At 59.6% G+C, this 56,325-nt stretch carries 55 protein-coding genes (2 of these 55 cut by a window edge); 42 read left to right on the top strand and 13 right to left on the bottom strand.

The window, feature by feature from the left end; all coding sequences use genetic code 11:
* The 4 genes in view from ACRZ94_RS14200 to ACRZ94_RS14185 are tightly spaced (at most 29 nt apart) and all read left to right on the top strand, a layout consistent with a single transcriptional unit that may run on beyond the window.
* Window positions 1-769: the 3' portion of a zinc-dependent alcohol dehydrogenase gene (locus ACRZ94_RS14200; protein ID WP_480654418.1), read on the top strand. It extends 269 nt beyond the left edge of the window; only the last 769 of its 1,038 coding nucleotides appear in the window; its start codon lies off the left edge, out of view; its stop codon occupies window positions 767-769.
* Window positions 770-789: 20 nt separating this feature from the next.
* Window positions 790-1,347, top strand: a complete 558-nt coding sequence (locus tag ACRZ94_RS14195; protein ID WP_480797608.1) for a hypothetical protein — start codon at window positions 790-792, stop codon at window positions 1,345-1,347.
* 29 nt (window positions 1,348-1,376) lie between these two features.
* Complete coding sequence (locus ACRZ94_RS14190) at window positions 1,377-2,879, top strand: aldehyde dehydrogenase family protein (protein WP_480797607.1); 1,503 nt, start codon at window positions 1,377-1,379, stop codon at window positions 2,877-2,879.
* Window positions 2,879-4,480, top strand: a complete 1,602-nt coding sequence (locus ACRZ94_RS14185) for a GMC family oxidoreductase (protein ID WP_480654412.1) — start codon at window positions 2,879-2,881, stop codon at window positions 4,478-4,480. Before ACRZ94_RS14190 ends, ACRZ94_RS14185 begins: the two co-directional genes overlap by 1 nt.
* A gap of 72 nt (window positions 4,481-4,552) precedes the next feature.
* On the opposite strand, the gene ACRZ94_RS14180 is transcribed toward ACRZ94_RS14185, so the two are convergent.
* A complete protein-coding gene (locus ACRZ94_RS14180; RefSeq protein WP_480654410.1) occupies window positions 4,553-5,371 on the bottom strand; it encodes an aldo/keto reductase in 819 nt (272 codons plus the stop codon).
* A 146-nt stretch (window positions 5,372-5,517) separates the two neighbouring features.
* On the opposite strand from ACRZ94_RS14180, the gene ACRZ94_RS14175 reads away from it, so the two are divergent.
* From ACRZ94_RS14175 to ACRZ94_RS14165, 3 genes are read left to right on the top strand one after another with little or no spacing between them, the layout of a single operon-like run.
* Window positions 5,518-7,098, top strand: coding sequence for an acyl CoA:acetate/3-ketoacid CoA transferase (locus ACRZ94_RS14175; RefSeq protein ID WP_480654408.1), 1,581 nt, complete (start codon window positions 5,518-5,520; stop codon window positions 7,096-7,098).
* Complete coding sequence (locus ACRZ94_RS14170) at window positions 7,098-7,862, top strand: enoyl-CoA hydratase/isomerase family protein (RefSeq protein ID WP_480654707.1); 765 nt, start codon at window positions 7,098-7,100, stop codon at window positions 7,860-7,862. The genes ACRZ94_RS14175 and ACRZ94_RS14170 overlap by 1 nt, the downstream gene beginning before the upstream one ends.
* Before the next feature lie 23 nt (window positions 7,863-7,885).
* Entirely contained in the window at window positions 7,886-8,197 is a 312-nt protein-coding gene (locus tag ACRZ94_RS14165; protein ID WP_480654406.1) for a Dabb family protein, read from the top strand.
* A gap of 42 nt (window positions 8,198-8,239) precedes the next feature.
* On the opposite strand, the gene ACRZ94_RS14160 is transcribed toward ACRZ94_RS14165, so the two are convergent.
* The 4 genes from ACRZ94_RS14160 to ACRZ94_RS14145 are packed head-to-tail and all read right to left on the bottom strand — an operon-like array spanning window position 8,240 to window position 12,176.
* Complete coding sequence (locus ACRZ94_RS14160) at window positions 8,240-9,100, bottom strand: sugar phosphate isomerase/epimerase family protein (RefSeq protein WP_480654404.1); 861 nt, start codon at window positions 9,098-9,100, stop codon at window positions 8,240-8,242.
* Between the two features lie 5 nt (window positions 9,101-9,105).
* A complete protein-coding gene (locus tag ACRZ94_RS14155; protein WP_480654402.1) occupies window positions 9,106-10,254 on the bottom strand; it encodes a dihydrodipicolinate synthase family protein in 1,149 nt (382 codons plus the stop codon).
* Window positions 10,255-10,263: 9 nt separating this feature from the next.
* The gene (locus ACRZ94_RS14150; protein WP_480654400.1) at window positions 10,264-11,034 is read right to left on the bottom strand and encodes a 3-ketoacyl-ACP reductase; all 771 of its coding nucleotides are present in this window, start codon (window positions 11,032-11,034) and stop codon (window positions 10,264-10,266) included.
* Window positions 11,031-12,176: an acyl-CoA dehydrogenase family protein gene (locus ACRZ94_RS14145; protein WP_480654398.1), complete on the bottom strand. Its 1,146-nt coding sequence runs from the start codon at window positions 12,174-12,176 to the stop codon at window positions 11,031-11,033. Before ACRZ94_RS14145 ends, ACRZ94_RS14150 begins: the two co-directional genes overlap by 4 nt.
* Window positions 12,177-12,334: 158 nt before the next feature.
* Here ACRZ94_RS14145 and ACRZ94_RS14140 point away from each other — a divergent pair, with 158 nt between their 5' ends.
* From ACRZ94_RS14140 to ACRZ94_RS14115, 6 genes are all read left to right on the top strand, one after another.
* On the top strand, window positions 12,335-13,351 hold the full coding sequence (locus tag ACRZ94_RS14140; protein WP_480654396.1) for an aldo/keto reductase: 1,017 nt from the start codon (window positions 12,335-12,337) through the stop codon (window positions 13,349-13,351).
* Window positions 13,348-13,806, top strand: coding sequence for a MaoC family dehydratase (locus ACRZ94_RS14135; protein ID WP_480654394.1), 459 nt, complete (start codon window positions 13,348-13,350; stop codon window positions 13,804-13,806). Before ACRZ94_RS14140 ends, ACRZ94_RS14135 begins: the two co-directional genes overlap by 4 nt.
* Window positions 13,807-14,044: 238 nt before the next feature.
* The gene (locus ACRZ94_RS14130; RefSeq protein WP_480654392.1) at window positions 14,045-14,692 is read left to right on the top strand and encodes a CDP-alcohol phosphatidyltransferase family protein; all 648 of its coding nucleotides are present in this window, start codon (window positions 14,045-14,047) and stop codon (window positions 14,690-14,692) included.
* Window positions 14,689-15,885, top strand: a complete 1,197-nt coding sequence (locus tag ACRZ94_RS14125; protein WP_480654390.1) for an ABC transporter substrate-binding protein — start codon at window positions 14,689-14,691, stop codon at window positions 15,883-15,885. Before ACRZ94_RS14130 ends, ACRZ94_RS14125 begins: the two co-directional genes overlap by 4 nt.
* The gene (locus tag ACRZ94_RS14120) at window positions 15,875-17,587 is read left to right on the top strand and encodes an ABC transporter permease (protein ID WP_480797606.1); all 1,713 of its coding nucleotides are present in this window, start codon (window positions 15,875-15,877) and stop codon (window positions 17,585-17,587) included. The genes ACRZ94_RS14125 and ACRZ94_RS14120 overlap by 11 nt, the downstream gene beginning before the upstream one ends.
* The gene (locus ACRZ94_RS14115) at window positions 17,580-18,227 is read left to right on the top strand and encodes an ATP-binding cassette domain-containing protein (RefSeq protein ID WP_480654386.1); all 648 of its coding nucleotides are present in this window, start codon (window positions 17,580-17,582) and stop codon (window positions 18,225-18,227) included. The genes ACRZ94_RS14120 and ACRZ94_RS14115 overlap by 8 nt, the downstream gene beginning before the upstream one ends.
* A gap of 57 nt (window positions 18,228-18,284) precedes the next feature.
* Here ACRZ94_RS14115 and ACRZ94_RS14110 read toward each other — a convergent pair whose 3' ends face one another.
* From ACRZ94_RS14110 to ACRZ94_RS14095, 4 genes are all read right to left on the bottom strand, one after another.
* On the bottom strand, window positions 18,285-18,971 hold the full coding sequence (locus ACRZ94_RS14110) for a sugar transferase (protein ID WP_480654384.1): 687 nt from the start codon (window positions 18,969-18,971) through the stop codon (window positions 18,285-18,287).
* Between the two features lie 279 nt (window positions 18,972-19,250).
* Entirely contained in the window at window positions 19,251-21,386 is a 2,136-nt protein-coding gene (locus ACRZ94_RS14105) for a polysaccharide biosynthesis tyrosine autokinase (RefSeq protein WP_480797605.1), read from the bottom strand.
* A 235-nt stretch (window positions 21,387-21,621) separates the two neighbouring features.
* Window positions 21,622-21,777 carry a hypothetical protein gene (locus ACRZ94_RS14100; RefSeq protein WP_480654380.1) on the bottom strand — a complete coding sequence of 52 codons (156 nt, stop codon included), beginning with the start codon at window positions 21,775-21,777 and terminating at the stop codon, window positions 21,622-21,624.
* A 67-nt stretch (window positions 21,778-21,844) separates the two neighbouring features.
* Window positions 21,845-22,783 carry a c-type cytochrome gene (locus ACRZ94_RS14095; protein WP_480654378.1) on the bottom strand — a complete coding sequence of 313 codons (939 nt, stop codon included), beginning with the start codon at window positions 22,781-22,783 and terminating at the stop codon, window positions 21,845-21,847.
* Window positions 22,784-22,879: 96 nt separating this feature from the next.
* Here ACRZ94_RS14095 and ACRZ94_RS14090 point away from each other — a divergent pair, with 96 nt between their 5' ends.
* The 24 genes from ACRZ94_RS14090 (at window position 22,880) to ACRZ94_RS13975 (ending at window position 46,782) form a co-directional block, all read left to right on the top strand.
* On the top strand, window positions 22,880-23,404 hold the full coding sequence (locus tag ACRZ94_RS14090; protein ID WP_480654376.1) for an RNA polymerase sigma factor: 525 nt from the start codon (window positions 22,880-22,882) through the stop codon (window positions 23,402-23,404).
* Window positions 23,401-24,147 (top strand): hypothetical protein, encoded by a 747-nt coding sequence (locus tag ACRZ94_RS14085; protein WP_480654374.1) that lies wholly within the window; start codon window positions 23,401-23,403, stop codon window positions 24,145-24,147. The genes ACRZ94_RS14090 and ACRZ94_RS14085 overlap by 4 nt, the downstream gene beginning before the upstream one ends.
* Window positions 24,148-24,205: 58 nt before the next feature.
* Window positions 24,206-25,285: a helix-turn-helix domain-containing protein gene (locus ACRZ94_RS14080; protein WP_480654372.1), complete on the top strand. Its 1,080-nt coding sequence runs from the start codon at window positions 24,206-24,208 to the stop codon at window positions 25,283-25,285.
* Between the two features lie 139 nt (window positions 25,286-25,424).
* Window positions 25,425-26,549 carry a GDP-mannose 4,6-dehydratase gene (gene gmd / locus ACRZ94_RS14075; protein ID WP_480654370.1) on the top strand — a complete coding sequence of 375 codons (1,125 nt, stop codon included), beginning with the start codon at window positions 25,425-25,427 and terminating at the stop codon, window positions 26,547-26,549.
* 10 nt (window positions 26,550-26,559) lie between these two features.
* Window positions 26,560-27,537, top strand: coding sequence for a GDP-L-fucose synthase (fcl, locus tag ACRZ94_RS14070; protein WP_480654368.1), 978 nt, complete (start codon window positions 26,560-26,562; stop codon window positions 27,535-27,537).
* A gap of 323 nt (window positions 27,538-27,860) precedes the next feature.
* A complete protein-coding gene (locus ACRZ94_RS14065; protein ID WP_480654366.1) occupies window positions 27,861-28,907 on the top strand; it encodes an ABC transporter ATP-binding protein in 1,047 nt (348 codons plus the stop codon).
* Window positions 28,895-29,992, top strand: coding sequence for an ABC transporter ATP-binding protein (locus ACRZ94_RS14060; RefSeq protein WP_480654365.1), 1,098 nt, complete (start codon window positions 28,895-28,897; stop codon window positions 29,990-29,992). Before ACRZ94_RS14065 ends, ACRZ94_RS14060 begins: the two co-directional genes overlap by 13 nt.
* Window positions 29,989-31,500, top strand: coding sequence for an ABC transporter substrate-binding protein (locus ACRZ94_RS14055; RefSeq protein ID WP_480797604.1), 1,512 nt, complete (start codon window positions 29,989-29,991; stop codon window positions 31,498-31,500). Before ACRZ94_RS14060 ends, ACRZ94_RS14055 begins: the two co-directional genes overlap by 4 nt.
* Window positions 31,501-31,563: 63 nt before the next feature.
* Complete coding sequence (locus ACRZ94_RS14050) at window positions 31,564-32,508, top strand: ABC transporter permease (RefSeq protein ID WP_480797603.1); 945 nt, start codon at window positions 31,564-31,566, stop codon at window positions 32,506-32,508.
* 1 nt (window position 32,509) lies between these two features.
* The gene (locus ACRZ94_RS14045; protein WP_480797602.1) at window positions 32,510-33,373 is read left to right on the top strand and encodes an ABC transporter permease; all 864 of its coding nucleotides are present in this window, start codon (window positions 32,510-32,512) and stop codon (window positions 33,371-33,373) included.
* Window positions 33,374-33,388: 15 nt separating this feature from the next.
* The gene (locus tag ACRZ94_RS14040) at window positions 33,389-35,182 is read left to right on the top strand and encodes a gamma-glutamyltransferase family protein (protein ID WP_480654357.1); all 1,794 of its coding nucleotides are present in this window, start codon (window positions 33,389-33,391) and stop codon (window positions 35,180-35,182) included.
* A gap of 1 nt (window position 35,183) precedes the next feature.
* On the top strand, window positions 35,184-35,933 hold the full coding sequence (locus tag ACRZ94_RS14035; protein WP_480654355.1) for a DUF1028 domain-containing protein: 750 nt from the start codon (window positions 35,184-35,186) through the stop codon (window positions 35,931-35,933).
* A gap of 3 nt (window positions 35,934-35,936) precedes the next feature.
* Window positions 35,937-36,770 carry a sulfite exporter TauE/SafE family protein gene (locus ACRZ94_RS14030; RefSeq protein ID WP_480654353.1) on the top strand — a complete coding sequence of 278 codons (834 nt, stop codon included), beginning with the start codon at window positions 35,937-35,939 and terminating at the stop codon, window positions 36,768-36,770.
* A gap of 2 nt (window positions 36,771-36,772) precedes the next feature.
* Window positions 36,773-37,483 carry a FadR/GntR family transcriptional regulator gene (locus tag ACRZ94_RS14025; protein WP_480654351.1) on the top strand — a complete coding sequence of 237 codons (711 nt, stop codon included), beginning with the start codon at window positions 36,773-36,775 and terminating at the stop codon, window positions 37,481-37,483.
* A gap of 42 nt (window positions 37,484-37,525) precedes the next feature.
* On the top strand, window positions 37,526-38,668 hold the full coding sequence (locus ACRZ94_RS14020; RefSeq protein ID WP_480797601.1) for an NADH:flavin oxidoreductase/NADH oxidase: 1,143 nt from the start codon (window positions 37,526-37,528) through the stop codon (window positions 38,666-38,668).
* A 100-nt stretch (window positions 38,669-38,768) separates the two neighbouring features.
* A complete protein-coding gene (locus ACRZ94_RS14015; protein ID WP_480797600.1) occupies window positions 38,769-39,800 on the top strand; it encodes a GlxA family transcriptional regulator in 1,032 nt (343 codons plus the stop codon).
* Between the two features lie 92 nt (window positions 39,801-39,892).
* Window positions 39,893-41,032: an aromatic ring-hydroxylating oxygenase subunit alpha gene (locus ACRZ94_RS14010; RefSeq protein ID WP_480797599.1), complete on the top strand. Its 1,140-nt coding sequence runs from the start codon at window positions 39,893-39,895 to the stop codon at window positions 41,030-41,032.
* Window positions 41,029-42,558 carry a choline-sulfatase gene (betC, locus tag ACRZ94_RS14005; RefSeq protein ID WP_480797598.1) on the top strand — a complete coding sequence of 510 codons (1,530 nt, stop codon included), beginning with the start codon at window positions 41,029-41,031 and terminating at the stop codon, window positions 42,556-42,558. Before ACRZ94_RS14010 ends, betC begins: the two co-directional genes overlap by 4 nt.
* On the top strand, window positions 42,555-43,355 hold the full coding sequence (locus ACRZ94_RS14000) for an SDR family NAD(P)-dependent oxidoreductase (protein WP_480797597.1): 801 nt from the start codon (window positions 42,555-42,557) through the stop codon (window positions 43,353-43,355). Before betC ends, ACRZ94_RS14000 begins: the two co-directional genes overlap by 4 nt.
* Entirely contained in the window at window positions 43,352-44,089 is a 738-nt protein-coding gene (locus ACRZ94_RS13995; protein ID WP_480797596.1) for an SDR family NAD(P)-dependent oxidoreductase, read from the top strand. The genes ACRZ94_RS14000 and ACRZ94_RS13995 overlap by 4 nt, the downstream gene beginning before the upstream one ends.
* Window positions 44,089-45,021 carry a 3-hydroxyacyl-CoA dehydrogenase NAD-binding domain-containing protein gene (locus tag ACRZ94_RS13990; protein ID WP_480797595.1) on the top strand — a complete coding sequence of 311 codons (933 nt, stop codon included), beginning with the start codon at window positions 44,089-44,091 and terminating at the stop codon, window positions 45,019-45,021. Before ACRZ94_RS13995 ends, ACRZ94_RS13990 begins: the two co-directional genes overlap by 1 nt.
* A 245-nt stretch (window positions 45,022-45,266) precedes the next feature.
* The gene (locus ACRZ94_RS13985) at window positions 45,267-45,908 is read left to right on the top strand and encodes a Crp/Fnr family transcriptional regulator (protein WP_480797594.1); all 642 of its coding nucleotides are present in this window, start codon (window positions 45,267-45,269) and stop codon (window positions 45,906-45,908) included.
* A 65-nt stretch (window positions 45,909-45,973) separates the two neighbouring features.
* Complete coding sequence (locus tag ACRZ94_RS13980) at window positions 45,974-46,174, top strand: YgaP family membrane protein (RefSeq protein WP_480654333.1); 201 nt, start codon at window positions 45,974-45,976, stop codon at window positions 46,172-46,174.
* Window positions 46,171-46,782 carry a rhodanese-like domain-containing protein gene (locus tag ACRZ94_RS13975; RefSeq protein ID WP_480654331.1) on the top strand — a complete coding sequence of 204 codons (612 nt, stop codon included), beginning with the start codon at window positions 46,171-46,173 and terminating at the stop codon, window positions 46,780-46,782. Before ACRZ94_RS13980 ends, ACRZ94_RS13975 begins: the two co-directional genes overlap by 4 nt.
* On the opposite strand, the gene ACRZ94_RS13970 is transcribed toward ACRZ94_RS13975, so the two are convergent.
* Genes ACRZ94_RS13970 through ACRZ94_RS13960 form a run of 3 tightly spaced genes read right to left on the bottom strand, consistent with a single transcriptional unit; the run spans window position 46,779 to window position 49,468 of the window.
* Complete coding sequence (locus ACRZ94_RS13970; protein WP_480797593.1) at window positions 46,779-48,266, bottom strand: TIGR01777 family oxidoreductase; 1,488 nt, start codon at window positions 48,264-48,266, stop codon at window positions 46,779-46,781. The two genes, ACRZ94_RS13975 and ACRZ94_RS13970, sit on opposite strands and share 4 nt — an antisense overlap.
* Window positions 48,267-48,275: 9 nt before the next feature.
* A complete protein-coding gene (locus ACRZ94_RS13965; RefSeq protein WP_480797592.1) occupies window positions 48,276-48,920 on the bottom strand; it encodes a DUF4166 domain-containing protein in 645 nt (214 codons plus the stop codon).
* Window positions 48,921-48,970: 50 nt separating this feature from the next.
* Window positions 48,971-49,468: a GbsR/MarR family transcriptional regulator gene (locus ACRZ94_RS13960; protein ID WP_480797591.1), complete on the bottom strand. Its 498-nt coding sequence runs from the start codon at window positions 49,466-49,468 to the stop codon at window positions 48,971-48,973.
* 220 nt (window positions 49,469-49,688) lie between these two features.
* On the opposite strand from ACRZ94_RS13960, the gene abiEi reads away from it, so the two are divergent.
* Both abiEi and ACRZ94_RS13950 read left to right on the top strand, forming a co-directional pair.
* Window positions 49,689-50,237 carry a type IV toxin-antitoxin system AbiEi family antitoxin gene (gene abiEi / locus ACRZ94_RS13955; RefSeq protein ID WP_480797590.1) on the top strand — a complete coding sequence of 183 codons (549 nt, stop codon included), beginning with the start codon at window positions 49,689-49,691 and terminating at the stop codon, window positions 50,235-50,237.
* Window positions 50,230-51,162, top strand: coding sequence for a nucleotidyl transferase AbiEii/AbiGii toxin family protein (locus ACRZ94_RS13950; RefSeq protein WP_480797589.1), 933 nt, complete (start codon window positions 50,230-50,232; stop codon window positions 51,160-51,162). Before abiEi ends, ACRZ94_RS13950 begins: the two co-directional genes overlap by 8 nt.
* Window positions 51,163-51,201: 39 nt before the next feature.
* Here the strand turns inward: ACRZ94_RS13950 and ACRZ94_RS13945 are convergent, their stop codons facing one another.
* Complete coding sequence (locus tag ACRZ94_RS13945) at window positions 51,202-53,292, bottom strand: tetratricopeptide repeat protein (protein WP_480654318.1); 2,091 nt, start codon at window positions 53,290-53,292, stop codon at window positions 51,202-51,204.
* A gap of 147 nt (window positions 53,293-53,439) precedes the next feature.
* On the opposite strand from ACRZ94_RS13945, the gene ACRZ94_RS13940 reads away from it, so the two are divergent.
* The 3 genes from ACRZ94_RS13940 to ACRZ94_RS13930 form a co-directional block, all read left to right on the top strand.
* Window positions 53,440-53,847 carry a hypothetical protein gene (locus ACRZ94_RS13940; RefSeq protein WP_480797588.1) on the top strand — a complete coding sequence of 136 codons (408 nt, stop codon included), beginning with the start codon at window positions 53,440-53,442 and terminating at the stop codon, window positions 53,845-53,847.
* Between the two features lie 124 nt (window positions 53,848-53,971).
* Window positions 53,972-55,180 carry a YcaO-like family protein gene (locus tag ACRZ94_RS13935; protein WP_480654314.1) on the top strand — a complete coding sequence of 403 codons (1,209 nt, stop codon included), beginning with the start codon at window positions 53,972-53,974 and terminating at the stop codon, window positions 55,178-55,180.
* A protein-coding gene (locus ACRZ94_RS13930) for a TfuA-like protein (protein ID WP_480654312.1) crosses the window boundary here: on the top strand, window positions 55,177-56,325 show its 5' portion. The gene runs 147 nt beyond the window's last position; 1,149 of the gene's 1,296 nt are visible here — the first part of the coding sequence; the start codon lies at window positions 55,177-55,179; the stop codon falls past the right edge of the window. Before ACRZ94_RS13935 ends, ACRZ94_RS13930 begins: the two co-directional genes overlap by 4 nt.

The raw sequence follows: 56,325 nt of genomic DNA, 5'->3' as shown, positions 1-56,325 counted from the left end.
TATCGGGTGTGGCACTTGTTATTGGTGCCGCCGAAATGAGGTTCTGAACTGCCCCGAGATGCAACAGATGGGCATCACGATGGACGGGGCATTCGCCGAGTATATCTCGGTGCCTGCCCGACTGGTGATCCCGGCCTCCGACGCGGTTTCGGCTGAGGTTCTGGCGTTGACCGAGCCGCTGGCCTGTGTCGTGCGTTGCGCGCGCAAGGCAAACATCACCTTTGGTCAGTCCGTCGTGGTGTTGGGGGCAGGGCCCATCGGCAATCTGCATGTTCAGTTGCTGCGCACGATTGGGGCCGCCCCGATCATCGTGGCCGATCTGTCCGAGGATCGCGTCAACATGGCGCTTGAGGCCGGGGCGGATATTGGTGTGACCGACCCCGCCACGCTTGAAGAAGTTGTGTTGCAATACACGGACGGGCGCGGCGCGGATGTGGTGATCGAAAGCGTGGGATTGCCCGCGCTCTATCAGCAAGCCACACGCCTCATCCGCAAGGGCGGACATATCGCGGCGTTCGGGATCACCGGTGCAGGCGAAACGCTGCCGGTCGATATCTTGCAAACCATCCTGCAGGAAAACTCGATCAAAGGGTCCGTCGCGGGCATGGGGCAGGATATGCACGATGCGCTGACGCTGTTGACCCATGGGCGGATCAAGACCGGGCGCTTTACCGGCGCATCCTATCCGTTGGAGCAGATACAACTGGCCTTCGACAGTTTTGCTGACCGGCCACAGGACCTGAAGACTCAGATCGTTTTGACAGACTAGCCAAATTGGGAGGAGCGCACATGACTGTCGAAGTTTACACATCCAAACCCGAAGGCATGATCCCCAACAGCCGGTTTCCGCTGTTGATCCACCGGGGCGCAATTCCCGGTGGCGGGGTCGAAGCGGTCAAGGCGCGGTTTCGCGCAAACGGCTGGGGCAACAATTGGGAATATCCGGGGGTCTACGAATACCCGCATTTCCATTCCACCACGCATGAATGCCTTGGCTGCGCAACCGGCTGGATGGAGTTCAACCTGTCGGTCGAAGGCTGGACCAAGGTTCGGATTTCGGCAGGCGACGTGATCGTCATGCCCGCCGGTGTCAGCCATGAAATGGTCGGCCATTCCGGCGACATTATGATGGTCGGCGGTTATGCCGGGGGTCGCGACTGGGACAACATCCAAGAGGCCCATCTGACACCCGCGATGTTTCAGGCCGCAGTCAAACGGATCATGATGTTGCCGATCCCCGACAAGGACCCCGCCACCGGTGAGATCCTGCATCAATGGCATGACGCGCCGTCGTCCGTGGACGGCGGCTGGAACGATTTCCGCGACGGGTTGGACGCTTCGGCGTAACCTCTCGCCCCAATTCTGGAGCCCTTCTGATGGACCAACAAAGCCACATTCTGACACCGCCCTCCGAGCCGCGCACGTTCGGGTTCTTTATGGACGGCAACTGGGTACCCGCCGGGGATCGCGACGTGTTCGAGCGCGCGTCACCCGGTCACGGTGTCCCGGTCACGCGTATTCCGCGCTGTACCGAGGATGACCTGAACGCCGCCGTTGCCTCGGCCCGCACGGCCTTTGACGGCCGGCGCTGGTGTGGTCTGTCCGGGGCCGACCGTGCGGCCGTGCTGCTGAAAACGGCCGAGCTGATCCGGGCCCGTGTGGATGAAATCGCCTATTGGGAAACGCTGGAAAACGGCAAGCCGATCAGCCAGGCACGGGCCGAGGTTTCAGGCTGCATCGGCATGTTCGAATTCGCCGCAGGTCTGGCGCGCGGCCTGCATGGCGACAGTTTCAACAACAGCGGTGACGGCGCTATGGGCATCGTCACGCGTGAGCCGGTCGGCGTTGTGGGGTTGATCACGCCGTGGAACTTCCCGTTCCTGATCCTGTGCGAACGGGTGCCGTATATCCTTGCGTCGGGGTGCACCATCGTCGCGAAACCGTCCGAGGTGACCAGCGCCACGACCCTGATGCTGGCTGAAATCCTGTCCGAGGCCGGATTGCCCGATGGCGTGTTCAACGTGGTCACGGGTTCGGGCAGCGTGATCGGTCAGAAACTGGCCGAGCATATGGATGTGGACATGCTGTCCTTCACCGGATCGACCAGCGTAGGTCGGTCGGTCGTGGCCGCTTCGGGGCAGAGCAATTTCAAGAAACTGGGGCTGGAGCTGGGCGGCAAGAACCCGCAGATCGTCTTTGCCGATGCCGATCTGGAGGATGCCGCAGACGGCGTGGCCTTTGGCATCGCGTTCAATACCGGGCAATGTTGTGTCTCTGGCGCGCGTCTGTTGGTCGAACGCTCGGTCGCGGACACATTCGCCCAGATGGTCGTCGACAAACTGCGTAAGGTCCGCGTGGGCGACCCGCTGGACGAACGCACACAGGCGGGCGCGATCACGACCGATGCGCAGAACCGTACCATTCTGTCCTACATCGCCAAAGGTCAGGAAGAGGGCGCGACCCTGCTGACCGGCGGTACAACACCCGAAATCTCGGGCGGTCAGTACATTGATCCCGTTGTCTTTACCGATGTGACCAACGACATGGTGATCGCGCGCGAAGAGATTTTCGGCCCGGTTCTGGTCGTCATCCCGTTTGACACGATTGACGAGGCGATCTCGATCGCCAACGATACCGAATATGGTCTGGCCGCCAGCGTCTGGACCAAGAATATCGACAAGGCGCTGACCATCTCGCGGCGCGTTCAGGCGGGCCGGTTCTGGGTGAATACCACGCTGGCCGGTGGCCCCGAACTGCCGATTGGCGGGTTCAAAGCCTCGGGCTGGGGGCGTGAGGCAGGGATGCACGGCGTCGAGGAGTACACGCAGATCAAGTCGATCCATGTTGAGATCGGCAAGCGCACGCATTGGGTGGAATAATGGCGTCAAACGGATACGACTTTATCATCGTCGGCGGGGGTTCGGCCGGGTGCGTTCTGGCCAATCGCCTGTCCGAGGACAGCAGTGTTCAGGTCCTGATGCTGGAGGCGGGCGGCAAGGACAGCCACCCGCTGATCCACATGCCGGTCGGCTTTGCCAAGATGACGGATGGCCCGCACACATGGGGGTTCAACACTGTCCCGCAGGTCAATGCGAATAACCGTGAGATCCCCTATGCACAGGGGCGCGTCTTGGGGGGCGGCAGTTCGATCAATGCCGAGGTGTTCACGCGCGGCAATCCCGTCGACTATGACCGCTGGGCCAATGAGGAAGGCTGCGAAGGCTGGTCTTTCGACGACATCAAGAAATACTTCATCCGGTCCGAACGCAACGCCATCCTGTCGGGTGACTGGCATGGCACCGAGGGGCCTTTGGGTGTCTCGAATCTGGATTCACCGCAGGAAATGACCCGGGCCTTCGTGCGCTCGTGCCAAGAGGCGGGCATTCCATACAACCCTGATTTCAACGGTCCTGTTCAGGAAGGGGCGGGCGTTTATCAGACAACGACATGGAAGGCCAAACGGTGCTCGGCTGCGGTTGGGTATCTCAGGCCGGTATTGTCGCGCCCGAACCTGACCGTGAAAACCGGCTGTCAGGTGCACCGGGTCGTCATCGAGAACGGCCGCGCCACCGGCGTTGCGTTCGATCAGGGCGGGCAGGTGGAGACCGTGACGGCGGATCAGGAGGTTCTGGTGACCTCGGGCGCCATCGGAACGCCGAAGCTGATGCTGCTGTCGGGCGTCGGACCCGCGGCGCATCTGCAGGAACACGGGATCACAGTCCAACACGACCTGCCGGGTGTGGGCGAAAACCTCAACGATCATTTCGGCATCGACATCGTAGCCGAGTTGAACGGCCACCACAGTCTGGACAAATACAACAAGCCCCATTGGGCGGCATGGGCGGGTATTCAGTATTACCTGTTTGGCTCAGGCCCCGTGGCGTCAAACGTGGTTGAGGGCGGGGCTTTTTGGTACGGCGATACATCCGCACCGGTGCCCGACCTGCAATTCCACTTCCTGGCCGGGGCAGGGGCCGAGGCTGGCGTGCCCAGCGTGCCCAAGGGCAGCTCGGGCATCACGCTGAATTCCTATACGTTGCGGCCCAAGGCACGTGGAACCGTACGCCTGAGGTCAAACCGGGTTGAGGACATGCCGCTGGTCGATCCCAACTTCCTTGGCCACCCGGATGACCTGAAAACCTCGGTCGAGGGGGTGAAGCATAGTATTGAGATCTTCCGTCAGAAAAGCTTGCAGCAATATGTCCGGCAGATCCGCTTTCCCGATGACAGCGTGAAAACGCAGGCCGATTACGAGGCATATGCCCGTCAATACGGTCGCACGTCTTATCACCCGTCCTGCACTTGCAAGATGGGTGTGGATGAAATGGCCGTGGTTGACCCGCAGATGCGGGTGCATGGGATCGATGGTCTGCGGATTTGCGACAGCTCGGCCATGCCCAGCCTGATCGGGTCCAACACCAATGCGCCGACCATCATGATGGCGGAAAAGGCATCGGACATGATCCGGGGAAATCACTAAGCCATTACGCTCTCAACGGCTTAGTGTGTTCCCGAAAAAAGGCGGTGCTGCTCAGGGCACCGCCTTTTTTGTTCAGTCCCACTTGGGTGCCCAGGGCACCAGGTCTTCGCCCACGATCCGGAAACCAGTGTGGGTTTTGGCATCGATCCGGTCCATGTCGTTGCTGGACAGGGTGAAATCCATCACGTCGAAATTCGCGTCGATATTGGCGCGTTTGGTCGACATGGTGTTGATCGACACGCCTTTTTGCAAAATCCATCGCAACACGATCTGACCGGCTGTTTTGCCATAGGTTTTGCCGATCTCTTCGAAAATCGGGTGTTTAAAGACCTCGCCACGCGCGACCGAGCAATAGGATGACAGCGGAATACCCGTCTCGGTCGCCGCGGCCAGCAGGGTGTCCTGATTGAGCAGCGGGTGGAATTCAACCTGATTGGTCACCAGGGGTGTATCGATGATTTTGACAGCATCGCGCATCATCTGCGCGGTATAATTCGACACACCGATGTTCTTGGCTAAGCCCTTGGCATGCGCCTGTTCCAGCAGTTTCAGCGAGGGCGCAATGTCCCCGCCAATCGGGGGCCAGTGCAGCAGCAATACGTCGACATAGTCCAGTTGCAGCTTTTTCAGGCTTTCTTCAACTGACGGAAGAAAGGCCTCTTCGGTGAAATTGTCGGGGTGAACCTTGGTGGTGACGCAAATCTCGTCCCGGTTCAAACCCAGCTCAGCCAGCGCATCGCCGGTTTCTTTTTCGTTTCCATACATTTGCGCGGTATCGAAAGACCGGTACCCGACCTCGGCGGCGATCCTCATCGCGTCGCGAAGCTCGCTGCCGGTCAGGGGGAATGTGCCAAATGTACGCTGATTGGTTTTTTCAAAGTAAATGTTCACGGTGGTCCTCCCAAAGAACAAATTTGAAAGTAACCTAATAGTTACTTAATGTCAGGTCAATTGCCGTGGCATACTAATTCCTGTTGATTTCCGAACGCCATCGCGGCATAACTTAATAACCATTTAGTTACTTTGGTGAGGATCGCATGAGCAAGCAGATGACGGCGCGCGAAGCAGCAAATCTTGTGCCGGACGGGGCAACCGTCGCGGTGAATTCGTCAAGCGGTCTGTGCTGTCCGGATGCGGTGCTAAAGGGCCTTGGCGAACGTTTTGAGGCCGAAGGCGCACCGCGCGATCTGACAACGATCCACCCGATTGCCGCCGGGGATATGTTTGGCACCAAAGGCGTGGATCATATCGCCAAGCCGGGCCTTATCACGCGGATCATCGGGGGCTCGTACCCCTCGGGGCCCAGCAAAGCCGAGCCGCCATTGATTTGGCAGATGATCACCGCGGAACAAGTGCGGGCCTATAACGTGCCCTCGGGCATCATCTTTGACATGCTGCGCGAAGCCGCCGCCAAGCGCCCTGGTGTTCTGACCAAGGTGGGGATGGACACGTTTGTCGATCCCGACATCGAAGGCTGCGCCATGAACGCCTCTGCCCGGGCCGAGCCCATCGTCAAACGGATGGAGTTCGAGGGCGATGAGTGGCTGTATTTCAAATCCATGGCCCCGAATGTTGCCATCATCCGTGCAACGACAGCGGATGAAAAAGGCAATCTGAGCTTTGAACACGAAGGCGCCTATCTGGGCGCGATGGAAATGGCCCTGGCCGCCCGTAACAACGGTGGTGTCGTGATCGCGCAGGCAAAACGCATTGCGGCGGCGGGCAGTATCCGCCCCCATGACGTGCATGTGCCGGGCATTCTGGTGGACGCTATTGTCGAAGCCCCGGATCAACTGCAAACCACGGCCACCGAATACGACCCGGCCATTTCGGGTGAATTGACGCGCCCCATCGAAAGCTTCCGCACCGCCGAATTCAACGTTGGCAAGGTGATCGCGCGCCGCGTCGCGCACGAGCTTAAGGATGGGTGGGCCGTAAACATCGGCTTTGGCATCTCGGCCAATGTTCCCCGCATTCTTGTCGAGGAAGGGCTGCATGGCTCGGTCACCTGGATGATCGAACAGGGCGCCGTGGGTGGTGTGCCGCTGCTGGACTTTAAGTTCGGCTGCTCAGCCAATGCCGAAGCCTTCGTCGCCTCGCCCCACCAGTTCTGCTATTTTCAGGCGGGTGGGTTTGACGCCTCGCTGCTGTCCTTTCTTGAGGTGGACAAGAATGGCTCGGTCAACGTCTCGCGCCTGTCGGCCATCCCGCACCGGACCGCAGGGGCAGGGGGCTTTGTCGACATCACGGCGCGGGCGCGCAAGATCGTCTTCTCGGGCAATTTCAACGCCGGGGCCAAGATGGAGATCGAAAACGGTCAGCTGAAAATCCTGCAAGAGGGCAAAGTGGCCAAATTCGTGGATGAGGTCGACCAGATTTCTTTCTCGGGCAAGCGCGCAAAGGCACAGGGGCAGGATGTGACCTATGTGACCGAGCGCTGCGTCATCAAGCTGACGGATCAGGGGCTGATGGTCACGGAAATCGCGCCCGGTCTGGATGTTCAGCGCGATGTGCTGGATCAGGCGGCGACACCTTTATTGGTGTCAGATGACCTGAAAACGATGGACGCGTCCCTGTTTGACCCCGCGTTGATGGGGCTGGAACTGGCGTCTGCGTGATGGAGAATTTCCTGCTGGATATCACCGATGGTATCGCCCGTCTGACGCTGAACCGGCCCGAACGGCTAAACGCCCTGACCGAATCCATGATGGATGAGCTGATGGCCCTGTGCCGTCAGATCGAACGCGCCGAGGGTGCGCATGTGGTGATCCTGACCGGGGCGGGCAAAGCCTTTTGCGCCGGGGGTGATATTGATGCCTGGGCGGCGCATACGGCTGACGGTTTCGGACGGCATTGGCTGCGGGACGGTCATCAGGCATTGGACGCTCTGACCCGCTTGCGGCAACCGATCATCGCCGTGTTGAACGGCCATGTCCTGGGTGGCGGGCTGGAGCTGGCGGCCTGCGCTGACTACAGAATTGCAGAAGATCACATCCGCATTGGACAGCCCGAACCCGCGCTGGGGATTGTGCCCGGCTGGTCTGGTACACAGCGGACCGTGCGCCGCTTTGGCTCGCGATTGGTGCGGCGGATGGCTGTATTTGGACAGGAGTTTTCGGCCAGTGACGCCCTGTCGGTTGGGTTGGTTGATGAGGTGGCTGAGAAAGGTCAGGGCATGGCTGCTGCGACCGAGCTGGCCAATCGTATGCGCCATCGTGGACCTGTTGCGACCGAGCTGGTGAAAATGCTGATCAATGCCGCCGAAGGCGAAGAGCGTGAACGGGTCTATGACGCGCTGGCCGGTCGCGTTGCCATTGCCCAGCCCGAACTGCAGATCGGGCTGACCGCGTTCAAAAACCGTAAGAAAGCGGATTTCTGGTAATTCCCCAACAGAGGAAGACAATTATGATACGTCATCTGGTGCATGTGCGCTTTGAAACAGATGTTTCCGAGGCAGAGAAGACAGCGATTTACAATGATCTGGAGGGGTTGAAGGCGCATATCGACGGCATTCTCGATTTTCAAAGCCGCCGGAACGTCTCGGTCGAGACTGATCTGGTGCGGGATTTCAATGATATGTTCTGGTTCGATTTCCGCGATGCGGCTGTGCGGGATGCCTATCTGGTTGACCCGACCCATCAGGAAATTGGCGGTCGGATCGTTGCCAAAACTGCCGGTGGGCTGGACGGCGTTTTTGTCTGCGATATTGAAATATGACACTTGGGCTGGCTGAGATTTTTCGACGAAAAATCTTGGCGCCTAGCAGCAGCGGCGGAACCGGTCGACGATAACGTCCAAAACCTCGTTTGGGTCGCGTTTCCACCAGTTTTCTGCCGAGAATATCTCGACCTCACACAAGCCATCATAGCCCGCGTTTTCCACCGCCTCTCGCAAGGCTCGCAAATCTGCCACGCCATCGCCCATCATCCCCCGGTCCAGTAGGACGTCCGTGGTGTCGGCCAGCCAGTCGCACAGATGATAGCCGTAGATGCGCCCTTTGCCACGGGCCGCCAGGGTGTCGGCAAGTGTCGTGTCCCACCAGACGTGATAGACATCTATGGCCACGCCGACATTCACTGCACCAACCGCATCACAGACATTCAACGCATCCGCCGCAGTCATCAGGCAGGTGCGGTTTCCGGCGGTTGCCGGATTCAGCGGCTCTAGCGCCAGTTTAACCCCACGCTCTGCAGCGTAGGGCGCAGCACGCGCAACGCGGTCCGCAAGGATTTTCTGACTTTCCAAAACGCCCTTTGTGCCCGGCTCTGGCCCGCCGGTGACGATGGTCAGCACATCGGTTTCCAGCGCGGCGGCCTGATCGATCGACAGGTGAAAATCATCCATGATTTCCCGATCGGTCGGCAGCGCCAGAGGCCCCGTCAGGAACGGCGTGCGGCACAGGCCTACCACCTGCATGCCGGCCTCCCGCACCCGCTGGCCGATCTGGGTGGCACGCTTGTCCAGTTCACGCCGCCAAAAGGTGATCCCGCCATAGCCACGTGCCGCGCAGGCATCGATGACCTGCTCAGGGCTCCACCCCGCACCATAGCCATCGAGATTGTGGCCCAGCGTTGCGGTGTTCAGTGCCAGCGCCGAGTGATCCTGCGAGAAATCGCGCATCCGGGCTACACCCCGTAGAGTTTCAGCATGTGGCCCATGCGCTGAACCGCCAAATCCGGGTCACGCAGCAGGCCGCATTCATCCGCAATTTTGAAGCAATCCGCGAAATACGGCAAAGAGCGCGCCGCCTGCGCGCCGTTCAGCATGATGAAGTGATCTTGGAATCCGTTCAGCCAGGCCAGAAACACGACCCCGGTTTTGTAGTACTGGGTCGGTGCGCGGAAGATATGCCGCGCCAGCGGCACGGTTGGGTCCAGCGTCGCGCGGAAGGTCTTGGCATCCCCTTCGCTCAGCTTGCTGACTGCATAAGCAGCGGCCGGGGCGAGGGGGTCGAAAATGCCCAGTAGCGCATGCGAATACCCCTGATCATCGCCTTCGATCAGTTCGGGATAGTTGAAATCATCCCCCGTATACATGCGGACGCCTTCGGGCAGGCGGCGGCGCATGATGATCTCTTTCCCGGCGTCCAGAAGCGAGATCTTAATCCCGTCCACCTTGTCTACATTGGCGCCGATGATCGACAGCACGGTTTCCAACGCGTCTTCGAAATTGTCCGATCCCCAGTACCTGGCAAGCTGCGGGTCAAACATCTCCCCCAGCCAATGCAGGATGACGGGTTCATCACAGGCGGCCAGAACATCGTTGTAGACCGCAATATAGTCGTCCGGTCCGGTCGCCACTTTTGCCAAAGCGCGCGATGCCATCAGGATGATGCGCCCGCCCAGTTTCTGGATCGCCTCGACCTGTTCCAGATAGGCGCGGCGCACGTCGTCTAGCGATTTGGCGTCAGCCGGGTCCAGATGATCCGTGCCGCAGCCGTTGCCGACCAGCGCGTCGGGCAGCTCTTCCTTGGTGCGCCGGATCAGTTCCAGTGCGCCGTTCCAGTCCAGCCCCATGCCACGCTGCGCGGTGTCCATTGCCTCGGCAATGCCCATTCCCATTCCGGCCAGATAGTGGCGGAATTCCATGGTCTTGGCCCAGTCCACATGGGCTGGGCCGGTGGGATCGTGGTCGCCGAAGGGATCAGCAACGACATGTGCGGCGGAATACAGGACCCGCGCCGAATTCGGTGTCAGTTTGGAAGGCGCAACCGGGGTGCCAACCAGCGCGTAGTCATGCAGTTTTCCGGTGGTATCAGGCAGCTGAATTTTCATGAAAGCACCTCAGAAACGGGGAACGAGCATTCCGGCATCGGCGGAGATTGCCTGACCGGTTGTGTAGGGGAGTTTGCCGCTGGCCAGAGAGGCGATGATATTGCCCATATCCTCGGGCTGGCCGACGCGTGGGAACAGCGTCAGCCCATCCTTGGCGCGCTGGTCATACATCTCGATCACCGGGGCGGTCATGTCGGTTGCAATCAGGCCGGGTTGCACGTCATAGACGGCGATGTTTTCCTGCCCTAGCCGAACCGCAAAGGTTTTCGAGATCATCGCGGCTGCGGCTTTCGACGCGCAATATTCCGCGCGTGGCACGGCGACGGCGACTGCGTTTGACGAGGTCACATTGACAATGCTGTGGAACAAACCAGCGTCCCGGTCGCGTGCCACCAACCGTTTGGCAAAGGCTTGTGACAGAAAGAACATGGCCTTGGTGTTGATCGCCATGCAGCGGTCATAGCTGTCTTCGGTCACCTCAAGCAAATCGCCGCGTTGCAAGACGCCGACGCCGGCATTGTTGACCAGCGTGGTGAGCGGGCCGATTTCAGCCTCAATGGCGTCCAGCTGGGCGTCGTGGATGTCGATGTCCGACACATCAAACGCGGCGGCGACGGCGGGCACGCCAAGGTCGCGGATAATGTCTAAGGCGCCTTGCAGTTCCGCATCCATCACGGGGCCGTTTACCGCGATGGCGAACCCTTCGCGGGCCAATGCGACGGCGGCGGCCAATCCGATCCCACGGGACGAACCCGTGACAAGTGCTGCGGGGCGGCTCATGCGGCGGCCCCTTTTGCCAGAAGCTCGCGGGCGATGATCATGCGTTGAATCTGGTTGGTCCCTTCGTAGATCTGCGTGATTTTGGCATCCCGGTACAGGCGTTCAACCTCAAACCCGCGAATATAGCCCGATCCGCCAAAGACCTGCACCGCATCCGAGGACCGCTGTACCGCCATATCCCCGGCAAAGCACTTGGCCATCGAACACGCTTTGGTCGCGTCCTGTCCGGTGTCGATTTTGTACGCTGCCGATTGCACCAGCAGACGGGCGGCCTCGACATCCTTGGCAATATCGGCCAGCAACCATTGAACCCCTTGGAAATCGGCGATGGATTTTCCGAATTGCTTGCGCTGTTGGGCATAATCTGTTGCGGCCTCAAGCCCCGCCTGACCGATGCCAACCGCCAATGCGGCGATGCCGACGCGGCCCTTGTCCAGAACGCTCATCATCATGTGGAACCCGCGCCCTTCGGTGCCCAGCAGGGCATCGGCGGGCAGGCGGACATCATCAAAGGAGAGCGGCCCAACCTGGCTGGCGCGCTGACCCATCTTGATCTCTTTCGGGCCGCGGGTGACGCCATCGGCGTGCAGATCGACCAGAAAGATCGACATGCCCCGATGCCCGGCCTCGGGGTCGGTGCGGGCCAGAACAAAGCCCACATCGGCCACGGGCGCGTTGTGAATCCAGATCTTGCCGCCATTCAACACCCAGCCATCGCCGTCTCGCACCGCCGTGGTGCGAATGCCGGATACGTCGGTGCCCGCCTCGGGCTCGGTGATGCAATAGGCGGGCCGGACTTTCGCAGACAGCAGATCGCCCAGCCATCTGCTTTGCTGGTCCGGCGTCCCGTGCCGTACCAGCAAGGTGGTGACCAGTTCCAGCAGCCCACATTGATCCGCGATCGAGGCATAGCCGCGCGACAATTCCTCCATCACCAGCGCATAGGTGATGGTGTCAAAGCCGGGGCCGCCCAACTCTTCGGGGACGCCGATGCCAAACAGGCCAAGCTCGGCCATTTGTTCGTAAATCTCGGCCGGAAAGCGTGAGTCCCGATCCAGCTCCTCGGCCGCAGGTCGGATAACATCCTCGGCAAACTGGCGGGTCATATCGCGGACCTGAATGTGGGTTTCCGTCAGAAACATTGTAGCGCCCCGTAATGTAACCAATTAGTTACTAATATGCGACCCATAGAGCACTCGTCAAGTGGGTTGATTGGTTTCACTGAATAGGGTAAATAACCAAACAGTTACTTAATGACTGTGCAAATTTCGGCGATCCGGTTTGCATTTGGGAGGCTTGCATGAATCCGAATACGATGAACAAATTTGGCCGGGTGGACCTGAACGTCTCGGCCTTTGGCTTTGGCACCGCGCCGATTGGCAACATCTTTCGCGAGATTGATGAGCAGACCTCGGACGCGATGATCCAGCATGCCTGGGACAAAGGTGTGCGCTATTTCGACACCGCCCCGATGTATGGTCACGGCCTGTCTGAAATGCGCACGGGACACAGCCTGCGCTGGAAGAACCGCGACGACTTTATCCTGTCTTCCAAAGTTGGCCGGGTGCTGAAGCCAGCGCGCCGTCAGGACATCAACTTTGAGCCATGGACGAACGCTGCCCCGTTCACCATGCATTTCGACTATAGCTATGATGGCATCATGCGCTCGTTCGAGGACAGCCTGCACCGTATGGCGCTGGAGCGGATGGACATCTGCTTTATCCATGACATTGACGTGTTCACCCGCGGCGATGAACAGCCCGAAGTGTTCAAACAGGCCATGGACGGCGCGTGGAAGGCGCTGGAGAGCCTGCGCGATCAGGGCGTTGTCAAGGCCATCGGCGTTGGCGTCAACGAATGGGAGGTCTGCCATGCCGCGCTGGAACAGCGCGACTTTGACTGCTTCCTGCTGGCGGGCCGCTATACCCTGCTGGAACAGGATGCCTTGGATAAATTCCTGCCCTTGTGTGAAGAACGCGGCGCGGCGGTTGTTGTCGGCGGTGGCTTCAACTCGGGCATTCTGGCGACGGGGGCCAAAGAAGGCGCCAAGTACAACTACGCTCCGGCCCCGGCGGACATCATGGACAAAGTCAGCAAGATTGAGGCCGTTTGCGCCGAATACAACGTGCCCCTGCCCGCCGCTGCGCTGCAATTTGTCGTCGCCCATCCGGCGGTGCCGACCTTCATGGCCGGAACCCGGACGGTTGAACAGCTGGACCAGAACCTGAACTGGTTCAGCCACGACATCCCGGCCGAATTCTGGGCCGACCTGAAAACCAAGGGTCTGCTGCGCGAAGACGCTCCGGTTCCGGTATGAGCGCCGACCCTCTGACGGCAGGGGTTTATGGGTATCACGACCTGCAGGTCGGGGATGTGATGAAAACCGGGTCTGCCGAAATATCGGCGGACCTGATCAAGGCCTTTGCCGAGCTGACCGGCGACAAATACCACCTGCATCTGGATGATAAGGCCGCGCGACAGCTGGGTTACAAGGCGCGCGTGGCACATGGGTTGCTGGTCCTGTCCGTGGTCGACGGGTTGAAGTTCCAGTCCGCAGCGCGCCCAGACGGCCTGGCGTCGCTGGGCTGGAACTGGCGGTTTGAGCAGCCCGTTTTTGCGGGCGACACGATCCGGGCCGAACTGCATGTCGTGTCAAAGCGCGAAACCTCTTCGGGCCGGAGGGGGATTATTGCCTTCAGGTTCGACGTCCTAAATCAGGATGGTCAAAGGGTTCAGCAAGGAACCAATGATCTGATTTTTGACATCGTCTGAGACGTGCACGGGTCATCCTGGGCAGATCTTCGGGGCGTGTCTGCGGCTCAACGAGATATACGAGCCGTTCAAAGCGGCCTGCTGCGCGTAAAACCATGTGGCTCAGCCCAGACCTGTCAGGTGTTTGCAACACCTGATCACAACTGCGTAAGCGGTTGGCGTGCGGCTTTGTAATTCATTGTCTATGGGTCAGGCTTTCAGTATGTCCCCCTGACCCGACACAGTTCGAAAACCGCTGATGCTTGACACCCATATCCGCCCTCTGATCGACCCGCCTTTGAACGCGTTGGGCCAGAGGCTTGCGGCACGGGGCATGTCGGCCAATACGGTCACTCTGGTCGGTCTGGGCTTTGGCCTGCTTGCAGCCGCGTCGATTGCTGCGGGCTTCCCCGGTGTGGCGGTTGTGCTGATTTTGCTGTCCCGCCTGGCCGACGGGCTGGATGGGGCCGTCGCACGGGCGCAGCAAAAAACGGACTTTGGCGGCTATCTGGATATCACCTGCGATTTCCTGTTTTACGGCGTCATTCCGATGGCTTTTATCTGGGCCGATACGGCCGTAAATGCGATTGCGGGCGCATGGCTGCTGACCAGCTTTTACTTCAACGGGGCAACATTTCTGGCCTACGCGATCTTGGCTGAAAAGCATGGGATGAAATCCCGCAAGCACGGCTCAAAGTCGCTGTATTTCACCGGCGGGCTGTTAGAAGGGACCGAGACCATAGCCTTCTTTGTCCTGATCTGCCTGTTGCCCGCCTGGTTTGCCCCAATGGCCTGGGTGTTTGGCGCGGCGTGTTTTATCACTGCTGCCTCGCGCATCCTGCTGGCCCGTCAGGAATTCGCCCCCTCAGACACTAAGGCCCCCTCTGGAATGAAGGAACGTCCATGAAACACTTTATTGCCGCCGCTCTTACCGTTTTGGCCGGAGCCGCCTGGGCGGAACCCGACCCTGCCAATTGGGAGGATGTGCTGTCCGAGGCAGACGGTCAGACGGTCTATTGGAACGCCTGGGGTGGATCGACCACGACCAACGACTTCATCGAATGGGTTGGAACCCGCGTCAAAGAAGACCACGGCGTCACGCTGGAACATGTGAAACTGACGGACACGGCAGATGCGGTCAGCCGCGTGATTGCCGAGAAATCCAGTGGCAAGGACAGCGGCGGCGCCATTGATCTCATCTGGATTAACGGGGCCAATTTCAATGCGATGAAACAGGCCAATCTGCTGTTCGGCCCCTTCGCCGAAGCCTTGCCCAACTGGCAGTTTGTGGATGTTGACGGCAAGACTGTCACCACCGATTTCACCGTCCCCACCGAAGGGTTTGAAAGCCCGTGGGCCATGGCGCAGGTGGTCTTCATCTATGACAGTGAGGTTCTGCCGGAACCACCGAAATCCGCAGCCGCCCTTCGCGAATGGATCGCCGCGAATCCCGGGCGTTTCACCTTTCCGCAGCCACCCGATTTTCTGGGCACCACCTTCCTGAAACAGATGCTGATCGAACTGGTCGAGGACCCTGCGGTACTGCAGCAACCGGCCGGAGAGAACTATGCCGAGGTCACAGCTCCTTTGTGGGGCTGGCTCAAAGATGTCACGCCAGACCTGTGGCGCTCGGGTCGGGCCTATCCGCAAACCGGACCGCGCCAGTTGCAATTGATCAATGATGGTGAGGTTGACATGGCGATCAGCTTTTCGCCGGGTGAGGCAACCGCCGCCATCGAAAACCAGCAATTGCCCGAAAGCGCTCGCACCTTTGTGCTGGACGGCGGCACCTTGGGCAATGCCAGTTTCGTAGCCATCCCCTATAATGCCTCCGCCAAGGCCGGAGCTATGGTCGTCGCCAATTTCCTGCTGAGCCCCGAAGCCCAACTGCGGGCACAGCGCCCTGATGTTCTGGGCTATGGCACGGTGCTGGACATGGACGCTTTGCCTGCCGAAGATCGCGCCGCCTTTGATGGGTTGGAGCTTGGCGTCGCCACCTTGTCCCCGGCTGAGCTGGGTCAGGTTCTGCCTGAGCCGCATCCAAGCTGGATGACCAAGATCGAAAAAGACTGGGCCGAGCGTTACGGCGTTGGCAATTAAAACCAAATCCGGCGTAGGGCTTGGCCTTGCGCCGGCTGTGACCATCGCCGTTCTGCTGGGGCCGATCGCCGCCGGATTGTTCGGCACGATTGTCCCGGCCTTCGGTGGCATGCGTTTTGGCGGCAATAATGCACTTTCTGTCGATCCGTGGCGTCAGATGTGGGCTGAGCCGGGGTTTGTACAAGCCGGTTGGCTGTCGTTGAAGACCGGGATTCTATCCACCCTCGGCGCGCTTTTATGCTGTCTGTTTCTGATCGCTGGCTGGCATGGCACGCGGATCTTCATCCGGATTGAGCGGCTGTTATCCCCTTTGTTGTCCGTGCCGCATGCAGCGGCGGCTTTGGGGCTGGCCTTTCTGATTGCCCCTTCGGGCTGGATCGCACGCTTGTCCTCACCCTGGCTGACGGGCTGGGATCGGCCGCCCGATGTGCTGATCGTTCAAGACCCGGGTGGTTGGGCCCTGATGGCCGGATTGCTGGTGAAAGAGCTGCCCTTTCTTTTGCTGATGGCATTGGCCGCGTTGCCTCAGATCAACGCTGCGGATCGGATGAAAGTGGCTCAGGCACTGGGATATGGAAAAGTGCGAGGGTGGTTTCTGGCTGTTATGCCGACGCTTTATGCGCAGATCCGTTTGCCGATTTACGCGGTGCTGGCCTATGCGATGTCGAATGTGGACGTGGCAATGGTTCTGGGTCCGTCGCGCCCGCCGACGCTGTCGATTTTCATTCTGCGCTGGATGACTGATCCCGATCTGGCTTTGCGCGCCCCGGCTGCCGCTGCCGCATTGGTGCAACTGGGGTTGGTCGCCGGCGCAATCATCCTGTGGCGTGGCGGAGAAAAGCTGGTGGCGGTTCTGGTCCATCGCGCAGTCGAAAGCGGCAAGCGCAGCGCAGGATTGCGCGATCACCTGTCGCGGGGTGCGGCGCTGATCGTCTGTGGTGCGGCCGGGTTGGCGATTTTCGGTGGGCTGCTCAGCCAGTTGGTTTGGTCCTTCGCCGGCCGCTGGCGCTTTCCCGAGGGGCTGCCGCAGACATTCAACCTGACTGCCTGGGACAGGTACGGTCCGGATGCCTTGGACCTGACCCGGCTGACGCTTGGCCTCGCCTTTGCCACCGCTTTCATTGCGCTGATCCTTGTGGTCAGCTGCCTTGAGGCGGAGACACGGCGCGGGCAGGCGATGAACCGAACCGGGTTGCTGATCTTGTATCTGCCGCTGATCCTGCCTCAGATCGCGTTTCTGCCCGGATTGCAGATTCTGATGATCCAGATTGGCGCGGCGCAGGGCCTGGTCCCTGTGATCCTGACCCACCTTGTATTTGTCCTGCCTTATGTTTTTCTCGCGCTGGCTGGTCCGTTCCGCGCATTGGACAGCCGCTATGCCCGTATCGGCGCCAGTATGGGGATAGGCGAAACCCAGATTTTGTTCCGCATTCGCCTGCCCATGCTGCTTGCCCCGATCCTGACGGCGCTCGCGGTCGGGATGGCGGTGTCGGTGGGCCAATACCTCGCCACGCTATTAACCTCGGGCGGGCGTGTCAGCACCTTGACGACCGAGGCGCTTGCTCTGTTTTCTGGCGGCGACCGCCGGGCCATCGGAATCTGGACATTGGCGCTGGCCTTGGCGGCCTGGCTGCCTTTTGCGCTGGCATTGCTGATCCCACGGATCGTATTCAGAAACAGGATCGGATTGCGACATGACTAAACCGGGTCTGAGTCTGGATCATCTGGTGATCCGCTATGCAGATGGTCGGCCACTGATTTCGGTTCACACAACTGTACCGCAGGGAGGCGTCGTCAGCCTGATGGGCCCGTCAGGGGTTGGGAAGTCAACGATTTTGGCAGCGATCTCGGGCACGCTGCCACCGACCTTTCAGGCCGAGGGCACGATTGCTTTGAACGGTCGTATCCTGAACGGTTTGCCACCGCAAAACCGCAAGGTGGGTATTCTGTTTCAAGAACATCTATTGTTCCCGCATTTGTCTGTTGGGCAAAATATCGGGTTCGGCTTGCCGCACCGTACTGCTGATCGCCGAGACAAGATCCGGACAGCCTTGTCTGAGATCGAGTTGGAAGGGTTCGAAGATCGCGACCCAGCCACCTTGTCGGGAGGTCAACGCGCCAGGGTGGCCCTTATGCGGATGTTGTTGTCCGAACCCGAGGCGCTGCTGTTGGATGAACCTTTTTCCCGATTGGATATCACTCTGCGTGCGCAGATGCGCGCCCTTGTATTTCAGCGTGCAAAGGCCGCGAGGCTGCCTGTGATTCTAGTGACACATGATGCTGCGGATGCCGAAGCGGCAGAAGGTGAAGTGATCGAGCTTTCGGTAGGCGGTTCGGAATGATCTTTGTGAAGTGTAAACTGAAATGAGGGCCCTTCAGCATTTTACGTCTGCCAGGCCTTACCGACCTGTTTTTAAGAACACTGCGACCAGAGTTTTGGCAAGGATGACGATGTCGAAAAGGAAACTCTGTTTGGCGACATAGCTGACATCCATTGCAACCCGTTCGCGGTAGCTTATGCCATTTCTTCCCGAAACCTGCCAAACTCCCGTAATTCCCGGTTTCTGTGCAATATATGCCGGAGCAGATCTGCCATATTTCAGCAGTTCTACTGCAACCACAGGGCGCGGGCCGACAAAGCTCATGTCTCCTTTCAGCACGTTCCAGATTTGCGGCAACTCATCGAGGCTGGTTTTGCGCAAGATATGACCCAAGCGATGAATCCGGGGGTCATCGCTGAGTTTATGGTCGCGGTCCCATTCCGCCGCCGCTTTGGGGTTCGTTTCAAGATGGTGCTTTAGCTGGGTGTCTGCATCCACGACCATGCTGCGGATTTTCCAGCACTTGAACAGTCTGCCGTTCTGTCCAACGCGGGTGTGGGCGAAGAAACCCGGCCCCCCGTCACGACGCACCAGATACCATAGAAAAAGAACCGCAGGGGCGACTATCGGTACCAAAAGCAAGGCCAGCATGATGTCAAAAATACGTTTTCCAACCCATGTGTAGATTTTTGAAACGGATCTGGGTGGGGTAGCCGGTTTCAGGGAAAAATCGTGCGGATGCACAGATTGAGAAAAGTCCAACATCACAAAACGCTCTCAGACCTGAACCCGATCTTGGCTGGCCAAGACGGGTTTCAAACGCTGACCCGGACAGGCCAGTGTTATGAAAGATTTAAGAAAAAAGTGAACTTTTGGTTAATAATGTATGTACTTACGTGTGCGTATGACGGCAGTGATCGATCATGTTGCCGATTGACGCCTGAAACCTGTCGGCGGCGCACACGCGTTCAGTGCGGCTGGGGAAACGCAAACCAGACCTTCTGTAGGCGAGGCAGATTTGTTTTGCCGGTTCGGAACCAGACGTCAGTTATTGTAGTACTTGTTCGCGTAACTGCCGTAGGAATACCTGTAATGTTTGGCCGTTCGGGCATTGATCTGTCCCAGAACCAGACCGGTCAGGCGCTGGTTGTCGGTGTGGAACAGGCGCATGGCCTCGGCGATGTCCTGTTCGGATGTTGCATCCCATTTGACGGTCAACAGCACCGCATCTGCGTTGCGTGCGATCAGGCGCGCGTCTGATACCAACAGCACCGGCGGCGTGTCGATCAGGATGATGTCGTAGTGCTTGCGCACCTCTTCCAGAAAATGGCGGAACCGGTCCGAGGCAAACAGGTCCGCGGCATTGGCCGAGGTCTTTTCGCCAGCCATAATATCACAGCCCAGAAGGGGGTCCTGAAAGATCGCTGCGGGCGCTGGGATATCACCGGACAAAACCGACACGATCCCACGCTCGGGCGCGCCCTCAAGCTGTCCGGTCAGGGTCAGGCGGCGGATGTCGCCCTCAACCAGAAGGACTTTCTTGCCAATACCGACAAAGTTCTGCGCCAACGCCAGAGCATTGGTGGTTTTCCCTTCACCCGGCAAGGAGGAGGTGATCACAACAACCTGTGGCGGCTGGTCCACATTGGACAGCATCAGCGACGTGCGTAGATTTCGAACCGCCTCGGCCGTGGCGGATGAGGGCTTGTCGGCCAGATATTGCAGAACTTTGTGGCGGTTGCGGGCCGGGAATGTGGGGATTTGACCCAGAACGCTGTAGCCTGTCTTGCGCTCCAACTCTTGCGCCGAACGATAGCCTTTGCGGCGCATTTCGATCAGCAACACGATACCGGCACCCAGCATCAGGCCCAGAATGCCCGACAGCGCCAGAATGCGTGATTTCTGCGGAGAAGCGGGCACAGAGGGAATGACCGCGTTCGACAATTGGCGGCTGTCTGCTTTCTGGATACCTTCCTGCGCCGAGGTCTCTTTCAAGCGGGCCAGAAAATACTCGTATAGGAGCCGAACGGCCTCGGCTTCGCGGACGAGTTGCTGAAGGGTGATCAGGTCGGCGCTTTGCCGACCGATCTGCCGGCTCAATTCATCTGCGGATTGCGACAGGGTCTGTGCCTGTTGGGTGGCCCGTTGTGCCTCAAGCGCGGTGCGCGCGACCAGACGTTGAAGCGCGATGTCAAAGGCGGCCTCACCCGATCCGTTGTTCTCGACCTGAGCGTAGAGGCGTCGCAGCTGCGGATCGTCGCTCGCCTCGGCTTGCGCAGCCCGGCTGTCTGCCACTTGCAGGGCGTCGTACCGCGCCTGAGCCGCAACCCGGGTCGCCTCGGCCGAGACCCGCCGTTCGCGCAGTTCCTTAAGCTGAACTTCCTGCAATTGCAGCGCCTCGGGTGAGATCAAAGCGGTGGTCGCATTGAACTCATTCACCTTCGCTTCGGCGGTTTCCAGATCAACCTGCAATTCGGACACGCGCCCGGTCAGCCATTCGGTGGCCTGTTCGGTGGCGTCAAACTTCACTTCGATCTGGTTGAGGACATAGAGTTCGACGATCGTGTCTGCGATCAAGGCGGATTTGCGGGCCTGTTCCGTTTCTACGGTGACGTTGAACACCAGACTCTGGCGTATGTTCTGGACCGATACCCTGTCCAACAAGGCGCTGATCACGCTGTCCCGTGTCAGTTGTGCCGACAATGCCTCGGGAAGCTGAGGTTGCTCGGGCTGTGCTCCAAGCGTGGATTTGATGAACAATTTGGCCTGATGGATGGTCGAAACAGGCCGCAAGTCACTATTGAATTCAGGGTCCGAGATCAGGTTCAGCCTGTCGACGACTTTCCCCATCAGACCACGGGATTTCAGCACTTCCAGTTCGGAATTGACCTCGACCGTGTCACCGGCCAGACCGCCTACGACGCTTTGCAAATCCACCACGCTGGCCTGTTCGGTTTCAAGCATGACAACGGCTGTGGAACGATAGAGCGGGACCGCAGCGACATAGGCATAGTAAACACCAATCAAAAGGGTCGCGATGGTCGCCAAGCCAATGATCCATTTGTCGCGCCACAGCGTTCCCAGCAGGGCCATAAGGTCAATCGAGTCGTTTTCGGAGACATCGTTCATCGAAGCGGGGATGGATTGGAATTGCGCTTCGTTGATTGGCGTTTGCTTCATTTCAAAGTCAAAATCCTGAGTGCGGAAGGGCGCAACACTGTTGCGATTGTGCTCTCTGCATGGCTGCACGACATAAATAAAGGCCCGCGTAAAATTGGCTACCAGTTCTCGTCTTTGCAGAAGGTCGGCAATGAAAAGTGTTGTTTCAACACAAGATTGGTCTTCGACGGGACCGAGTATAACTAGGCTTTACTGATGGTCTTGATTGTTACTTTGTGTGTTAAAAAACAGATAATTACTGTCCGGGCATACAAAGCGAGAGCAGGTTTTGCTGAGCCTGGACCTCATAGTTTGATGCAATTTTCTCAAAAAACTGTTCCAGCGTTAACCTTTTGGAAACGAATAGTTCTATTGGGGCGGCAAGGATGATGTGTTTCAGCTCTGTAGCCATTTACCGACCCTCCGCGCCCTGTGGCCCCGGCAAAGCGCCGCGCCACAGGAGACGCATATAGGTGACCTTAGTCCTGAGACTCGGCCTGGATGTAGGCGATGACGTTAACCACATCTTCGTCTTTTTTCAGGCCGGGAAACTGCATTTTGTTACCCGGTACGGTGCCCTTGGGGTCGGTCAGAAACGCCGTCAGAGTTTCCGGGGTCCAGACAAGGCCCGACTCTTGCAAGGGCCCTGAATAGCGAAAGCCCTCGACCTGACCTGCAGTTGCGCCGATGATCCCGTGCAGTGACGGGCCGACGGCATTGCGACCCTCTTTCAGCTGGTGGCAAGCCTTGCATTTGCGAAACACTTTTTTACCGGCTTTGAGATCACCCTCTAATGCGGCGATCGCGACCGGAGCAGCGGATGCTGCTGCGGCCTCTTTGTCATCCAGGTTGAACACCAGACGGGCGGTGATCGGAACGGTTCGGGTAATACCGGGCAGGCTGGCCAGCTCCATCAACTTGTCCACTCCGGCATTCACCCCGGCATCTTCGGTGCTGAGGAAGACCATGTCGTTGGTTGAAACCATCACCGATGTGTCAGAAATACGAAGCACGAACATCTCGGCATCAAACTCGACATCTGTGCCCACCAGTGACAGAGCGGCCTCGACGTCGATGACGGCGGTTTCACCGACGGCCAGCGCCTTGACTTCATCCATATCGAACTGAGCCGTCAGGGCAGCGGTGCCCGCATTGCGGAACACATGTTCGATCATGCGCTCGTTGCGGATGTCGATATTGGTCTCGACCGAGGACAGGTCGATCTCGATCTCGGCCTTGCCGTCGGGGCTGACATGGCCGCTCAGATTGGTGAAAGAATTGACCTCGCCAACGGTGTCTTTCTTTACGGTGCCATAGGCCAAATGCGATGCGTCAGGGGCCAGGGTCCAGGTTTCCGCCAGCGTTGGGGTTGCAACAATTGCCGACGCAATTGTGACTGCCTTCAACAGAAGTTTCATTTCTTTCCTCCAAAGTATATGTCAGTCCTGACCCCACGGGCCCGGTCCGTGAAAGACAAACACACATAGGTCGCAATTTATTCGATGGACGTTGAAATGAATTCCGAACAGGCGGTGCGCGGCGCGATCCAGACACATTCGAAACGTGTCTGGCGGTTCGGGCTGGCCCTGTCGGGGGCGTCCGACGTGGCCGATGATCTGCTACAATCCACTTGTCTGCGCGCGTTGGAGCGCCACCATCAGGTCACCTCGCATGATCGACTGGACAGTTGGCTGATGACGATTTGCCGCTCGATCTGGTTGAATGAGGTGCGCGCGCGTTCGGTTCGCAAGGCGCAGGCGCTGTCTGTCACGCCCGAGGTGGAATTAATTGCACCCGGACCGGATTCTGAAACGAATATTTTCGCGGCTGAGGTGTTTACAGAAGTGATGCACCTGCCAGAAGCGCAACGAGAGACAGTTATGCTTGTGTTTGTCGAAGGCTATAGCTACCGCGAAGCCGCTGCGTTGCTGGAGGTGCCGATAGGAACCATCATGAGCCGGTTGTCCAACGCCCGGCAGAAACTGAAATCCGTGATGCAGCACGATGCTGCGGACGCCGTTCGACGGAGTGGCAAATGAAGTTTTCCGATGAGGCGCTGACAGCGTATCTGGAAGGCACACTGGAAGAGGCCGAAGCGACCGCGATTGAAGCAGCAGTCGAGGCCGACCCCGAGCTTGAGCAGCGTCTGATGGCGCTGGACCCGTTTGCGCAAGTTGTGCAATCGGTCTTTGAGCATGTGCCCGCCGAGGCACCTGTTGTTGATCTGCCTGACCCGGTGCCAGCGGCACCAGTACGCGCTGCGGGCGGCGGGTTGCGCCTGCTGGCGGTCGCCGCCTCGGTGGCCATTGTCGCTGTGTCGACCACGGTCTGGTTCACCCGGCCGGAGCCACTGGGATGGGCACAGCAGGCGGCCATTTACCAGTCGCTTTACGTGCCCGACACAATTGCTTCGCTAGACAGTTCACCCGAGGCGCTGGACGCACAGTTTGCGCTGGCCGAGGCGGAACTGGGCCGTTCGCTGAACCGTGAGGCGCTTGAGGCGCTGCCGGGGATGGAGCTGAAACGCGCGCAGGTTCTGTCCTTTAAAGGCAAGCCGCTTATTCAGGTGGTGTTTGCTGATGAGCAGGGGCAGCCCTTTGCCTTCTGTGTGATCCGCCAGGGCGAAGGCGCCCCCAGCAAGGATGTAAAACAGGCGGTTCTGAGCGGCTTGGCCACGGCAACATGGGCGCAGGACGGATATGGCTACATGCTGATTGGCAGCAAAGGGCAATCCGATCTGAGCGGTCAGCTGGACCTGCTGAGCAAGACTTTCGCGGGCTGAGGGCCGGGGCTGTAAAAACGCCTTGTGAACCGCGGCAAATCCTCGAAATATACGGGGTATGACGCCGAAACCTGCCCTGCCTGATCCAGAAGACGACGCGGATGCGGTCGGTCCCGCCAGTATTTATGACGTGGACCCGCCCGAGGACGACGATCTGTGGTTCTTACCGCCTTCGGATGAAGAGGCGATTGATGAGTTTCTGCCGCCGGGCCCAAAGGCGGACCGGCGTCTGCTGTTCGATCCAAGGGAATGGCGCGCGGCACAGGCAGAACTGTCTTATGAGCTTGCCGATCTTGCCGCGATCTTCGGAGCGCTGGATGAGCGTTTGCGCGCAGGTCCAAAAGGATGGGGGCATCGTCTTGCTTTGATGGATGTGTCTGATCTGGGCTGGTGGACCGGCGACCGGATCAGCGTGGACCGGCTGGCTTTGTGGACAGGTCTACGGATCGGGGCGACCGGGGATGACGTGCAGGCCCTGTTCCGCGCCGGTTGGGCTGTGCGTCGCTTGACGGCGGGTTCTGGCCCATCTGACGGCGGCTGGGAAACCGGGCTGACAGCGTTTCTGGACCGTATGGCGCAGGGGATCGATGACATCCCCGAAGCGGTTGCCGATCTGGCCGAGGTTATGGGCAACACCGAAGGGCTGCACCCTGTCACCCAGGCCGCAATAGCCTTTCACGCCTGGCGGGCCCTGTCACCAGGAATTGGTCAGGACACCGAAGCTGCCATCATTGCCGCCCGTCACGCGGCCACGATGGGTCGCGGCGGTGCCATGTTCATGCCGCTGGCCCTGTCCGGCCCGGGCGCGCTGCGCGGGGTCGGGGAAGTGGATGAAAAGCTTTCCGCCTGGGTGCGCGGTTCGGGGCAGGCCGCGTTGGCCGCATTGATGCATCTGGACCGTGTAAGCGCCTGGGAACAGCGCGCGCGCGAAGCCACAAGCGGGCTCAGCGGGCGCACGCCGCCCTTGCTGATCGACGTGTTGACGGCCTGGCCCATGGTCTCGGCGCCGTTGGCCGAGGAATTGACCAAAGCCTCGCGCGCCGCCGTTCAGCGCAACATCGATCGCTTTACCCGGCGTGGCCTGATCCGCGAGGTGACAGGGCAGGGCCGCTACCGAGTCTGGACAGCGTCGCTTTGACGAAGCAGACCGGATTTAGGGGGAAAAGCAGGAAGTTGCCGTCAGTGGAACGGGTTCAAGGTGGTCTTGGGTTGCAATTCGCCCATTCTTGCTGTTTTTGAGCCGTCAAAGACGCACCAATATTCCGTGGGACGAAAAGATGACAAAAAAGGCTTTGATTACTGGAATTACCGGGCAGGACGGATCTTATCTGGCCGAATTTCTGCTTGAAAAAGGATATGAAGTTCACGGGATCAAGCGCCGGGCATCGTCGTTCAACACCCAGCGGATCGACCATATCTATCAGGACCCGCATGTTCCGAACCCGAAACTGCACCTGCACTACGGTGATCTGAGCGACACGTCGAACCTGACACGTATCATTCAGGAAGTGCAGCCGGATGAGGTTTACAACCTCGGCGCGCAATCGCATGTGGCGGTCAGCTTTGAATCCCCCGAATACACCGCCGATGTCGACGCCATCGGCACGCTGCGCCTGCTGGAAGCGATCCGCTTTCTGGGGCTGGAAAAAAAGACCCGGTTCTATCAGGCGTCGACCTCAGAGCTTTACGGTCTGGTGCAGGAAATCCCGCAGCGTGAAACGACACCGTTCCACCCGCGCTCACCCTATGCGGTGGCCAAGCTCTATTCCTACTGGATCACGGTGAACTACCGCGAAGCCTATGGGATGTATGCCTGCAACGGCATCCTGTTCAATCACGAAAGCCCCCGCCGGGGCGAGACCTTTGTGACCCGCAAGATCACCCGTGGTCTGGCGAACATCGCGCAGGGGCTGGAACAGTGTCTCTATATGGGCAATATCGACAGCCTGCGCGATTGGGGCCACGCCAAAGACTATGTGCGGATGCAGTGGCTGATGCTGCAACAGGACACGCCCGAAGATTTCGTGATCGCAACCGGCGTGCAGTATTCCGTTCGTCAGTTCATCGAATGGTCGGCGGCCGAGCTGGGCGTAACGCTGGACTTCACCGGTGAGGGTGTGGATGAGATTGCAACCGTCAAATCGATCGAGGGCGACAACGCGCCTGCCCTGAAACCCGGCGACGTGATCATGCGCATCGATCCGCAGTATTTCCGTCCGGCTGAGGTGGAAACGCTGCTGGGCGATCCGACCAACGCCAAGACCAAACTGGGCTGGGAGCCGGAACTGACCGTTCAGGAAATGTGTGCCGAGATGGTTGTCGAAGACCTGAAAACCGCCAAACGCCACGCTCTGCTGAAAGAGCATGGCTATGAGTTGCCGGTAAGTCTGGAGAACGGCTGAGGAGAGCCCCATGCGCAAGATCTATGTAGCAGGCCACCGTGGCATGGTTGGCGGCGCGATCCTGCGCCGTTTGCAAGACCGCAAAGACGCCGGCGAAGCGCTGGAGCTGATCACCCGCACCCATGCCGAGCTGGACCTGACCGATCAGGCCGCCGTGCGGGAGTTCATGCAGGCTGAACGCCCCGATGTTGTGATCCTGGCCGCCGCAAAGGTGGGTGGGATTCACGCCAATAACACCTATCCGGCGGATTTCATCTACGACAACCTGATGATCGAATGTAACGTGATCCATCAGGCGTTTGCGGCGGGTGTAAAACATTTGCTGCAACTGGGCAGTTCCTGCATCTACCCGCGCGCTGTACCGCAGCCCATGCGCGAGGATGCCCTGCTGACCGGTGTTCTTGAGCCGACCAATGAACCCTATGCAGTGGCCAAGATCGCCGGGATCAAGCTGTGCGAAAGCTATAACCGGCAGCACGGGGTCGATTACCGCTCGGTCATGCCGACCAACCTTTATGGGCCGGGGGATAATTTCCACCCCGAAAACAGCCATGTTCTGCCCGCCCTGATCCGCCGGTTCCACGAGGCGCAGCGGGACGGTCTGGACGAGGTGGTAATCTGGGGCACCGGCAAACCTCGGCGCGAATTCCTGCATGTGGATGACATGGCCGAGGCATCCTTGTTCGTGCTCGACCTTCCCCACGATGTCTACGCGGCAAACACGGAACCGATGCTGAGCCATATCAATGTTGGCTGCGGCGAAGATGTGTCGATCGCGGAACTGGCAGCATTGGTGGCGAAAACCACCGGATTTAACGGCAAGATAACGCAGGATACCAGCAAACCCGATGGCACCCTGCGCAAGCTGATGGATGTGTCCCGTCTGGCGGATATGGGCTGGCGCGCGCGTGTTGGCCTGGAAGATGGTATTCGCGAAACTTATGCGTGGTTCCTGGACCAGGCGGACGCCGATCTTCGCGCCAAGTGAAGACCTGCAAACCAACAAACCCGGAATCAGCTGCCCTCACCTTTGGTTGCTGATTCCCCCGCGCCAGTTACCTGTGACTTCTAACCCAACGGCGCATAGTTTGGCCTGTTCGGCTTAGAAAAAGGCGTCTTTTGGCCGCCTTGTTTCGTCTGAGACCATCATAAATCACGGATTCTGATGCCAGCGCAAAGCGTTGGGCCGTTCGGTATTCGCGTTGCTCAAATCAAAGGCATTCCACCGCAATCGGGCGAGGCGGGGCGAAAAAAGACGATCATGCGTTGACAAGCAGATTTCAAAAATGCAACCAATCGCATAAAGGTTACATGAAAAGGTTGCAATCGTTGCCCGACCGCGCCACCAGTTCTCAGCCAGTATCGGACGGTTCGATCCTGAAACTGTCCGCCTTCAGCCTGTCATTTCGTGGTCAGCCAGCGGCGGCGGTTGACGGGCTGAGCCTGTCGGTCCAGGCTGGCGAAACCCTGTGCATCGTGGGCGAGTCCGGTTGCGGGAAATCGGTTACAGCAATGGCATTGATGGGGTTGCTGCCGCGCGACGTGATCGACATCCCCTCGGGGCAGTTGGAGTTTGAGGGCCACACCTATGACCTGCGCACCCAGCAGGTTGACGCGGAAACGCGGGGCGACCGGATGGCGATGATCTTTCAGGAGCCGATGACCTCGCTCAACCCCGCGTTCAAGGTCGGCGATCAGATCACCGAGGCCGTCCTGCATCATCGCAACTGCAGTCGGGCTGAGGCGGACGCAAGCGCGCTTGCCATGCTGCGCCGCGTTGGTATCCCGGCTCCGGAACAACGTTTGAATGAATATCCGCATCAGCTTTCGGGTGGCATGCGGCAACGGGTGATGATCGCGATGGCGCTGATCAACAACCCGTCGCTGCTGATCGCAGATGAGCCAACAACGGCGTTGGACGTGACCATTCAGGCGCAGATTCTGGACCTGATCCGGGAACTTCAGGCCGAAACCGGCATGGGCGCTGTGTTCATCACCCACGACCTTGGTGTCGTGGCTGAAATCGCGACCAATGTAGCCGTGATGTATGGTGGCCAGATCGTCGAAAGCGGCCCGGTGGATGCGGTGTTCGACGACCCACAACACCCCTATACGATTGGCCTCATGAGTTCGGTTCCACGGATGGCCGGCGCGCGGGATCGGTTGATCACCGTTCCGGGGACGGTGCCGTCACTGGCCGATATGCCGAAAGGGTGCCGGTTTCGCACGCGCTGTCCCTTTGCCACCGATGACTGTGCCGAACGTCCAAGCCTGTCAGAGATAGCGCAGGGAGAGCATGCCGTTGCCTGCCACTATGCCCCGCTGGAACAGCTCAAGGGGGTCCGATGCGCGATGTAATCCTTGAGGCGCGGAACCTCACCCGTCATTTCACGCTGGGCGCAGGGTTGTTCGAACGCAAGACGGTTGTGCGCGCGGTTGATGGGGTATCCTTGTCGGTGCGCAAGGGCGAGACCTTTGCCATCGTCGGGGAATCCGGCTGCGGGAAATCCACGCTTGCCCGCCTGCTGATGCGTCTGGATCGCCCGACATCCGGCCAAGTTCTTTTTGACGGGCAAGAGGTTCAGGACCTCGCGCGCCGCGACATGGCCCCGCTGCGCCAAAAGATGCAGTTCGTGTTCCAGGACCCGTTTTCCTCGCTCAACCCGCGCATGACCGTGGGCAAGCTGGTTGGTGAACCACTGGAGATCCACGCGCCGGAACTGGACGAAGGCGCGCGCCGTCAGAAAGTGGCCGCGCTGTTGGCGCAGGTCGGGCTTTTGCCGGACCACGCAAACCGTTACCCGCACGAATTCTCGGGCGGTCAAAGGCAGCGGATCGGGATCGCCCGTGCGCTGGCCTCGGGGCCGGAGCTGTTGATCGGGGATGAACCTGTCTCAGCGCTTGATGTGTCGGTGCAGGCGCAGGTGGTCAATCTCCTGAACGATCTGAAACAGGATCTGGACCTGACACTGGTGATCATCGCCCATGATCTGGCCGTGATCCGGCATATGAGCGACCGCATCGCGGTGATGTATCTGGGGCAGGTGGTCGAAACCGGCCCGGCGGATCAGGTGTTCGAAGAGCCGCGCCACCCCTATACCCACGCGTTGTTGTCGGCGATCCCGGAACCCGAACCGGGCCGCGCGCGTAATCACATGGCTCTGACGGGGGAAACGCCCAGCCCGTCTTCTCCGCCATCGGGGTGCCGGTTTCATACGCGTTGCCCCTTTGCACAGGATGATTGCCGGGCGCAGGCCCCGGTTCTGGATGACGCAGGCGGGGACCATCACGTCGCCTGCCATCACTGGAAAACCATACCAGAGGCCGGAAAACCGGCCCCGCCACGGCGTCGCAGCGCCGGAGCAGAAGAGCGGTTCGCGCTGTATCGCGCGGCTGTCCAATCTTCGCAGAATTCTGCCAAAAACAGAGAGGAATTATCATGAATGTCTTGAAAACCGGACTGATAGCCGGATTACTTGGCGCCACGGCACTATCCGCCCAGGCTGCCGATCTGCGTATCGCCCTACAATCGGATGCCGATGTGCTGGACCCTGATCAGTCACGTACTTTCGTGGGGCGCATTGTCTATGCCTCGATGTGCGACAAGCTGGTCGACATCACCCCTGATCTGGAACTGATCCCGCAATTGGCGACTGGCTGGGAATGGAGCGAGGATGGCACATCCCTGACCATGACGCTGCGCGAAGGCGTGGTGTTCCATGACGGCACGCCGTTCAACGCGCAGGCCGTGGCGGACAATATCGACCGCTCGCAAAACCTTGAGGAATCGCGCCGCAAGTCCGAGTTGAAATCGGTCACCGGTGTGGATGTGGTCGATGACTATACCGTCCGCTTCAACATGGCCGCACCTGATGCGACCCTTCTGGCACAATTCGCCGACCGGTCGGGCATGATGGTTTCCCCCACCGCAGCCAAGGCGGCCGGGGCCGATTTTGGCCTGAACCCGGTCTGCTCCGGCCCGTTCAAGTTCAAGGAACGCGTGGCGCAGGACCGGATCGCGCTGGAACGGTTCCCGGATTATTGGAACGCGGACGAAATCCACTTTGACAGCGTCACCTTCCTGCCGATTCCGGACACCACCGTGCGTCTGGCCAACCTGCAATCGGGTGACATCGACATGCTGGAACGTCTGGCCGCGACCGATCTGGCGCAGGCCGAAGGCGATGGTGGTATCAATGTCGAACGCGCCGTTTCGCTGGGGTATCAGGGCATTACCATGAACGTGAACAATGGCGACAAGGGCGACAACCCTTGGGGCAATGACAAACGTTTGCGTCAGGCGCTCAGCTACGCTCTGGACCGCGATGCAATCAACCAGGTCGTGTTCGAAGGGGCGTTTGCACCGGGCAACCAACCTTTCCCGCCCACGTCCCCGTGGTATGACGCCGACCACCCGGTGCCTGCGCGTGATGTGGAAAAGGCCAAGGCCCTGTTGGCCGAAGCGGGCTATCCCGACGGCATCGATTTGGAGGTTCAGGTGCCCAACACCACCGTTCCGCTGCAACTGATGCAGGTGGTACAGGCGATGGCAGCCGAGGCCGGGATCAATATCGAGATCACGTCCAAGGAATTCGCCACCCTGCTGGCCGATCAAAGCGCCGGTGACTATCAGGCCAGCCAGATCGGATGGTCGGGGCGCGTGGACCCCGATGGCAATATCCACCAGTTCATGACCACCGGCGGCGGCATCAATGACAGCCACTATTCCGATCCAAAAGTGGATGAGATGCTGAACAACGCCCGTGCCTCGACCGATTTCGACGCGCGCAAGGCGGATTATGACAGCGCGCGGGACATTCTGGCGCAGGACATGCCCATTGTGTACCTCTATCACCAGACATGGATCTGGGCGCTGGATGATGGCCTCAAAGGGTTCACCCCTTACCCCGACGGCATGATCCGTCTGGAAGGCGTGAAGCTGGAGAAATAAGCCACTCACCCCCCGCCCGGTCCTATGGCCGGGCGGGTTCCCTAGACCGAAAGCCCTGATCCCATGCTGTCTTTCATCCTCCGCCGCATTCTGATTGCGATCCCGACGATCCTGCTGATCTCGATCTTCGTGTTCAGCCTGCAAAAACTGCTGCCCGGCGACCCGGTCCTTGCCATGGCGGGTGAGGAGCGTGATCCCGAAGTGCTGGAGTTCCTGCGCGAGAAATATCGCCTGAACGATCCGATCCCGGTGCAATACCTGACATGGGTGGGCAATGCGCTGCAGGGCGATCTGGGGATATCGCTGCGCACCAATCAGCCGGTGACCGAACTGATTGCGGAAAAGCTGCCGGTGACGATTCAATTGGCTGTCATGGCGATCCTGTTTGCACTGGTGATCGGAATACCGGCGGGCATCTTGTCAGCGGTCAAGAAAGGCACGGTCACAGATTACGTGGCCAATATCGTGGCGCTGTCCGGGCTGTCGATTCCGAATTTCTGGCTGGGGATCATGCTGATCCTGCTGGTGTCGGTGAAACTCGATCTGCTGCCGGCCTCGGGCTATGTGCCGCTGTCAGAGGATCCGGTGAAATCGATCACCACCATGCTGATGCCCGCCTTTGTGCTGGGCACCGCGCTGGCCGCGACACTGATGCGGCATACGCGGTCGGCGATGCTGGGCGTGCTGAAATCCGATTACGTGCGCACCGCCCGGGCCAAGGGTCTCTATGAACGCCGCGTGGTGCTGAAACACGCCTTCCGCAATGCGCTGACCCCGATTGTCACGCTGACCGCGCTGCTGTTCGGAGAACTGATCGCGGGCGCCGTCCTGACCGAGCAGATTTTCACCATCCCCGGCTTCGGCAAGATGGTCGTGGATGCGGTGTTCAACCGTGACTATGCCGTGGTGCAGGGCATCGTGCTGGTCACGGCCGTTGGGTTCATTGTGATGAACCTGCTGGCGGATGTGGCCTATGTGCTGTTGAACCCCCGTCTGAGGAACGCCTGATATGGCTTTAGCTGATCCCATCCTCGCGCGCCGTCCTGAAAATCGGGTCTGGAAGAAATTCCGCACCCACAAAAGCGCTATGCTGGGCGGTTTTCTGGTCACGTTCTTCGTGCTGATCGCCCTTCTGGCCCCGATCCTGCCCGTGCCCGATCCGGCGGCCACCGATTGGGGCGCGGTGCGCAAACCACCTACCGCCGCGCATCCGTTTGGCACGGATGAGATCGGGCGGGACGTGCTGTCGCGTATGATCTGGGGGGCGCAGGCGTCTTTGCTGGCGGGTGTGGTATCCGTCGGGATCGCTGTGCTTCTCGGCGTTCCGCTGGGCATCATCGCGGGCTATTTCGGCGGCTGGATTGACGCGATCATCTCACGCTGCACCGAGGCGTTGCTGGCCGCGCCGTTCCTGATCCTCGCCATCGCGCTGGCGGCGTTTCTGGGCCCATCTTTGACCAATGCGATGATTGCGATTGGCCTGTCGGCCACCCCGATCTTCATCCGCCTCACCCGAGGGCAGGTCCTGTCGGTACGGGCCGAAGACTACGTGACCTCGGCACGTGCCATCGGTTTGCCGACGTTGAAAATCCTCAGCCGCTACATCTTCCCCAACGTGCTGCCACCTGTGCTGGTGCAGGCGACGCTGACCATTGCCACCGCCATCATTGCCGAGGCGTCGCTATCTTTCCTTGGCCTCGGCCAGCAACCGCCCGCGCCAAGCTGGGGATCGATGCTGAACACCGCCAAGAACTTCCTCAACCAGGCCCCGTGGATGGCCATGTGGCCGGGCATCGCGATCTTCCTCGTGGTGCTGGGGTTCAACCTTTTGGGCGACGGGCTGCGCGATGCGCTGGACCCGCGCGAACATTGATTTCGGAGAGCTACCATGACTGAATTCACCACCCGCCCCGAGATCCGAGGCACTTTCGGCGTCGTCACCTCGACCCACTGGATCGCCTCGGCTGTGGGGTTCGGTATTCTGGAAAAGGGCGGCAACGCCTTTGACGCCGCCGTGGCCACCGCGATGACACTGCAAGTGGTCGAGCCGCATCTGAACGGCCCGGCAGGCGACATGCCAGCCCTTTTCCACTCGGCCAAGACCGGTAAAACGCAGGTGCTGTGCGCGCAAGGCCCCGCACCCGCAGCGGCAACGATTGAGCATTACACCGGGCTGGGCCTGAACCTGATCCCTGGTTCGGGCCTGTTGGCGACCGTGATCCCCGGAGCCTTTGATGGCTGGATGCTGATGCTGCGCGATCACGGGCAACTGCCGCTGCGCGAGGTGATGGAACCTGCCATCGCCTATGCCCGCGACGGCCACCCGGTTCTGCCGCGCGTCGCGCACACGATTGATGGATTGTCTGACTTCTTTGAGGACGAGTGGCCTTCATCTGCCGAAACATGGATGCCGGATGGCAAAGCCCCCGAGCCGCACAGCAACTTTGCCAACCCCGCGCTGGCGGCGACCTATGAGCGGCTTGTGACGGATGCCGAGGCTGCCCATGAGGATCGCGCAGATCAGATCGACGCCGCCCGCCGGGCGTGGCGCGAAGGGTTCGTGGCCGACCGCATCTTTGACTATCTGGCCGATGCCAAGATCATGGATGTCTCAGGCCAGCGTAACGCCGGTGTCATGACGCGCGCGGATATGGCCGATTGGCAGGCGACCTATGAGGATACGCTGACCTACGACTATCACGGCTGGACCGTCCACAAGACCCACGCCTGGAGCCAGGGTCCGGTTCTGTTGCAGGCCTTGGCGATCCTTAAGGGCATCGACCTTGGGTCGATGGACCCCAACGGGGCCGAATTCGTCCACACAATCATCGAAGCGATGAAGCTCGCCTATGCGGATCGCGAGGCCTATTACGGTGATCCCGATCACAGCGACATCCCGATGGAGTATCTGCTGAGCGACGCTTACGCTGCCGAACGGCGCGCGCTGATCACTGCGGATGCCTCGCAGGAACAACGCCCGGGCCGGGTGCCGGGATATGAACATCTGGCCGACGCCTATATCGCCCGTGCGGCGCGCGATTTCTCGGCCAGAACCGGGGCCAGTGCGGGGGAACCCACCATGTCGCACTTATCCGAGAAACGCGGTGACACCGTGCATCTGGATGTGATCGACCGTTGGGGCAACATGGTGGCCGCGACGCCCTCGGGCGGGTGGCTGCAAAGCTCGCCGGTCATTCCGGGGCTGGGTTTTCCGCTGAATAGCCGGGCGCAGATGTTCTGGTTGGAACCGGGCCTGCCAACCTCTCTGGCACCCGGGCGCAGACCGCGCACGACGCTGACGCCCAGTTTGGCGGAAAAGGACGGGGTGCAACTGGTGTTCGGCACACCCGGCGGCGATCAGCAGGATCAGTGGCAGCTGATCTGGTTCCTGCGCTTTGTGCATTTCGGCTTGGGTTTGCAGGAATGCATGGACGCGCCGCTGTTCCATTCGATGCACTTTCAGGGTTCGTTCTATCCCCGTGCCGCCGCCCCCGGCGAGATGATGATCGAAGCGAGTTTCGGCGAGACCGTGATCGAGGACCTGCGCGCGCGCGGCCACAAAGTCACCGTGGCCGAGCCATGGACGGTGGGCCGCCTGACCGCCGCCTTGCGCGAAACGGATGGAACCCTGCGCGCGGCGGCGACGCCGCGGTTGATGCAGGCTTATGCGGTGGGGCGGTGACATGACCTATTCCCTGATCGCAAAAGACCCCGAAACCGGTGCCATTGGCCTGATCGTGGCCAGCCGTTTCTTCGCCTGCGGAGCGCGGGTGCCCTGCGTTGGCGCGCGCAGCGCGATTGCCTCTCAGGCGTTTTCCAACCCGGTCTGGGGGACCGAAGGGTTGAGACGTCTGGAGGCAGGCGAAGCAGCCCAGGATGTTCTCGATGACCTTGTGCAGCGCGACGAGGGGCGCGCTGCACGCCAGGCGCATCTGATGGACAGCCAAGGGCGCTTCGCCGCCTTTACCGGGGCAGATTGCATCGACTGGGCCGGGCATCGGATCGGGGCGCAGCATTCGGTTGCGGGCAATATGCTGGCCGGGCCGGACGTTGTGGATGCCACCTTTGAAACCTACGCCGCCGAGACCGCGATGCCCTTTCCCGAACGCCTCATGACCGCGATGGAGGCGGGCGAGCGCGCAGGTGGTGACAAGCGCGGCAAACAAGCCGCCGGTCTGGTCATCCACCGGGGTCAATCGCACGCGTGGCTGGATATGCGCAGCGACGATCACGCCGACCCATTGGCCGAGCTGCGGCGGCTGTATGATGTGGCCGGAGAACGGTATCTGCATTTTGTCGAGGCGATGCCCAGCGAACAGAATTTTTCGGGCAACCCCGACCGGACCGCACTGGATGCCGCGATTGCGGAGGCCGAAGCGAAACGGCGGGCCGAGGGGCGGGTCAGCCGCTCGCTGGCCAGCGATCCCGCGTGATGCATGGGCGGGATTGAGCTTTCAACCCTTGCGACCCTGATCGCCATAGCGGGTGCCGCCGGCGTGTTCGGTGGCATTCTGGCTGGCCTGCTGGGGGTTGGCGGCGGCATCGTCATCGTCCCGGCGCTGTATTTCGCGCTGTCCCTGACCGGCAGCGATCCGGCGCTGACCATGCAGGTGGCGGTCGGGACCTCTTTGGCCACCATCGTCTTTACAGCCTTGTCCTCCAGCTGGGGCCATTACAAACGCGGCGCACTGGACATGGCTCTGCTGAAACGCTGGGCTCCGGCCATTCTGGTGGGCGTGATCATCGGCGGGCTGCTGGGCGGTGTGGTCAGCGGCTATATTCTGGTGGCCGTCTTCGCCACGGTCGCCGCGCTGGTGGCGCTGGACATGATCTTTCGCAAACCCGGCAACTCCGACACGCCGCGCAGCTTTTCGCCTCGTGTCTGGGCCGCAACCGGTGTCTTTGCCGGGGCGATTTCGGCAATGATGGGCATTGGTGGCGGTACGGTCTGTGTGCCGGTTCTGAACTTTCTGGGCTATGACATCCGCCGCGCCGTTGGGACCTCGGCCGCTATTGGGTTCGTTATCGGCCTACCGGGGGCGCTGATCTATGCGGCGACGGGGCTGGGGCAAACCGGCTTGCCGCCATTCTCCGTCGGTTATGTCAACCTGATCGCCGCGGCGCTGATCATTCCGCTGACCACCAGCTTTGCCCATGTGGGGGTTCGCATTGCGCATACGATCTCGCAACGTGCTTTGCGCCTTGCCTTTGGGGGCTTCCTGATGCTTACGTCGCTGCGCATGTTTTACGACCTGATCGGAGCGTTCTGACCTTGGGGACCTGTCCTACCGATACCGAGCTGACCGCTGCCCTGCGTGCGGGGATCGACACTGGCGATTTCCTGAAGAACGGCAAACTGCTGCCTGAACGCGCCTTGGCCGAGGCGCTGGCCGTGACCCGCGCCCGCATGCGTCGCATTCTGGACCAGCTTGAGGAAGACGGCACCGTGTTTCGCAGGCACGGGCAGGGTACATTTGTGTCGCCGCCCCCTGCTGTGGGTGCCAGTCCCTTTCGCACCGTTGCGGCCAAGGTGATGCCCCGCGATGTGATGGAGGTGCGACTGGAAATCGAACCGGCCCTTGCGGCCCTTGCGGCACAGCGCGCCACGGCCAAAGAGTTGCGCACGCTGGAACAGCTAACGCGGGCCACTTTGGACGCGGCAGATACTCAGGCCTACGGGGTCGCGGATGACGTGTTTCACTACAAGATCGCCGAGCTTGCCCATAACCCGCTGTTCCTGACGGTCTATGATTCAATCCGCGCCGTGCGCAAGCAATCGGCCTGGACCCAACAACGGGAAACACATTACTCGCCCTCGACACTCGTGCGTCTGGGCGAACAGCACGAGCAGCTGTTCAGCAGCATCGCAGCGCGGGACAGTCAGGCCGCTGCCGAGGTCATGCAATCGCATCTGCTGTCCGTGTCGAACGCCATGCTGCGTGACAGGACCTATGGCCAGACACCCAGCATGATTGAGGATTAATCCGACCGCCGCAGAGGCGTAAGAACAGGTTTGAACAACGAAATGCCCAATCTTTTCAGCAGCCTCCAGCTTCGCGATGTCACCTTCAAGAACCGCATCGCGGTCTCCCCAATGAGCCAGTATCGCGCGCAGGAAGGGCAGGCCAATGACTGGCATCTTGTGCATCTGGGACGGTTCGCCATGGGCGGTGCAGGGCTGGTCTATGCCGAGGCCACCGCGGTCACGCGCGACGGACGCCGCACTGCCGGCGATCTGGGGCTGTGGGATGACAGTCAGGTCGAACCGCTGAAACGCATCAGCGCCTTTATTGAACAGGAGGGCGCAGTGCCGGGGATACAGTTGAGCCATGCGGGCCGCAAAGCGTCCGAGCGCCGCCCCTGGCACGGCGAAACGCCACTGGATGATGTGGACGCCTCAGACCGGGGCGAAGAGGCGTGGCCTGCGATTGGGCCCTCGGCCCTGCCTTATGCCGATGGATGGCCGACCCCGCGTGAGATGACCGAAGAGGACATTGAAACGGTCATCGCGGCCTTCGGGGACGCCGCCAAACGTGCCCATTGTGCGGGGTTCAAAGTGATCGAGGTCTACGCGGCCCATGGTTTTCTGGTGCATCAGTTCCTGTCCCCGATCACCAATCAAAGGCACGACAAATGGGGTGGGACGGCCAAAAACCGGATGCGGTTCGCGGTTGAGGTTGCGCGGGCGGTCCGCCGGACCTGGCCCGATGATCTGCCGCTGGCTTTTCGGCTGTCAGCCACTGATTGGGTGGAAGCCGGTCTGACCGTCGAAGACACGGTAGGCATCGCCAAAGCGCTGAAAACTGCGGGAGTGGACCTGATCGATTGCAGCTCGGGCGGGATCGGGGGCAAAGAACGCCCGCAGCGGATGACAATCACCCAGGGTTTTCAGGTACCCTTTGCCGCGCAGGTACGGACACAGGCGGACATGCCGACCATGGCCGTCGGGTTTCTGTGGGACACCAACACATGTAACGCGGTGATCGAACGCGGGGATGCGGACATGGTTGCCATCGCCCGAGAGATGCTGGACGACCCCAACTGGCCGCTGCACGCCGCCGCACAACTGGGGCTGGGTGCCAATCACGCGCTCTGGCCGGTTGAGGCTGGCTGGTGGCTGATGAAACGCGACAGGCTGCTGGCCAAGCTGGGTCTGCGCGAGGGCTGAAGGGCCGGGCGATTTTTCCCAGTGAATATGTCTCGCCATTAGTTTTACATCGCTGGTCATGCCATTTACCGTTGCAACTCAGTCAATCGGAGTTGACGCAATGGCTGGTCCCGACGGCACGCTAAAAACAACCGAATTGCGGATCGCGGTCACGCCGTATTTTAACATGGCTGCCACGATGTCGTTGCTCGACCCGTTTCGTGCCGCCAATTATCTGGAAGGTATGCCGCTGTTTCGCTGGCAGATCGTATCCGAGTCCGGAGGTATGGTTGTTGCAAGCAACGGCGTGGATATCAGGACCAGCGGGTTTGCCGAAGCGGAAATGAACATTGCCGATATCGTTTTCGTTTCTTCCAGTTGGGAACCGGAGCGTCACGTCTCTTCTGCGCTGCGCGCTTGCCTGAGAGATGCGGCCAAACGGCAGGCCATTCTGGGGGGCATAGATACCGGTGCCTACATTCTGGCGCGCGCCGGTTTGCTGGAAAACTACACGGCCACAGTGCATTACGAACATATGGACGCGTTTCAGGAACTGTTTCCGAACACCGGCATCAGCGAGGCGCTGTGGGTCATTGATCGCCGCCGCGTGACCTGTTGCGGTGGGGCGGCTTCGCTTGATCTGGCGTTGCATCTGATCCAGCAATCCCATGGCAGTGCTTTGGCCAATGCTGCCGCGCGCTATGTGTTTGCACCACCGGTGCGCGGCCATGGCGCGCGGCAATTTCCCCAAGACGCTGAGCCTTTGGGGAATTCGGTGCCGTCCGCCGTACGAGCGGCTATTCAGGTGATGGAGACCAACCTTGAGAACCCCTTGTCGATTGCTGATGTCTGTCAGCGCGTGGGCCTGTCCCATCGGCAACTGGATCGCTTATTTGCCCAATGTGTGCGCAAAACCCCCAGGTTGTACTATCGCGATATTCGCCTTGATCGGGCACGGGGCTTTGTCACGCAAACCGATCTGACCATGTCCGAGATCGCCTTTGCCAGCGGCTTTTCCAGCCAGGTCCATTTCAGCCGCGCCTATAAGGATCGGTTTGGTCATCCCCCCAGCAAAGACCGGATACAAGGCCGTATACCGTTCGAGTTCCGGGCGTGGCCGATGCACCGCGCTCCAAGGAGTGTGGCGAAATAAGGAAAACAGATGGCCAGCCATGTAAAGCCCCTGACACTGATCCGGGAAATGCTGACAGGCAGACATTCTGATTCTCGTCACAAGGACAGCACATGGCCCAGTTTCCAGATCAGCGCGCGTTTGAGACTATCAAACAGGGCTACGATCCAGACCCAAACCGTGCCCTTTCGCTGCGCAAAGAAGCATATGTTGACCCGGAATGGTATGAGGTCGATCGCAAGGGCATCCTCGCCACGTCCTGGCAGTGGGTCTGCCACGTGGAAAAACTGCGCACGCCGGGTTCTTATGTGACGACGCAGATCGCAGGGCACCCCATTGCTGTCCTACGTGATCGTGAGGGCGAGCTGCGGGCCTTCTACAATGTCTGCAAACACCGCGCGCACGAGTTGTTAAGCGGCGAGGGTGAAACCACGCGGATCATGTGCCCCTATCATGCCTGGGTTTACAAGCTGGACGGCCAGCTTGTCCGCGCGCCTGAGACCGAGCATCTGGATGGATTCAATCCGCGCGAAATTTGCCTTGATACGGTGCAGGTCACCGCGTTTGCAGGCTTTGTCTTTGTGAACCTTGATCCCGACGCAGAACCGCTGGCCGTGCAATCGGGCAATCTGGAAACCGAAATCCGCCATTGGGCACCGGATATAGAGCAGCTTACCTTTGGCAAGCGCCTGACCTATGACATCCGGTCGAATTGGAAAAACGTCGTCGATAACTTTTTGGAATGCTACCATTGTCCGACTGCACATAAGGATTTCTGCGATCTGGTGGACATGGATACCTATAAAGTTACGACCTATGGCATCTATTCCAGTCATATGGCCGAGGCCGGGCAGAGCCCCAATTCCGCCTATGACGTTTCAAACGCGACGGTGCGAACCCACGCGGTCTGGTGGCTTTGGCCGACCACGTGCCTGATGCGCTATCCCGGCAGGTCCAGCATGATTGTGCTGAACATTATCCCGGTGGGCCCTGATCGCACCTTGGAGACTTATGATTTCTTCCTTGAAACACCCGAACCCGACGCAATGGAGGTAGATGCCATGCGCTATCTGGACGAAGTGCTCCAGGTTGAAGACATCAGCCTTGTCGAAAGCGTGCAGCGCGGGATGGAGGCACCTGCCTTTACCCAGGGTCGGATCGTCTCAGACCCGTCGGGGTCGGGTAAGTCGGAACATGCCGTGCACCATTTCCACGGGCTGGTTCTGGATGCCTATGCGCAGGTGTCCCCGTGACGCGGCCCAATATCGTCGTCGTGATGGCCGACCAGCTGGCCCCACACTTCATCGGCGCATATGGCCATAAAACCGCCAAAACACCCAACATAGATGCGCTGGCGGCGCGGGGGGTGCGGTTCGATGCGGCCTATTGCAATTCGCCGCTTTGCGCGCCCTCAAGGTTTGCTTTCATGTCGGGCCAGTTGGTCAGCCGGATCGCGGCCTATGACAATGCCTCTGAATTCCGAGCCAGCGTGCCAACCTTTGCCCATTACCTGAAATCACTGGGGTACCGCACCTGCCTGTCCGGCAAGATGCATTTTGTCGGCCCCGATCAGATGCACGGGTTTCAGGACCGCATCACCACGGATATCTATCCTGCGGATTTCGCCTGGACCCCCGATTGGGAGGCCCATGATGAGCGGATCGACAAGTGGTACCACAACATGCAGACGGTCAAGGAAAGCGGCGTGGCCGTCGCCACCTATCAGACCGACTACGATGACGAGGTTGAGTTCGCCGCCCGAAGGTGGCTGATAGACCGGGGCCGCGATCATGCCGCGGGGCGGGCTACGCCGTTCTGTTTGGTGGCCAGCTTTATCCACCCGCATGACCCCTATGTGGCCAAGCCGGAATTCTGGGATCTCTACAACGATGATGAGATCGACATGCCCGAAGGGCTGCCTTTGGACCAGCATGACCCGTTTTCACGCCGGGTAATGGAGGGGATCGAGGCCTCGACCGTCGCACTGACCGAGGAAGAGGTCCGCCGCGCCCGTCGTGCCTATCTGGCCAATGTCAGCTATTTCGACAGCAAGGTCGGCGCGATGGTCAAGGCGTTGGAGGAGACCGGCCAGATCGACAACACGGTGATCATTGTGACGGCTGATCACGGGGACATGCTGGGTGAGCGAGGGTTGTGGTACAAGATGACCTTCTTTGAACACTCGGCCCGGGTACCGCTGATATTTGCCGGTCCCGATGTGGCGCAGGGATCGGTTTCCAATGCCTGTTCCCTTGTCGATCTGTTGCCGACATTTCTGGAACTCGCCGGGGGTGGGCGCGATATGCTGGGCGAACCTGTCGATGGCCGATCCCTGATGCCCCTTGCGCGCGGCGAACCTGCAGCAGAGGACGAAGCGATTGCTGAATATTGCGCCGAAATGACGCCCTGGCCCGTTTTCATGATCCGGCGCGGGGCGCTGAAATACGTTCATTGCGACGTGGACCCGCCGCAATTATATGACCTGACCCGCGACCCTGAGGAACGGACCAATCTTGCCGTTCACCCGGATTATGCAGCCGTTGCCGCCGGTTTCGCGGCTGAGGTGGCCGAGCGTTGGGACAGTACCGCGCTGCGGCAGGACGTCATGCGAACCCAAAAATCCCGCCGCGCCCTGCATGCCGCGATGGAGGCAGGTGCGTGCGAGCCATGGGACTATAACCCGCCGCGTGATGCCAGTCAGGAATATGTGCGCAACCATATGGATTGGACTGTGGCAGCCGCGCGCTATCGCTATCCGCCCACTGAAGGAACATCATGATGGGCATGCAGGCAGGCAAAGTGGCGCTTGTGACCGGTGGGCGCGGCGGCATTGGACGCGCCATCGTGGATCGGCTGACACAGGAAGGGGCGGTTGTCTACGCAGCAGACCTCAGCGAAAGCGGCTCGATGTCAAATGCGGGTGAGTCGGCGAGCCGTTTTGTCCGGCTCGATGTTACGTCGGAACCCGAAACCATCGCCGCGATGGGGCAGGTTCGCAAGGAACAGGGTAAGCTGGACATTCTGGTGAACGCTGCAGGGATCGAGATCGAAAAGACCATCGAGGACACCACCCTTGAAGAATGGAACCGGTCCTTTGCGGTCAACGTGACCGGCACGTTTCTGACCTCGAAACACGCGCTGCCCCTGATGCGGGTAGCCGCGAAAGAGGGTCACTCGGCATCGCTTATCAATTTTGGGTCCTATGACGGGTTCATCGCCGATCCCGGTCTGGCCGCCTATTGCGCCACCAAAGGGGCCGTACACGCGCTGACCCGGGCTATGGCCTGCGATCATGGGCCTGAAGGTATTCGGGTCAATGCGATCTGTCCGGGGTATATCGACACGCCCATGCTGCAGAGCTTTTTCACCGGCGACGGCTCGGGCGCAGGTGGCAAAACCATCAACCAGTTGCAGCAGGCGGTCCGCGACGTGCATCCCATGCGCACCTACGGCACGCCGCAGGATATCGCAAACCTCGTCAACTGGTTGGCCAGCGACGAGGCGCGCTATGCCAGCGGGCAGCTCTGGGTTCTGGACGGAGGGCTGAGCGCGCAGGTTCAGCAGATGCGGCTATGATGCGGCTGGCTGGAAAGCGGGCTTTTGTCACCGGCGGACGCCAGGGGATCGGACGCGCCATTGTCGAGGCTTTTCTGACCGAAGGCGCCGAGGTGACCACCTGTGGGCGCGGGGCAGGGCCGGCGGATTTGCCCTGTGACTGGCTGAGCCTTGATGTAACTGACCCGGCTGCAGTGGATCAGGCGGCCCGACATTTGGGCGATTTGGATATCCTGGTGAACAACGCGGGGGTGCAGGTCGAAAAGACTGTAACAGACAGTACCGATGCCGATTGGGATCTGGTTATCAACGCGAATTGTCGGGGCGTTTTCAACTGTTGCCGCGCCTTTATCCCAATCCTGCGATCCGGGGCGAGTATCATCAATATCGGCTCGATCTCGGGTCAGGTCGCGGACCCGTCCATGGCGCTTTACAATGCATCGAAAGCCTTTGTTCACGGGCTGACACGCTCCATCGCTTTGGATCATGGGCCTGATATCCGGTGCAATGCGATTTGCCCGGGATGGATCAATACCGGCATGCTTGAGGCCGGGTTCGACCTTGCAGACAATCCCGCTGCCGCAAAACGCGACGCGATTGCGCGGCATCCTGCGCGCCGGTTCGGCCAGCCGCGTGATATTGCATCAATGGCGGTTTGGCTGGCGTCAGACGAGGCAGGTTTTGCCACCGGTCAGCTTTTCACTGTCGACGGGGGCATGACCGCCGCGTCCCCCCTAAATCCCGGGTTATTTTGATGTCTGATGTCTCGCATACAGCTGTTCTTGGGGGCGGAGTGATCGGGGCCAGCTGGGCGGCCCTGTTTCTGGCCGCAGGCCGCTCGGTCACCGTTTATGACCCCGCACCGGACACCGAAGAAACCATCCGCGCCGCGATCGAAAACGCCTGGCCCACTCTGGATGAGTTGGGCCTGACCGAGCGCGGCACACCCGATGCGCTGCGTTTTGCGGCCACAGCTGCGGACGCCGTTGACGGCGCGGCGTTCACACAGGAAAACGTGCCCGAACGCGCCCGGATCAAACGCGCGCTTTATGCCGAAATCGAGCCCGCCTTAGGCGCGGATGCGATTGTCTCCAGCTCTACGTCGGGAATGACCTTAGAGGCCCTACAGGCTGGTTGGGCCGACCCGGCGCCGCTGATCTTGGGCCACCCTTTCAACCCGCCTCATCTGATCCCATTGGTGGAGCTGACAGCAAATGACCGGACAGGGCAGGGCGTATTGGAGCGTACCGAGGCATTCTATCAGGATATCGGAAAGGTCACGATCCGGATCAAAAAGGGCCTGCCCGGCCATGTGGCCAACCGTCTGCAAGCCGCCGTCTGGCGCGAGGCGGTGCATATGGCGGTGGAAGGCGTGGCCTCGGTCGAAGACATCGACAAGGCAATGTGGGCCGGCCCGGGTCTGAGATGGGCGGCCATGGGCCCTACGATGCTGTTCAACCTCGGCGCGGGCGATGGCGGCCTGCGCGCATTTTGCGACCATTTTCGCGATACGTTTAACGGGTGGTGGGACGGTTTGGGCCAACCTCGTCTGACCGATGAGGTCATCGAGACGCTGGTCCAGGGCGTTCAAAGCGAAGCAAACGGCCGATCCACTCGGGAACTGGCGGCAGAGCGGGACGCATTGATCGTGGCAATGCAAAGATCGTTGAGCGACTTGCGAACCTGATCGAGCGGTCAAACCCCTGCGTTGCGGATCAACTATCAGAAGGGTTTCAAATCAAACTGGAGTGTGAAGAAATTCGCCACAGAACTGAAAGTTGATTGTGAACTGCGGCCATCTTCGTCCGTGGTCATCGTCACAAACTGGCCGGGCAATAGCGCTGTGTCGGTTCGTCGAATTTCAGCGGGTTCAAAAGGCGGTTTTGGTCGAGTAAAACCGGTGGAACAGAGCTCAAAAAAACGGGCAACCCCATGACTTTGCAACACTGGAGCAACGCGATCCTTGATCGGCTTGAGGCTGAGGGAAAGCAGATCGAAATCAAGGACTGCGCTCGGCTGTTCGCCCCTGGAGCCTATGGTGAGGTGTTCCTGATCGTGCGGGCGGGTATTGTTCGTGTTGAACAGACCAGCCCATCTGGCCGCACAGTCGTTTTGTATCGTGTGGGGCCGAATGAAAGCTGTGTGATGACGACCTCATGCATGCTGTCCGACATACCTTATTCCGGGTTTGGCTATGCCGAGGGGCCCGTGACTGCGCTGGCCATCGGTCGGGAACGGTTCAACACGTTGCTGGCCGAGGATGAGGCGTTTCGGGCGGCTGTCTTTATGGCCTTTTCGCAGCGCATAGTCGAACTGTCCCAGGTCATTGATGACCTGCTGTTGAACCGGATGGATCAGAAGCTGGCGCTTTGGTTGCTGGAGCGCAGCGCGGATGCGCCAGAAATCCATACCACGCATCAACGCATCGCAACCGAGCTTGGCAGCGCGCGCGAGGTCATGTCCCGTATCCTCAAGGATTTTGAACATCGCGGATGGGTGTCGCTGGAACGGGGGGTGATCCATTTGCAGGACCGCGCAGCCCTGCGGTTTCATGCCAAAACTGGGTCTGTGTGATCTGGTCACATATCGCCCGCGGGAAACCTGCGATTCTCCGGTCAGATGATCAAGGAGATTCGACCATGCAATTCACATCCAATGTAGGCTCGATTGACCGGGTGTTGCGTTTGATTCTGGGCTTTGCCCTGATCGTTCTGGCGTTGACCGGAACCATTGGGCTTTGGGGTTGGCTGGGCGCGGTATTCGTTGTGACGGCCTTCATCAAGTTCTGCCCGATCTATGCAATGCTGGGTTTGTGCACTGACAAAAAGGCCAGCCAATGACAGGGCGTGTCTATCCGTCACGGCGGTCGATTCTGAAACTGGGATTGGCCAGCGCCTTGTTTGGCTCGCCTTTGCTGGCTGCCAATCCGATAGAAACCAAGGTCGATCCGGGGCAATTGTCGGATCGGCAACGCACCCCGCTGGGGCTGTATCTGACCCCATCCGAGGCACATAACGCGTTGCAGCGCGATCCGGACATCCTGTTCGTGGATGTGCGCGATCCAATCGAGATTTCGTTTGTCGGCCATCCCGAGGGCTTGGACAAGATCATCCCGCTGGGTCTTGTGACACATCAGGTGGACCCGGTCAGCGGTCAATACCGGATGCGGAACAACGCCAATCTGGTGGTGGAATTCGATGCTGTTCTGACCGAACAGGGAAAATCCAAAGACGAACCGATCTTTGTCACCTGCCGGTCTGGCGCGCGATCGGCGGTTGCTGTGCGCTTGTTGGCCCAGGCGGGCTACACGAATGTCTGGAACCTGATTGAAGGGTTCGAGGGCGACAGGGACGCTTCTGGTCGCCGCTCAGTCAACGGGTGGCGCAACGCCGGATTGCCGTGGGGCTATCAGTTGGAGCCCGGCGTTGCGTGGCAAGGGTCACGCTAGATTGGCCGCTTTTGAGGGGCAGGGTGGCCTTTGACCACTTTTGCCCCCGTAAGCGTGGCCAGGGCAGGGGCCAGATACGGGTGAATGAAAACAAAGCCTTTGGCCTGCAACACATTAGGCAGGACACGCTGACCGCTCAATAGGGTTTCGCGCCCCATTTCACCTGCAAGCGAAGTGATCAACCAGCCGGGTGCCCGCAAAAAGACAGGGCGGCGCAGTGCCCTGGCCAGTGCGCGGGTGAAATCGGAGTTTCGCACCGGATGAGGGGCCGTTGCGTTGACAGGGCCACTGATATCCGGGCGCGACAGGGTAAAGGCGATGGCCCGCACAAGGTCATCCAATTCAATCCACGGCATCCATTGCCGCCCGTCCCCCAATTGGCAACCGCCGCCAAACTCGAACGGGGTCAGCAGGCGGCCCAGTATTCCGCCCTGAACGCCCAGAACAAGCCCAATGCGCAAGTAGACAACGCGCACCCCTTGCTCTGCGATCGCGCTGGCCGCCGTTTCCCATGCGTCACAGACCTGATGCACAAAGGCGGGGGAGGGGGGTGCGGCCTCGGTCAGGGGCTCGTCACCCCGAAGCCCGTACCAACCAACCGCCGATCCGTTGATCAGGCTGGCTGGTTTGTGGTCCAGCCGTCGGATCAGGGCGTTCAATGCCTGCGTTGTATAAACCCGCGACTGGATGATGCGCTTTCGCTTGCGGGCCGTCCAAAACCCATTCGCCACAGGTTCTCCGGCCAGATTGATGATGGCATCAAAGCGTTCCGTAGTGCTGATCTGGCTAAGATCAGAGATCAGACGCACCGGGTGGGGCAGGCCCTCGGCCCGGCATGGGTTGCGAGTCAGAATGGTGACGTGATGCCCCGCCACGACCAACGCCTGCACCAACCGTTGGCCAATAAAGCCGGTCCCTCCGGTGATCAGCAGGTGCTGATGGGGCGCCAGGCTTGCGACCAGTGCCGCAGGTTCGCCAGTGACCAGCCGCGCGCTGCGTTCAGCGGCCATAAAATCGCGCAAGCTGAACAGACCGACACCCAGCGCGGCCAGCGTGGCCATTGCGCTCCAACCCCCATAGCTGACCAGTATCAGGGCCGAAGGCAGGGCGGACCACGCCCAAAGAAAGGGCGCGGCCAATGCCAGAATGGCACCATAGTTCAGCGCCAGAAGGGTATGGTTGACCCGCTCGGTAGCGGGCAGACGGCGGGTCAGATCCTCTTCTACGAAATCCCAAAGGGTGATCAGCACCTCAAGGATCAGGATCACGGTCAATACGATGGTGAACGCGCCATGTGGTTCAAACCAGGCCAGACACAGGAAAATGACTGCATAAAAGGCGTTGCGGATCGCATGCAGGCGCAGCTCGGTCTTTTGTGAAGGACGCCAGGCCAACCTTTCTGTGCCTTCATGATGCACCAGAGTGTCAAACGCGCCCATGAAAATCTGGATGGAGATCAATGTCCAAAGCAGGGGGTTGTCCATGGTAAATCCTTATCTGTCGTGAAAAAGGGCGTCTTGCCGGATGAGTTCTCCGAACAGGCGGCTGTGCAGGGATAGGGAAAACAGGAATTGCCCATTGCCCTTGTCCTCATGCGTTATGGTCAGATGACCGGGCTGCAACCAACGGGGCAGCCGCATCTTGCGGGACCCGATGTGCAAAAAGTAATGCACGCTGTGAAAGCGGATACCTTTGGGATTTGCGCTGACCCGCAGGGCCATTCCAATACCGGCCCCGATGTATTCCTCGATCCCAGTTGGCCCTGCGAAGCGTTTTGAACTGTGTATAACCTGCGGGAACCCACCTTTGCGGCCGTATTGGCGTACCCAGAACTGGCCACAGCCGGCGCGATCTTCGGTCACGGTGACAATTGCGGGTTGCCCGACGCAGGTTGTGTCAATTGGCAGGGGGCCACCGATCAGCCGGGCTATTTGCGCCAATACCTTGTCCATGAATGACATGCGCATCGACACCACCTTGCCCTGGTAAACCACGCTTGCGCCATCGCTCAGGCAGTGGCCAAACCGGCGCTGTACGGATCGGGGCAGAGTGGACCATGCGGCGGCACCGATCAGGTCGCGAAAGCGGGCGTCTTCGGTTCCGACTGCATGTGGCGAGAAACTGCCTTGATACACCATTCAATACCTCCTGATATTTCTGTATAAACAGAAATAAATATCCAAAATTTTTACGTCTTGGTTTTCTTTCCACCAATTTTCAAAAGAGAGACGACCTTGTCGCCCATTTTCATCAAGGTCGAGAGTTTGGATTTCGGCACAGACAACATCTGATCCGACCATTTGTCTGCGGTGTTCAAAAAGTCTTGCATGTTCTGCATACGCTCAAGCACGACGGGATTCAGATTCCGTTCCGTCTCGGCCTGCGACACGCACAAATCAATGGCGCGCATGGCGGGGTCAATCTCGCGCTCTTTGCGGCCTTTGGCGATGAGCAGGGCCATCTCCCAAACGTCGGTTTCAGCGCCAAAATGCTCGCGTCGATCACCGGGAACCGGAACACGGTGGATCAGCCGCCATCCGACCAGTTCCTTGAGCGAGTTTGATACGTTCGACCGGGCAATGCCCAACTCTTGCGAGATCTGTTCGGCATTCAAAGGCGTATCGCTGAGGTATAAGAGCGCGTGAATCTGCGCGACCGAACGGTTCACGCCCCATTGGCTGCCCATATCGCCCCAATACAAAATAAACTTGGATCGGGCAGACGATTCGGATATATCTGTTATTTCTGTCATAACAGAAATTAAGGGCAGATCGATAACGGAGTCAACACTCAGACGTTCGATTGACGTTTGCTGCCGTCAAAGTTGGGGTGGTCAGGTCACGACGATGCTCTTTACAAGTATACAAAAATACCCCATAAAAGGGATATTCAGGTATACTTGATCTATGAAAAGCACAGACGCGCATCGGATTTTGTCAGATTGGGGACGTAAGGGCCGGGTGGTCTTTACCACAGCTGACTTGCGCAAATTGTTCCCGGATGACACGGATCGGGCTTTTCGCAAGGGGCTTGATCGCCTGATAAAGTCGGGTGACCTCGTGCGGGCGGCCAATGGTGTTTTTGTCCATACAAGATCAAACAGGACAGGCATCGACCTTATCGAAGAGATCGCTGTCGCCATCCGCAGGGGCAGCTATTGTTATCTCAGCCTGGAATCTGCTTTGTCGGAGTATGGTATCATTTCTCAGATACCACTGGCGGGAATTACTGTGATGACCACAGGCCGGTCCGGGGTATTTCAAACCCCTTATGGCCGCATAGAGTTCACGAACACCAAGCGCAGCCCCTTGGACATTTTGGAAAACACGGTGGATGTGGGTCGGCCCTTGCGTCTTGCCACACCTACCGCCGCTCGGCGGGATTTGCTGCGTGTCGGGCGCAACACGCATTTGATTGATGAAGAGGCCTATGAAGACGTGATGAACGATGGTTGAGCAGGTTGACCTGAACGCGTTGGTTACGCTGGCCCTAAGGGAACAGCCTGACATGGCCGGCCTTGCGCCTGTCGTGACCAAAGAGCTGATACATTATGAAATCCTGTGGTGTCTGGATCGCGAGGGTTTCCTGAAAGATCTGGTGTTTCATGGCGGGACTGCCCTGCGTCTGTGTTATGGTGGCAACCGGTTAAGTGAGGACTTGGATTTCACCGGAGGACCGGACTTTAGTCAGGCGCAAATCGACGGCGTTGGGGCGGCGCTCGAAAAACATCTGACGGCCCGGTATGGGCTTGAGGTGTCGGTGCGCGATCCAAAGGCGCGGACTGAGGATGGCCGACCCGTCGAAGTGGACACCTGGCAGATCTCGGTCATTACGGATTCCGGCCGAAGGAACCTGCCGCGGCAGAAGATCAAGATCGACATCGCAACAATGGTTGCGCAGACCCGCGATGCCCAAGCCATCCTTAGCAATTACCCGGTGCTCCCGACCGGTCTTGGAAATCTTCTGGTTCCCACGATGAGCAAGGACGAGATATTTTCGAACAAGCTCGTCTCGCTTCCGGCGTCTGTGCATCAAAGGCGCATTCGCTTTCGCGATATCTGGGACCTTGGCTGGCTGCAACAAAATCAGGCTACGCTGAACCCCGATTGGCTTAGGGCACGGGTCGATGAATTTGGTCTTCAGGATTACCCTGAGCGCATAGACAGGACGAAATCCATGTTGCCCGCGTATTTGCAGGAAGGCGCGTTTGCTTCGGAGATGCGGCGGTTCCTGCCGCAGGACGTCGCATTGCGTACCATCGAGGACAGGGATTTTTTGACCTATCTGGAACGGACCGTTTCCGATTTGTTGGACAAAGCAGTGCGGGCCTATACTGGTGAGACGGCTGCCCAGGCGGACGCAATCCGGTTCAGGATGTAGGATTCACTGCAAACGCACACTGCCCGCGGTAAAAGACGGTCAGAGGCGGTTATCCCCAATTGTTTCGATCAGCGGTTGCAAGTGGGCCTCGTAGCGGCGCCATTTCTCTTTTGAGGTGGCATAAAGCGGCTGGCGTACTTGCTGAACGCTGGCCGTGCGTACCCGGCGTTTTCCAGTGTAAAACTCAAGGCAGTTGTCCGACCATTCCAGCCCGCAAAAATCGGTGATTCCGCGCGCGACCGTGTCAATGTCGTCGACCAGATCCTCGTACCGGATCGTATGAATTGCGCCCTCGGGCAGAACAGCCTGCCAGTGCTGCATCAGCCGCACATAAGAATTATAATACTGACCCAGCTCAACCTGATCATAGCTGTGTAGCTGGCTGCGTTCGAACAGGCGGGTGTAGCAGGACAGGCAGATATCCAGCGGATCGCGGGTGATGTGAATGATGCTGGCATTGGGCATCAACGCGTGGATCAGACCGACCAATTGGAAATTCGCGGGCATTTTGTCGACAACATGCGGCGCATCGGCGCCAAGCCGCGTGAGCATGGCGACGTAATCCTCGGCCCGCCGGGTCAGGTCAGCGCCTGTCATACCCGCAATTGCCTGCGGGACATTGGTGCGCCCGTCGGGCAGGTTGCCGAAAAGCTGCTGCAGATCGTTCAACTCGCCAGCCCCTGTGACCAGCGGATGGGCGTCCAGAATGGATTCCGTCAGAGTGGTGCCAGAGCGGGGCATGCCCAGTACAAAGATCGGCTTCGCGCTTGGAATGGCGCTGCGGCGCAGTTCGGCGATGCGATCTGCGTTGAAAGTTGCGATCAGAGCCTCGGTTAGCTTTTCGGTCTCGGCCGGATCGTAGTCGATCAGCGACCGTTTCAGCTTGGCCCCTTTTTCGAACTGCGCGAACGCCTCGTCATAGCGTTTGAGCTTTTCATAACTGTCGCCCATCGCGAAATGATAGGATACGGCCTTTTGCGGCAGCATTGCGTCGGCCTTTGGTAACGCGGCCTCAAGCGCCTGAAAGACGGGGCTGTCTTCGGTGATCTTGTCCAGCCGCACCAGCGCGATCTGTGCGCTCAGCGGATCATCCGAGGCGTCAGCTGCTGCATTGAACACTGCGCGCGCGCTGTCGAAGTCGCCCTGTTCCATTGCCAGATGCCCCAGAGCCAGCCGGCTGGAGGTCATGTCCGGTTTGAGCTCAAGCGCTCTGTTATAAAGGCGCTTGGCGGCCTCTACGTCCCCCAGATGCGCCTTGACCAAAGCCATTTGATGACAGGCGGCGGCGTTATCAGGGTCCAGCGACAGGGCCTGCTCGACTTCGATCAGGGCCAGTTTCGGATGGTTCTTTTCAAACAGAACCTGCGAGAGGCCCACAAAGCTGTCGGCTTTCTTTCCATCCAGGGAAATCGCATTGCGAAATGCGTTCTCGGCCTTGTCCAGATCGCTTTGCAGCATGAAGATCCGGCCGAAATTGCGATGAAGCTCGGGATCGTGCGGTGCGGATTTGGCGTGGGATTGGGCCACGGAACGCGCCGCCTCCACGTCTTCGAGTTCGATCAGGACGGAAATCAGGTTATTTGCCGTCTCGGAGGAGGCCGGGTTGATACGCAGGGCCTGCCGGTACCGCTCGGTCGCTTTGGCACGATCACCCAGATCGCGGGCGATACTGCCGAGGTTATTCAGTGCGCGGTCAAATTCCGGCGATATAGCCAGGGCCCGTTCCTGCGCCTGGCGGGCCGATTCCAGCTCTTCAAGGTCGTAGTAGACCAAGCCAAGGTTCGAATGCGCGGCGGCATGCCCCGGGGCCAGACGTACCGCCCGCTCACCAGTGGTCCGGGCTTGGTCCAGCTGTCCTGCGCTGCGCAAAATCTCGGTGTAATTCGCCAGGTAATTTGCATTGTCGGGGCGCAGTTGAATGGCTTGCGCCACCGCCTTGACCGCCGGATCGCTCTGGCCGGTCTGGAACGCAATAAGCCCCAGCATATGATGCGCGTCCGCGTGGTTGGGTGCGGTTTTGACGATTTCAGACAACAACGACACCGACTGTTGCAGCGCGCCTTTCTCATAGTGCGACATGGCCATCGCAAAGGCGTCCTGAATCGAAATCCGCTGCTGCTGCGCCGTCATGGATCGGCCTCCTCAAACTCGTTGCCCAATTGATTTGGGTGGTCGCTTATTACGCGTCAATTCATGGCTGGTAAACCAGCCCCGGCCCAGCGTCCATCGCTTTGAGTGTCAGGTTTGCCTCACCTGATGCCAGGCGTGAGGAATCCGGTGCTTGGGCAACTGCTCGCCTGCGCTGACAAGGTCGCCGACGCCTTTGCCGACTTCGACAATCCGCCCTGCAAAGGGCGAGCGCAGGATCGAGTTCTGTTAAATCGCCTGTTGCAGGATCTCAATCTCGTGCTGCGCGTTGTCGACGCTTTGGGTCAGATCGGCAATTTCCTGAGTGTTTCAAGCCCGGCGCGGCGCACGATGATGCTTTCGCCGGTGACTGTGGTCGGGATTGAGCCATACCAGCCCCATACCAATCCTGCGGTGATCAGTATGCCCAAACCGGTTAAGTCAAACCCGGATTTCGGCGGGATCACCGAACCAGCGTGTCCAGCTTATCAGCCGAAGATAGACGGTCGAGCGCGGCAGCACGGTAGATTTGTTCTTATCCCGATATATTTAACATAATACGCGTTACCCGATATACGCGATAGTTGACCGGATCACGGCGATCCATCATCCTGCACAGACAAAGACTGGCCCGGCGCTGAGATTTTGACGTTGCGGTTATGAATTTCAGCAAGGTCATATTATGCCCGATATTTCGCAAAAGCAGTATGTGTTGGACACACACAGGCTGCGTGATCCTGAACAGACGTTGCAGATCGTCGAACCGTTTCTCAAAACCATGGGCATTACCCGGATCGCAAACCTGACCGGGCTGGACCGGATTGGATTACCGACTGTTATGGTGTCCCGTCCCAATTCGAGGTCCGTCGCCGTATCGCTGGGCAAAGGGTTGTCCTTGGTGGCCGCCCGAGCCTCGGGCGTGATGGAGGCGGTTGAAGCGTGGCATGCCGAACGTGTTCAGGCCCCGCAGCGTCTGGCCCGGTTTTCAGATCTGAACGAAGAGGCATCCGTGGTTGACGTCGCGGGCCTGCCCCGGGTGACGGGTGGGCGATTTGATCCGAACCGCGATACACTTTGGGTTCAAGGCACGGATTTGGCCGCGGATCAGCCGTGTTGGGTGCCGCTGGAAATGGTGGATACGGATTATACGACGTCGCCACCTGCCGGAGGGCAAGGCGCTTTCCCACGCACGACCAACGGGCTGGCCTCGGGCAATAACCGGATCGAGGCCACCTGCCACGCAATTTGCGAACTCATTGAGCGGGATGCCACTACCCTATGGAGTCATCAGCCGGGCCTGCCACGTCTTGATCTGAGCAGCGTTGACCATCCGCTCTGCCTTGAAGCGATCGGCATGATCAAAAAGGCAGGGTTGGAGATTGGGGTTTGGGACACGACCTCGGACATCGGGGTTGCGTGTTTTCGCTGTGTGATCTGCGAGTCCGACGGACAGCCGGGGCATATCGGGATCGGGGATGGCTGCCACCCGGATCGGGCCATCGCCTTTCTGCGCGCCGTGACCGAGGCCGCCCAGACGCGGCTGACATATATCTCGGGTGCGCGTGATGATCTGGACCCGGCTGAGTTTACCGATCAGGCGAAAACAGAGCGGGCCCAATACATACGCGATCTGATCGACGACACCAAAGCGGATCAGAGCTTTCTTGACTGTCCTTCCATTGCGACAGGCTCTTTCGAAGAGGACCTTGCCGTGCTGTTGCAACGGCTGGCTGCGGTTGGGATCACGCAGGTTGTCTCGGTCGATCTGTCGCGGCCCGAGTTTGACGTTGCCGTGGTGCGTGCGGTTATCCCGGGTCTTGAGGCCCCCCATGACGATCCCGATTATGTAGCGGGCCCCCGGGCCGAGCGTATTCTGGCAGGTCAGTTATGAAGCCCGTTGTTTTTGTCGGCCCTACCCTGTCGCCCAAGGCCGTGTCCCAGCATTTGGATGCAAGGCTGTTGCCGCCTGTCCGGCAAGGGGATGTCTATCGGGTGGTCAAAGAAAACCCTCCGGCCATAGGCATTATCGATGGGTTTTTCGACGGCGTGCCCTCGGTCTGGCACAAGGAAATTCTCTGGGCGATGGAACAGGGCATCCCCGTGTTTGGCAGTGCAAGCATGGGCGCTTTGCGCGCCGCCGAACTGGCTGATTTCGGTATGATCGGTGTTGGTGCCATTTTTGAGGATTACCGCAGCGATGTGCTGCAGGATGATGACGAAGTGGCCGTTCTGCACAGCCCGGCTGAGCTTGGGTTTCAACCTCTCAGCGAACCCATGGTGTCGATCCGGGCCACGGTGGCAAAGGCCCAAAGCGACGGTGTATTGCCGCCCGATACAGCCACGCAAGTGCTAAGCCGCGCAAAGGCATTGCACTATCGCGAACGCATCTGGTCGGATATCCTTGGGTCCCTTCAGGATCAGCCAGGCGTGGATGATTTTGCGCACTGGCTGAAAGATGGGCGCGTTGATGCAAAGGCGACGGATGCGGTCGCCATGCTGCAAAAGATGGCTGATCATTTGGCAGGCACTCCCCTGCCCCCCATTGACACGGTCCGAACCGAACCAACGGTGATGTGGAAGGCGCTGCGGTCGCGCGTCGATGGAGAAACCGCATCAGATGCGGATGCCGTGATCGATGAGCTGCGGCTGCGGCCTGACCTTTATACCTCATTTCGCGACCGCGCCGTTTTGGCGCTGCTGGCCCGCGAAGAGACCACCCGACGCGGTCAGACGCCCGACCGTGCCGATCTGATCCGACAGATGGAGGCCCATCGCGGCGCCGCGGGTTTGACACGACGCGCTGATCTGATGGGCTGGATCGAAGACAACGATCTGACCCCCGAGCGCTATGAGGCAATGTTGACTGAAAGTGCCCAGACCGAGGCCGCCATCGCCGCGCGGGCCAACAGGTTACAGACGCAGCTGTTGACCCAGCTACGTCTGTCGGACGACTATCCAGAATTGCGCGACCGGGCCCGGAACAAGGCCCGATACACCGGTTCCGCCGGTCAGTCCGACGTGGATCGGTTAAGCCTT

Source organism: Ruegeria sp. CH10, from assembly GCF_056537125.1.
This window is presented reverse-complemented; position numbering and strand designations above follow the sequence as displayed.

Excerpts from the sequence above, each read along its gene's own strand:
- ACRZ94_RS14195 (WP_480797608.1), top strand. The coding sequence starts at position 790 with ATGACTGTCGAAGTTTACACATCCAAACCCGAAGGCATGATCCCCAAC.
- ACRZ94_RS14190 (WP_480797607.1), top strand. The coding sequence starts at position 1,377 with ATGGACCAACAAAGCCACATTCTGACACCGCCCTCCGAGCCGCGCACG.
- ACRZ94_RS14185 (WP_480654412.1), top strand. The coding sequence starts at position 2,879 with ATGGCGTCAAACGGATACGACTTTATCATCGTCGGCGGGGGTTCGGCC.
- ACRZ94_RS14175 (WP_480654408.1), top strand. The coding sequence starts at position 5,518 with ATGAGCAAGCAGATGACGGCGCGCGAAGCAGCAAATCTTGTGCCGGAC.
- ACRZ94_RS14170 (WP_480654707.1), top strand. The coding sequence starts at position 7,098 with ATGGAGAATTTCCTGCTGGATATCACCGATGGTATCGCCCGTCTGACG.
- ACRZ94_RS14165 (WP_480654406.1), top strand. The coding sequence starts at position 7,886 with ATGATACGTCATCTGGTGCATGTGCGCTTTGAAACAGATGTTTCCGAG.
- ACRZ94_RS14160 (WP_480654404.1), bottom strand. The coding sequence starts at position 9,100 with ATGCGCGATTTCTCGCAGGATCACTCGGCGCTGGCACTGAACACCGCA.
- ACRZ94_RS14155 (WP_480654402.1), bottom strand. The coding sequence starts at position 10,254 with ATGAAAATTCAGCTGCCTGATACCACCGGAAAACTGCATGACTACGCG.
- ACRZ94_RS14150 (WP_480654400.1), bottom strand. The coding sequence starts at position 11,034 with ATGAGCCGCCCCGCAGCACTTGTCACGGGTTCGTCCCGTGGGATCGGA.
- ACRZ94_RS14145 (WP_480654398.1), bottom strand. The coding sequence starts at position 12,176 with ATGTTTCTGACGGAAACCCACATTCAGGTCCGCGATATGACCCGCCAG.
- ACRZ94_RS14140 (WP_480654396.1), top strand. The coding sequence starts at position 12,335 with ATGAATCCGAATACGATGAACAAATTTGGCCGGGTGGACCTGAACGTC.
- ACRZ94_RS14135 (WP_480654394.1), top strand. The coding sequence starts at position 13,348 with ATGAGCGCCGACCCTCTGACGGCAGGGGTTTATGGGTATCACGACCTG.
- ACRZ94_RS14130 (WP_480654392.1), top strand. The coding sequence starts at position 14,045 with ATGCTTGACACCCATATCCGCCCTCTGATCGACCCGCCTTTGAACGCG.
- ACRZ94_RS14125 (WP_480654390.1), top strand. The coding sequence starts at position 14,689 with ATGAAACACTTTATTGCCGCCGCTCTTACCGTTTTGGCCGGAGCCGCC.
- ACRZ94_RS14115 (WP_480654386.1), top strand. The coding sequence starts at position 17,580 with ATGACTAAACCGGGTCTGAGTCTGGATCATCTGGTGATCCGCTATGCA.
- ACRZ94_RS14110 (WP_480654384.1), bottom strand. The coding sequence starts at position 18,971 with ATGTTGGACTTTTCTCAATCTGTGCATCCGCACGATTTTTCCCTGAAA.
- ACRZ94_RS14105 (WP_480797605.1), bottom strand. The coding sequence starts at position 21,386 with ATGAAGCAAACGCCAATCAACGAAGCGCAATTCCAATCCATCCCCGCT.
- ACRZ94_RS14100 (WP_480654380.1), bottom strand. The coding sequence starts at position 21,777 with ATGGCTACAGAGCTGAAACACATCATCCTTGCCGCCCCAATAGAACTA.
- ACRZ94_RS14095 (WP_480654378.1), bottom strand. The coding sequence starts at position 22,783 with ATGAAACTTCTGTTGAAGGCAGTCACAATTGCGTCGGCAATTGTTGCA.
- ACRZ94_RS14090 (WP_480654376.1), top strand. The coding sequence starts at position 22,880 with ATGAATTCCGAACAGGCGGTGCGCGGCGCGATCCAGACACATTCGAAA.
- ACRZ94_RS14085 (WP_480654374.1), top strand. The coding sequence starts at position 23,401 with ATGAAGTTTTCCGATGAGGCGCTGACAGCGTATCTGGAAGGCACACTG.
- ACRZ94_RS14080 (WP_480654372.1), top strand. The coding sequence starts at position 24,206 with ATGACGCCGAAACCTGCCCTGCCTGATCCAGAAGACGACGCGGATGCG.
- gmd (WP_480654370.1), top strand. The coding sequence starts at position 25,425 with ATGACAAAAAAGGCTTTGATTACTGGAATTACCGGGCAGGACGGATCT.
- fcl (WP_480654368.1), top strand. The coding sequence starts at position 26,560 with ATGCGCAAGATCTATGTAGCAGGCCACCGTGGCATGGTTGGCGGCGCG.
- ACRZ94_RS14065 (WP_480654366.1), top strand. The coding sequence starts at position 27,861 with ATGAAAAGGTTGCAATCGTTGCCCGACCGCGCCACCAGTTCTCAGCCA.
- ACRZ94_RS14060 (WP_480654365.1), top strand. The coding sequence starts at position 28,895 with ATGCGCGATGTAATCCTTGAGGCGCGGAACCTCACCCGTCATTTCACG.
- ACRZ94_RS14055 (WP_480797604.1), top strand. The coding sequence starts at position 29,989 with ATGAATGTCTTGAAAACCGGACTGATAGCCGGATTACTTGGCGCCACG.
- ACRZ94_RS14050 (WP_480797603.1), top strand. The coding sequence starts at position 31,564 with ATGCTGTCTTTCATCCTCCGCCGCATTCTGATTGCGATCCCGACGATC.
- ACRZ94_RS14045 (WP_480797602.1), top strand. The coding sequence starts at position 32,510 with ATGGCTTTAGCTGATCCCATCCTCGCGCGCCGTCCTGAAAATCGGGTC.
- ACRZ94_RS14040 (WP_480654357.1), top strand. The coding sequence starts at position 33,389 with ATGACTGAATTCACCACCCGCCCCGAGATCCGAGGCACTTTCGGCGTC.
- ACRZ94_RS14035 (WP_480654355.1), top strand. The coding sequence starts at position 35,184 with ATGACCTATTCCCTGATCGCAAAAGACCCCGAAACCGGTGCCATTGGC.
- ACRZ94_RS14030 (WP_480654353.1), top strand. The coding sequence starts at position 35,937 with ATGGGCGGGATTGAGCTTTCAACCCTTGCGACCCTGATCGCCATAGCG.
- ACRZ94_RS14020 (WP_480797601.1), top strand. The coding sequence starts at position 37,526 with ATGCCCAATCTTTTCAGCAGCCTCCAGCTTCGCGATGTCACCTTCAAG.
- ACRZ94_RS14015 (WP_480797600.1), top strand. The coding sequence starts at position 38,769 with ATGGCTGGTCCCGACGGCACGCTAAAAACAACCGAATTGCGGATCGCG.
- ACRZ94_RS14010 (WP_480797599.1), top strand. The coding sequence starts at position 39,893 with ATGGCCCAGTTTCCAGATCAGCGCGCGTTTGAGACTATCAAACAGGGC.
- ACRZ94_RS14000 (WP_480797597.1), top strand. The coding sequence starts at position 42,555 with ATGATGGGCATGCAGGCAGGCAAAGTGGCGCTTGTGACCGGTGGGCGC.
- ACRZ94_RS13995 (WP_480797596.1), top strand. The coding sequence starts at position 43,352 with ATGATGCGGCTGGCTGGAAAGCGGGCTTTTGTCACCGGCGGACGCCAG.
- ACRZ94_RS13990 (WP_480797595.1), top strand. The coding sequence starts at position 44,089 with ATGTCTGATGTCTCGCATACAGCTGTTCTTGGGGGCGGAGTGATCGGG.
- ACRZ94_RS13985 (WP_480797594.1), top strand. The coding sequence starts at position 45,267 with ATGACTTTGCAACACTGGAGCAACGCGATCCTTGATCGGCTTGAGGCT.
- ACRZ94_RS13980 (WP_480654333.1), top strand. The coding sequence starts at position 45,974 with ATGCAATTCACATCCAATGTAGGCTCGATTGACCGGGTGTTGCGTTTG.
- ACRZ94_RS13975 (WP_480654331.1), top strand. The coding sequence starts at position 46,171 with ATGACAGGGCGTGTCTATCCGTCACGGCGGTCGATTCTGAAACTGGGA.
- ACRZ94_RS13970 (WP_480797593.1), bottom strand. The coding sequence starts at position 48,266 with ATGGACAACCCCCTGCTTTGGACATTGATCTCCATCCAGATTTTCATG.
- ACRZ94_RS13965 (WP_480797592.1), bottom strand. The coding sequence starts at position 48,920 with ATGGTGTATCAAGGCAGTTTCTCGCCACATGCAGTCGGAACCGAAGAC.
- ACRZ94_RS13960 (WP_480797591.1), bottom strand. The coding sequence starts at position 49,468 with ATGGGCAGCCAATGGGGCGTGAACCGTTCGGTCGCGCAGATTCACGCG.
- abiEi (WP_480797590.1), top strand. The coding sequence starts at position 49,689 with ATGAAAAGCACAGACGCGCATCGGATTTTGTCAGATTGGGGACGTAAG.
- ACRZ94_RS13950 (WP_480797589.1), top strand. The coding sequence starts at position 50,230 with ATGGTTGAGCAGGTTGACCTGAACGCGTTGGTTACGCTGGCCCTAAGG.
- ACRZ94_RS13945 (WP_480654318.1), bottom strand. The coding sequence starts at position 53,292 with ATGACGGCGCAGCAGCAGCGGATTTCGATTCAGGACGCCTTTGCGATG.
- ACRZ94_RS13935 (WP_480654314.1), top strand. The coding sequence starts at position 53,972 with ATGCCCGATATTTCGCAAAAGCAGTATGTGTTGGACACACACAGGCTG.